The organism is Pacificoceanicola onchidii (assembly GCF_004804335.1).
GTDB lineage: Bacteria > Pseudomonadota > Alphaproteobacteria > Rhodobacterales > Rhodobacteraceae > Pacificoceanicola > Pacificoceanicola onchidii.
In genome coordinates this window covers 335898-393568 of sequence record NZ_SRXY01000003.1, presented here as the reverse complement: position 1 = coordinate 393568, position 57671 = coordinate 335898, and the positions used below count along the sequence as shown (strand labels likewise).

51 protein-coding genes (2 of these 51 cut by a window edge) are annotated in these 57671 nt (G+C 62.8%); 24 read left to right on the top strand and 27 right to left on the bottom strand.

Features of this window, described 5'->3' with window-relative positions:
• Positions 1-1440, top strand: partial view of a pentapeptide repeat-containing protein gene (locus E4662_RS10120; protein ID WP_206080283.1) — the 3' portion only. Its footprint begins 27 nt before the window's first position; 1440 of the gene's 1467 nt are visible here — the last part of the coding sequence; the start codon falls outside the window, past its left edge; it ends in the stop codon at positions 1438-1440.
• A gap of 315 nt (positions 1441-1755) precedes the next feature.
• Here the strand turns inward: E4662_RS10120 and E4662_RS10115 are convergent, their stop codons facing one another.
• The 4 genes from E4662_RS10115 to E4662_RS10100 all read right to left on the bottom strand — a co-directional run bounded on the left by E4662_RS10115 (position 1756) and on the right by E4662_RS10100 (position 5555).
• The gene (locus E4662_RS10115) at positions 1756-1947 is read right to left on the bottom strand and encodes a DUF2065 domain-containing protein (RefSeq protein WP_136441415.1); all 192 of its coding nucleotides are present in this window, start codon (positions 1945-1947) and stop codon (positions 1756-1758) included.
• On the bottom strand, positions 1944-2900 hold the full coding sequence (gene hflC / locus E4662_RS10110; protein WP_136441414.1) for a protease modulator HflC: 957 nt from the start codon (positions 2898-2900) through the stop codon (positions 1944-1946). The genes E4662_RS10115 and hflC overlap by 4 nt, the downstream gene beginning before the upstream one ends.
• Before the next feature lies 1 nt (position 2901).
• Entirely contained in the window at positions 2902-4044 is a 1143-nt protein-coding gene (hflK, locus tag E4662_RS10105) for an FtsH protease activity modulator HflK (RefSeq protein ID WP_136441413.1), read from the bottom strand.
• 71 nt (positions 4045-4115) lie between these two features.
• Positions 4116-5555, bottom strand: coding sequence for an FAD-dependent oxidoreductase (locus tag E4662_RS10100; RefSeq protein WP_136441671.1), 1440 nt, complete (start codon positions 5553-5555; stop codon positions 4116-4118).
• A 292-nt stretch (positions 5556-5847) separates the two neighbouring features.
• Here E4662_RS10100 and folP point away from each other — a divergent pair, with 292 nt between their 5' ends.
• The 6 genes from folP to E4662_RS10070 all read left to right on the top strand — a co-directional run bounded on the left by folP (position 5848) and on the right by E4662_RS10070 (position 13819).
• On the top strand, positions 5848-6864 hold the full coding sequence (gene folP, locus E4662_RS10095) for a dihydropteroate synthase (protein ID WP_136441412.1): 1017 nt from the start codon (positions 5848-5850) through the stop codon (positions 6862-6864).
• A 4-nt stretch (positions 6865-6868) separates the two neighbouring features.
• Positions 6869-8215: a phosphoglucosamine mutase gene (glmM, locus tag E4662_RS10090; protein WP_136441411.1), complete on the top strand. Its 1347-nt coding sequence runs from the start codon at positions 6869-6871 to the stop codon at positions 8213-8215.
• A gap of 237 nt (positions 8216-8452) precedes the next feature.
• Positions 8453-10078, top strand: coding sequence for an alpha-D-glucose phosphate-specific phosphoglucomutase (locus tag E4662_RS10085; protein WP_136441410.1), 1626 nt, complete (start codon positions 8453-8455; stop codon positions 10076-10078).
• Between the two features lie 12 nt (positions 10079-10090).
• A complete protein-coding gene (locus E4662_RS10080) occupies positions 10091-10972 on the top strand; it encodes a DMT family transporter (protein WP_240705163.1) in 882 nt (293 codons plus the stop codon).
• 105 nt (positions 10973-11077) lie between these two features.
• Positions 11078-12352: a phosphopyruvate hydratase gene (gene eno, locus E4662_RS10075; RefSeq protein WP_136441409.1), complete on the top strand. Its 1275-nt coding sequence runs from the start codon at positions 11078-11080 to the stop codon at positions 12350-12352.
• Between the two features lie 144 nt (positions 12353-12496).
• Complete coding sequence (locus tag E4662_RS10070) at positions 12497-13819, top strand: ATP-binding protein (RefSeq protein WP_136441408.1); 1323 nt, start codon at positions 12497-12499, stop codon at positions 13817-13819.
• Here the strand turns inward: E4662_RS10070 and ccmE are convergent.
• Positions 13816-14265, bottom strand: a complete 450-nt coding sequence (gene ccmE / locus E4662_RS10065; RefSeq protein WP_136441407.1) for a cytochrome c maturation protein CcmE — start codon at positions 14263-14265, stop codon at positions 13816-13818. The genes E4662_RS10070 and ccmE overlap by 4 nt on opposite strands.
• A 230-nt stretch (positions 14266-14495) precedes the next feature.
• Positions 14496-15524 carry an N-acetyl-gamma-glutamyl-phosphate reductase gene (argC, locus tag E4662_RS10060; RefSeq protein WP_136441406.1) on the bottom strand — a complete coding sequence of 343 codons (1029 nt, stop codon included), beginning with the start codon at positions 15522-15524 and terminating at the stop codon, positions 14496-14498.
• Between the two features lie 225 nt (positions 15525-15749).
• Here argC and E4662_RS10055 point away from each other — a divergent pair, with 225 nt between their 5' ends.
• Positions 15750-16484, top strand: a complete 735-nt coding sequence (locus tag E4662_RS10055; protein ID WP_136441405.1) for a DUF3592 domain-containing protein — start codon at positions 15750-15752, stop codon at positions 16482-16484.
• 6 nt (positions 16485-16490) lie between these two features.
• Here the strand turns inward: E4662_RS10055 and E4662_RS10050 are convergent, their stop codons facing one another.
• The 6 genes from E4662_RS10050 to E4662_RS10025 all read right to left on the bottom strand — a co-directional run bounded on the left by E4662_RS10050 (position 16491) and on the right by E4662_RS10025 (position 22647).
• Positions 16491-17069 carry a PqiC family protein gene (locus tag E4662_RS10050; protein WP_136441404.1) on the bottom strand — a complete coding sequence of 193 codons (579 nt, stop codon included), beginning with the start codon at positions 17067-17069 and terminating at the stop codon, positions 16491-16493.
• Between the two features lie 4 nt (positions 17070-17073).
• On the bottom strand, positions 17074-19509 hold the full coding sequence (locus E4662_RS10045; RefSeq protein WP_136441403.1) for an MlaD family protein: 2436 nt from the start codon (positions 19507-19509) through the stop codon (positions 17074-17076).
• Positions 19506-20123, bottom strand: a complete 618-nt coding sequence (locus E4662_RS10040; RefSeq protein ID WP_136441402.1) for a paraquat-inducible protein A — start codon at positions 20121-20123, stop codon at positions 19506-19508. Before E4662_RS10040 ends, E4662_RS10045 begins: the two co-directional genes overlap by 4 nt.
• Positions 20120-20752: a paraquat-inducible protein A gene (locus tag E4662_RS10035; protein WP_136441669.1), complete on the bottom strand. Its 633-nt coding sequence runs from the start codon at positions 20750-20752 to the stop codon at positions 20120-20122. The genes E4662_RS10040 and E4662_RS10035 overlap by 4 nt, the downstream gene beginning before the upstream one ends.
• Before the next feature lie 142 nt (positions 20753-20894).
• Positions 20895-21707, bottom strand: a complete 813-nt coding sequence (gene murI / locus E4662_RS10030) for a glutamate racemase (protein WP_136441401.1) — start codon at positions 21705-21707, stop codon at positions 20895-20897.
• A 34-nt stretch (positions 21708-21741) separates the two neighbouring features.
• On the bottom strand, positions 21742-22647 hold the full coding sequence (locus tag E4662_RS10025) for a lysophospholipid acyltransferase family protein (protein WP_136441400.1): 906 nt from the start codon (positions 22645-22647) through the stop codon (positions 21742-21744).
• Positions 22648-22864: 217 nt separating this feature from the next.
• Between E4662_RS10025 and E4662_RS10020 the strand changes: the two genes are divergently transcribed.
• Entirely contained in the window at positions 22865-24487 is a 1623-nt protein-coding gene (locus E4662_RS10020) for a hypothetical protein (protein ID WP_136441399.1), read from the top strand.
• Positions 24488-24548: 61 nt separating this feature from the next.
• Here E4662_RS10020 and E4662_RS10015 read toward each other — a convergent pair whose 3' ends face one another.
• Entirely contained in the window at positions 24549-27968 is a 3420-nt protein-coding gene (locus E4662_RS10015; RefSeq protein WP_136441398.1) for an indolepyruvate ferredoxin oxidoreductase family protein, read from the bottom strand.
• 167 nt (positions 27969-28135) lie between these two features.
• Between E4662_RS10015 and E4662_RS10010 the strand changes: the two genes are divergently transcribed.
• On the top strand, positions 28136-29041 hold the full coding sequence (locus E4662_RS10010) for a LysR family transcriptional regulator (RefSeq protein WP_136441397.1): 906 nt from the start codon (positions 28136-28138) through the stop codon (positions 29039-29041).
• Positions 29042-29319: 278 nt separating this feature from the next.
• Here the strand turns inward: E4662_RS10010 and E4662_RS10005 are convergent, their stop codons facing one another.
• From E4662_RS10005 to E4662_RS09995, 3 genes are read right to left on the bottom strand one after another with little or no spacing between them, the layout of a single operon-like run.
• Positions 29320-30072: a maleate cis-trans isomerase family protein gene (locus E4662_RS10005; protein ID WP_136441396.1), complete on the bottom strand. Its 753-nt coding sequence runs from the start codon at positions 30070-30072 to the stop codon at positions 29320-29322.
• Complete coding sequence (locus tag E4662_RS10000) at positions 30069-31205, bottom strand: M24 family metallopeptidase (protein WP_136441395.1); 1137 nt, start codon at positions 31203-31205, stop codon at positions 30069-30071. Before E4662_RS10000 ends, E4662_RS10005 begins: the two co-directional genes overlap by 4 nt.
• A complete protein-coding gene (locus tag E4662_RS09995; protein WP_136441394.1) occupies positions 31202-32236 on the bottom strand; it encodes a pyridoxal-phosphate dependent enzyme in 1035 nt (344 codons plus the stop codon). Before E4662_RS09995 ends, E4662_RS10000 begins: the two co-directional genes overlap by 4 nt.
• A gap of 150 nt (positions 32237-32386) precedes the next feature.
• Between E4662_RS09995 and purL the strand changes: the two genes are divergently transcribed.
• Together purL and E4662_RS09985 are read left to right on the top strand one after the other, a co-directional pair.
• Entirely contained in the window at positions 32387-34546 is a 2160-nt protein-coding gene (gene purL, locus E4662_RS09990) for a phosphoribosylformylglycinamidine synthase subunit PurL (RefSeq protein ID WP_136441393.1), read from the top strand.
• 339 nt (positions 34547-34885) lie between these two features.
• Complete coding sequence (locus E4662_RS09985) at positions 34886-35572, top strand: M48 family metallopeptidase (RefSeq protein ID WP_136441392.1); 687 nt, start codon at positions 34886-34888, stop codon at positions 35570-35572.
• 194 nt (positions 35573-35766) lie between these two features.
• On the opposite strand, the gene E4662_RS09980 is transcribed toward E4662_RS09985, so the two are convergent.
• Together E4662_RS09980 and E4662_RS09975 are read right to left on the bottom strand one after the other, a co-directional pair.
• A complete protein-coding gene (locus E4662_RS09980; RefSeq protein WP_136441391.1) occupies positions 35767-36909 on the bottom strand; it encodes a hypothetical protein in 1143 nt (380 codons plus the stop codon).
• Position 36910: 1 nt separating this feature from the next.
• Positions 36911-37690, bottom strand: a complete 780-nt coding sequence (locus tag E4662_RS09975) for an SDR family oxidoreductase (RefSeq protein WP_136441390.1) — start codon at positions 37688-37690, stop codon at positions 36911-36913.
• Between the two features lie 166 nt (positions 37691-37856).
• Between E4662_RS09975 and E4662_RS09970 the strand changes: the two genes are divergently transcribed.
• Positions 37857-38873: a Hint domain-containing protein gene (locus E4662_RS09970; RefSeq protein ID WP_136441389.1), complete on the top strand. Its 1017-nt coding sequence runs from the start codon at positions 37857-37859 to the stop codon at positions 38871-38873.
• A 66-nt stretch (positions 38874-38939) separates the two neighbouring features.
• Here E4662_RS09970 and E4662_RS09965 read toward each other — a convergent pair whose 3' ends face one another.
• The 3 genes from E4662_RS09965 to E4662_RS09955 are packed head-to-tail and all read right to left on the bottom strand — an operon-like array spanning position 38940 to position 39546.
• Complete coding sequence (locus E4662_RS09965; RefSeq protein ID WP_136441388.1) at positions 38940-39131, bottom strand: hypothetical protein; 192 nt, start codon at positions 39129-39131, stop codon at positions 38940-38942.
• A complete protein-coding gene (locus tag E4662_RS09960; protein WP_136441387.1) occupies positions 39128-39316 on the bottom strand; it encodes a hypothetical protein in 189 nt (62 codons plus the stop codon). Before E4662_RS09960 ends, E4662_RS09965 begins: the two co-directional genes overlap by 4 nt.
• A gap of 20 nt (positions 39317-39336) precedes the next feature.
• Positions 39337-39546 (bottom strand): hypothetical protein, encoded by a 210-nt coding sequence (locus tag E4662_RS09955; RefSeq protein ID WP_136441386.1) that lies wholly within the window; start codon positions 39544-39546, stop codon positions 39337-39339.
• 184 nt (positions 39547-39730) lie between these two features.
• On the opposite strand from E4662_RS09955, the gene E4662_RS09950 reads away from it, so the two are divergent.
• Positions 39731-41341, top strand: coding sequence for a peptide chain release factor 3 (locus E4662_RS09950; RefSeq protein ID WP_136441385.1), 1611 nt, complete (start codon positions 39731-39733; stop codon positions 41339-41341).
• A gap of 105 nt (positions 41342-41446) precedes the next feature.
• Here the strand turns inward: E4662_RS09950 and E4662_RS09945 are convergent, their stop codons facing one another.
• Positions 41447-42037: a DUF6691 family protein gene (locus tag E4662_RS09945; RefSeq protein ID WP_136441384.1), complete on the bottom strand. Its 591-nt coding sequence runs from the start codon at positions 42035-42037 to the stop codon at positions 41447-41449.
• Between the two features lie 3 nt (positions 42038-42040).
• Positions 42041-42586: a YeeE/YedE thiosulfate transporter family protein gene (locus E4662_RS09940; protein ID WP_136441383.1), complete on the bottom strand. Its 546-nt coding sequence runs from the start codon at positions 42584-42586 to the stop codon at positions 42041-42043.
• 309 nt (positions 42587-42895) lie between these two features.
• Here E4662_RS09940 and E4662_RS09935 point away from each other — a divergent pair, with 309 nt between their 5' ends.
• Positions 42896-43909 carry a VPLPA-CTERM sorting domain-containing protein gene (locus E4662_RS09935; protein ID WP_168797951.1) on the top strand — a complete coding sequence of 338 codons (1014 nt, stop codon included), beginning with the start codon at positions 42896-42898 and terminating at the stop codon, positions 43907-43909.
• 71 nt (positions 43910-43980) lie between these two features.
• Complete coding sequence (locus E4662_RS09930) at positions 43981-44490, top strand: invasion associated locus B family protein (RefSeq protein ID WP_136441381.1); 510 nt, start codon at positions 43981-43983, stop codon at positions 44488-44490.
• Positions 44491-44494: 4 nt separating this feature from the next.
• Here the strand turns inward: E4662_RS09930 and E4662_RS09925 are convergent, their stop codons facing one another.
• Together E4662_RS09925 and E4662_RS09920 are read right to left on the bottom strand one after the other, a co-directional pair.
• Entirely contained in the window at positions 44495-45745 is a 1251-nt protein-coding gene (locus E4662_RS09925) for a vWA domain-containing protein (protein ID WP_136441380.1), read from the bottom strand.
• Positions 45746-45856: 111 nt separating this feature from the next.
• Positions 45857-46768 carry an AAA family ATPase gene (locus E4662_RS09920; protein WP_136441379.1) on the bottom strand — a complete coding sequence of 304 codons (912 nt, stop codon included), beginning with the start codon at positions 46766-46768 and terminating at the stop codon, positions 45857-45859.
• Positions 46769-46977: 209 nt separating this feature from the next.
• Here E4662_RS09920 and E4662_RS09915 point away from each other — a divergent pair, with 209 nt between their 5' ends.
• The 8 genes from E4662_RS09915 (at position 46978) to E4662_RS09880 (ending at position 56257) form a co-directional block, all read left to right on the top strand.
• The gene (locus E4662_RS09915) at positions 46978-48009 is read left to right on the top strand and encodes a glycosyltransferase family 2 protein (RefSeq protein ID WP_136441378.1); all 1032 of its coding nucleotides are present in this window, start codon (positions 46978-46980) and stop codon (positions 48007-48009) included.
• A complete protein-coding gene (locus tag E4662_RS09910) occupies positions 48006-48644 on the top strand; it encodes a sulfotransferase family protein (protein ID WP_136441377.1) in 639 nt (212 codons plus the stop codon). The genes E4662_RS09915 and E4662_RS09910 overlap by 4 nt, the downstream gene beginning before the upstream one ends.
• Positions 48644-50980 (top strand): glycosyltransferase family 2 protein, encoded by a 2337-nt coding sequence (locus E4662_RS09905; protein ID WP_136441376.1) that lies wholly within the window; start codon positions 48644-48646, stop codon positions 50978-50980. Before E4662_RS09910 ends, E4662_RS09905 begins: the two co-directional genes overlap by 1 nt.
• Positions 50981-51682 carry an FkbM family methyltransferase gene (locus tag E4662_RS09900; RefSeq protein ID WP_136441375.1) on the top strand — a complete coding sequence of 234 codons (702 nt, stop codon included), beginning with the start codon at positions 50981-50983 and terminating at the stop codon, positions 51680-51682.
• A gap of 1 nt (position 51683) precedes the next feature.
• The gene (locus E4662_RS09895) at positions 51684-52724 is read left to right on the top strand and encodes a glycosyltransferase family 2 protein (protein WP_136441374.1); all 1041 of its coding nucleotides are present in this window, start codon (positions 51684-51686) and stop codon (positions 52722-52724) included.
• Positions 52725-52833: 109 nt separating this feature from the next.
• Entirely contained in the window at positions 52834-53760 is a 927-nt protein-coding gene (locus tag E4662_RS09890) for a phosphoadenosine phosphosulfate reductase (RefSeq protein WP_136441373.1), read from the top strand.
• A gap of 146 nt (positions 53761-53906) precedes the next feature.
• On the top strand, positions 53907-54578 hold the full coding sequence (locus E4662_RS09885) for an orotate phosphoribosyltransferase (RefSeq protein WP_136441372.1): 672 nt from the start codon (positions 53907-53909) through the stop codon (positions 54576-54578).
• Between the two features lie 194 nt (positions 54579-54772).
• On the top strand, positions 54773-56257 hold the full coding sequence (locus tag E4662_RS09880; protein WP_136441371.1) for a replicative DNA helicase: 1485 nt from the start codon (positions 54773-54775) through the stop codon (positions 56255-56257).
• A 275-nt stretch (positions 56258-56532) separates the two neighbouring features.
• On the opposite strand, the gene E4662_RS09875 is transcribed toward E4662_RS09880, so the two are convergent.
• Together E4662_RS09875 and E4662_RS09870 are read right to left on the bottom strand one after the other, a co-directional pair.
• Positions 56533-57036 carry a histidine phosphatase family protein gene (locus E4662_RS09875; RefSeq protein WP_168797950.1) on the bottom strand — a complete coding sequence of 168 codons (504 nt, stop codon included), beginning with the start codon at positions 57034-57036 and terminating at the stop codon, positions 56533-56535.
• On the bottom strand, positions 57027-57671 hold the 3' portion of the coding sequence (locus E4662_RS09870) for an adenosylcobinamide-GDP ribazoletransferase (protein ID WP_136441369.1). Its footprint extends 123 nt past the window's final position; the window shows 645 of its 768 coding nt (coding positions 124-768); the start codon falls outside the window, past its right edge — the gene reads right to left on this strand; it ends in the stop codon at positions 57027-57029. The genes E4662_RS09875 and E4662_RS09870 overlap by 10 nt, the downstream gene beginning before the upstream one ends.

Sequence of the window (57671 nt, the reverse complement as noted above, 5' to 3'; positions counted from 1 at the left end):
CGCCCCGAGCAGCAACCTGACAAGCCGAAACCCGGCGATGGCGCGCCAAGCGGCGGGTTTACCTTTGGCGGCGTGAAACCGCCGTTTTATGAGCGATGGAACTGGGGGCGGATTATTCTGGCGGTTGTGACCGCCCTCGTGCTGGCCGCTGTCGGCTTTTCCATCACAATCGCAAGTCTCTCCCGCAGCGGCCATCTGCCGGAATGGGCAAGCTGGGTGCCGGAGGGCTTGAGGCCGCCCATGTTAACCGCAGATCTGTCGCGCACCGCCTTCACCACCCTGCCCGCCGGCTGGCGCGATCGGGACACGGCGCGGCGCGACCATCTGACCGCCTGGTGCAAACGCGCCGACACGCCTGCCTGCCCGGTCGAGCCTGACGCCGTGCAGGCGATGCTGAACAATCCCGCCTTTCGCGCGCATTTCGCCCAGGAACGCAGTGCCGGGATCAAGGCCATGGCCAAGACCGGCCCCAAGCCGCGCGATCTGCGCGGGGCGGATCTGTCGTTCAGCCAGATGACCGGCGCAGACTTGCGGCGCGCGCAGCTGGACGGGGCGTGGATGGTGGGCGCGGTGCTGGAAGAGGCGGACCTGCGTGGCGCCCGCTTTGGGTACACCGATCTGAGCGAGGCCAACCTGGTTGGCGCAACGCTGATCCCCAAGATCGAAACCACCGCCCGCATCAACCTGCGGCGCGCGGACCTGCGCGGGGCCGTGCTGTCTTCGAACCCGGATGAGAGCCAGGAGATCTTTGGCGATTTTCGCGCGGCGAACTTTGACGGGGCAAGGCTTGAGGGCCGCTTTACCGGACGGTTTGGCAATGCTTCGGAGACGTTCTTTTCCATGCGCGGCGCGGATGTCTCGGGGGCCTACATTGAAAACGCGTTGATGTGGCTGCCTTACCAGTCCAAGGCGATGGACGGGCTGATCGTGGCGCGGGCGCAGGAGGCCTTTACCGAGCTTCTGGGCGGGCCTGTCTCACCGATGCTGCTGGCGCAGATCGCCAATGACACGCCCACGGTCACGTTCAAAGGCACGGCGCTGGCCGGGCTTGATCTGCGCAATCTCGCCCCCGTCACCGGCAAGGAGCCGATCGACGATCTGATTTATGCGCGCATTTTCCGCAACAGTTTTGGAGATGCGCATGTGCGCCTGCCCAAAGGCGTGATGCGGCCCTGTCACTGGCTGAGTGATCCGGGGCTGACCCTGATGGGCAACGATGAGGCTTTTCTGGGCGCGTGGCGGGCGTGGCTTGTGCGGGGCGGTGTTTCGGAATGGCCGCCCAATGGGCTCGACCCGATGGACACCTCCAAACGCGGCAGCACCTTCACGAGCTTTCTCAAAGACATTGAGGCGCGCGACGACCTGCTGCCTCCGGCAGAGATCTGCACATGGGAAAGCTGCGACTGTTCGGCTGTGGAGGCGTGGCGGTCTGAAGAGTAGCCACGGCTTTGGCCCGTCGCGGCGGTTGTGCAGGACGGGGCTTGCTCTGTCTCATGATGTGAAGCCTGAAAAAGGCGGCCGCCCAGGTACGGATATGCAAGGCCGGGGTGTTCAAACCCGGCTTATTCGTCTGATCAGATCGAACATCCCCCTTTGGGGCTGCCCGCCTTAGCTTTGTCAGGGCCGCAGCGGATCAATCCGAGTGTCAGTTGGTACCGCGAGTGAGACTGCCGAGCGGAGATTAAAAGAGGCTTGCAGCTACGCGCGCTGTCCCCGCGCCAGTCATCGACCCTTGTGGGTCGCCTCCTTCGGACCTTACCCCCTGGCAAACCACAAAATGATCAGCCCGGTGACAATCGTCAGGAACCCCAGCGTCCGGCGCGCCTCCAGCGGCATCTCGCGCAGCGCTTCCAGCAAGCGCTCCACAAGCGAAGGGGCCAGTGCGTACACCAGCCCCTCGATCACGAGGACCAAACCGATCCCCATCAGGATATCCGAACCGGTCATTCGGAGGCCGGCGCCGAGTCCTCGACCGCCGCGACCGGCGCAGTGGTGCCTGCCCCGTCAACGCCGAACTGCGAGTCCGCGCCGACGTTTTCGCTGCGGAAGTATTCGAAGAACTGGCTGTCCGGAGTCATGACCATCGTGGAGTTGCCGCCCCGAAGCGCCGTCTCATAGGCCTGAAGCGAGCGGTAGAAGGCAAAGAACTCCGCATCCGCGCCATAGGCATCGGCAAAGATCCCGTTGCGCTCCGCATCCGCTTCACCGCGGATCACGTTGCCTTCGCGCTCTGCCTCGGAGAGCGTTTCGACCACGGTCCGGTCAGCAAGCGCGCGCACACGCTGCGCCGCCTCGTTACCACGGGCGATCTCGTCCGCCGCTTCGCGTTCCCGCTCAGCGCGCATCCGGGCAAAGGTGGCTTCAAGGTTCTGCGTCGGCAGGTTGGTCTGCTTGAGGCGCACGTCGACCACATCGAGACCAAGGCTCAGAGCCTCACCGCGCGATTGGTCGCGGATGCGGTTCATCAGCTCGCGGCGATCTTCCGAGAGGATCGTGTCAGAGGTCACCTGATCGGCACCCAGAACTTCGCGGATCTGCGAGTTCAGGATCGACGACAGACGGTCCTCGGCAGCGCGCAGACCACCCACGCCAACCGCCTGCCGGAACTGCACCACGTCTGCAATGCGGTAACGGGCGAAGGCGTCAACAACGAGACGACGGTCATCGGAAGGCGTGACTTCGATGGTTTCCGTGTCCAGCGAGAGGATCCGGTCATCGTAGCGCACAACTTCCTGAATCAGCGGGATCTTGAAGGCAAGACCCGGCTCTTCCTTGACGGCGCGGATTTGGCCGAACTGAAGCACCAGCGCCTTCTCCCGTTCATCAACCACAAAGATCGACGACAGGAAAACCACGATCAGGATCACGAAGGCGGGCAGGATATAGGTTGTCTTACGCATCTCAGTTCCCTCCCCGGCGCAGCTCGTTCAGCGGCAGGTACGGCACAACGCCCCCCGAGCCGCCGGAACCGGACAGCGCTTCGTCAAGGATCATCTTGTCCACGTCACCCAGCACCTTTTCCATGGTCTCAAGGTAGAGACGGCGGCGGGTCACTTCCGGGGCCTTGGCATATTCTTCGCGCACGGCAGAGAAACGGCTGGCCTCACCAAGCGCTTCGTTCACCGTCTGGGCGCGGTAGCCTTCGGCTTCCTGCACGGTTTGCGCGGCAGTACCGCGGGCTTCGGCGACAACGCGGTTGGCGTAGGCATCGGCCTGACGCTCAAGCCGGTCACGTTCCTGCTCGGCGGCCTGCACTTCGCGGAAGCTGTCGATCACTTCGCGCGGCGGATCGGCCCCTTCGAGGTTCACACGCACGATGGAGATGCCGGATTCATACTCGTCCAGCGTCGCCTGGATCTGCTCGCGCGCCTGATCCGCGATCAAGCCACGATCCCGGTTGAGGATCGGGGCGAGGTTCGAGGCCGCGATGATCTCGCGCATGACCGATTCCGACACCGCCTGAACCGTCAGTTCGGGATCCCGGATGTTGAACAGCAGTTTCGCCGGATCGTTGATGTTCCAGACCACCTGGAACTCGATGTCGACGATGTTGGCGTCCGTGGTCAGCATGAGCCCGTCGGTGCCGCCGCGACCGCCACCGACATTCTCGGTGCGTTCGGAGGTGACGTTGACGACCTCAAAGGTGACAAACGGCCAAGGCGCGAAGTTCAGACCGGGATTGCCGGTGCTGGAATACTCGCCCAGGAACAGCTCGACGGACTGCTCTTCGGGGCGGACCGTATAGAAGCTGCCAAAGGCCCAGATCGCCGCCAGCGCCAGAATGCCGAGGCCAACGGTGCCTTTGCCCAGCGAGGGGCCGCCGCTGCCGCCGCCGGTGCCATTGGGACGGCCGGAGTTGCCGCCGCCGCCCATCAGCACCTTGAGCCGCTCCTGGCCCTTCTTCATCAGCTCGTCGATCTCGGGGATCTGGCTGTCTTCGGGGCGTCGGCCACCGCCGCCACCGCCGCCACCCGAAGGAGGACGATTGCCGCCTCCGTTCGAGCCACCGCCGCCCCCCCAGGGGCCGCCGCTGTTACCTGCCATGAAGTCTCTTCCTTCCTTGGTCTTTTATCGTGGTCCGGTTGCTGACTAACTTGTGCACATTTTCGAATGTTTCAAGCGGTTCTTACCGGGTTTCGCATGGTGACAAGCTCTTCGGACATGGTGGGATGCACCGCCACGGTCCGATCGAAATCTTCCTTGGTTGCGCCCATTTTTACGGCGATGCCGACCATCTGGATCAGCTCTCCCGCGCCGGGCGCGACGATGTGACAGCCCAGAATGGTGCGATTTGCCTTTGAAACGATCAGTTTCATCAAAACACGGCCTTCGCCTTCGGCAAACGCGGTCTGCATGGGGCGGAAAGAGGTGCAGTAGACCTCGATCTCTTCCTGCGCCCGCGCCTGTTCTTCGCTCAAACCCACGGTGCCGAACTCCGGCTGGGTGAACACGGCACTCGGGATCAGGTCATGATCCACCGCTGTCGGGTTGCCCTTGAAGACGGTTTCGACAAAGGCCATGCCTTCGCGGATCGCCACCGGGGTCAGGTTCACCCGGTCCGTCACATCACCGATGGCATAGACCGAGGGCACCTTGGTCTGGCTGTATTCATCGACCTTGATCTCGCCTTTGCGGCCAACCTCGATACCCAAGCTCTCCAGCCCCATGTTGTCGCTGTTCGGCTTGCGGCCCGTGGCAAAGAACACGGCGTCGAACACGCGGGTCTCGCCGTTGGTGGCCTTGACGTGGATCGGCTTGCCCGCCTCGTGCCCGGCGCTCTGGGCCGCTGCGCCATATTGCGCGTCGCCCACCGGCGAGGCCAGATCGCTGTCGCCGCCATCGCTGTGCATCTCAACGATGTCCGTGCCCAGATGCAGATCGACACCGCTTTGCTTCATGCTTTCGGCAATCAGCCCGCGCGCCTCGTCATCAAAGCCGCGCAGGATCTGCGCACCGCGATAATACTGCGTCACCTCGACGCCCAGACCGTTGAGAATGCAGGCAAACTCACAGGCAATATAGCCACCGCCAATGATCAGCACCCGTTTGGGCAGCGCCTTGAGGTGGAAAATGTCGTCCGAGACCATGCCAAGATCCGCATTGGGCAGATCGGGGCGCACCGGGCGGCCACCGGTGGCGATCAGGATGTGTTTGGCGGTCTTGGTCTCGCCCGTGGAGAGCTCCACCGTGTGGGCATCCTTGAGCTTGGCGCGGGCGTCAAAGGTTTCCACGCCGGAGCCTGCCAGCAGCTTGCGGTAGACGCCTTCGAGCCGGTCTAGCTCCGCCTCCAGCTTGCCCTTAAAACGATCCCAGTGGAAATCGCCATCCGCCATGTCCCAGCCATAGGCGCGGGCCTCTTTGGCGGCGTGGCGGTATTCGCTGGCAAAGACCATGAGCTTTTTCGGCACGCAGCCGCGAATGACGCAGGTGCCGCCGTAGCGATCCTCTTCGGCCAGGGCCACCTTTGCCCCGGTCTCTCCAGCTGCAACGCGCGCGGCCCGCACCCCGCCGGAGCCGCCGCCGATCACGAAGAGATCATAGTCGAATTCGCTCATGAGTTGTCCCTCACCTTCCTTGTTCATGGGGTATTTCACATGGGAAGCGCCTTGGCCAGACGTTAGGGGGTTAACGCAGCTGTGACGGAGGTGAAACACTTCTCACGGGCAGGCCCGGGGCAGAGCCCCGGCCTACGGAAGGCTGCGCAGCCGGTGAACCCATGGTCACAGAAAGAAAACGAGCCATTTTTAACCGGTGGACATCCTGGGGAGCGGGGAAACCTGCCCACCCCTTTTGCAAACCGCTGTTTGACGCTTGCCAAGTCCTGCCGCATCGGTCAGTCACAGCGCCATGACAACAGACTATTATCGCCCGCTGATCCGTTTTGACACGCCGCGCCCCGAGGGGGCTTTGCCGGTGGCTGGCGGCCCCGGATGGTTTACCCATGCGGTGCGGCACAGCCGGGGTGGCGGACAGACCGAAGTGCCGCTGGCCGACGTGCCCGACGACTGGCGTGGCCGGATTTCGGCGCCGCGCCCGGACATTGCCGGAATGCGGCTCGACCAGACCCGGCTGATGGGCATTCTCAACGTGACGCCGGACAGCTTCTCTGACGGCGGTCAGCACAACGTGGCGACGCAGGCGCTCAAACACGCGCTTCAGATGGCGCAGGATGGCGCGGACATCATCGACATCGGCGGCGAGAGCACCCGGCCCGGCGCGCTGACGGTGCCCATCGAGGCCGAGATTGCCCGTATCGAGCCGGTGATCCACGCGCTCAAGCACGAAATTAACATCCCGATGTCGATCGACACCCGCAAAGCGGCGGTGGCCGAGGTGGCGGTGCGCGAAGGGGCGCATCTGGTCAATGACGTCTCCGGCTTCACCTTCGATCCCAAGCTGGCGCGGTTTTGCGTGGACAAGGCGCTGCCGGTTTGCGTGATGCATGCGCAGGGTGATCCGGAGACCATGCATCACAATCCACGCTATGATGACGTGCTGCTTGATGTGTTCGATTTCCTTGCGGCGCAGGCGACCATGCTCGAAGAGCTCGGCATTCCGCGCGCGCGCATTTTAGTTGATCCCGGCATCGGCTTTGGCAAGACCCTCCAGCACAACCTGACCTTGCTGCGCAACCTGTCGCTGTTCCATGGCACCGGCTGCGCGGTGCTGCTGGGTGCCTCGCGTAAAGGGTTCATCCGTACGATTTCAGGCACGCTGACCGCCACTGAGCGCATGCCGGGATCGGTCGCCGTTGCGCTTCACGGCGCGGCGCAGGGGGCGCAGGTCATCCGCGTACACGACGTTGCAGAAACCGCGCAGGCGCTCAGCCTCTGGCGGGCCATCCATTTGGGGTATCAGGAGTAATCACATGACACGCAAACTCTTTGGCACCGATGGCGTGCGCGGCACGGCCAACACCGATCCGATGACACCGGATCTCGCACTGCGGCTTGGCGCGGCGGTGGGCCGCCATTTCCGCCGCGAACACCAGGGCGTGCACCGGGTGGTGATCGGCAAGGACACGCGCCTTTCCGGCTACATGTTCGAAAACGCCCTGACCGCCGGTCTGACCTCCACCGGCATGAACGTGCTGCTGCTCGGCCCGGTTCCGACGCCTGCGGTGGGTCTGCTGACCCCGTCGATGCGGGCGGATCTCGGCATCATGATTTCCGCCTCGCACAACCCGGCGCATGACAACGGTATCAAGTTTTTCGGCCCCGATGGGTTCAAGCTCTCGGACGCCGTCGAAACGCAGATCGAAGCGCTGATGAACGAAGGCCCGAAACTGGCCGCGCCGGAGAACATCGGCCGGGCCAAGCGTATCGACGACGGCCGCTTCCGCTACCAGGAGCGGGTGAAATCCACCCTGCCCCACGGGCTGCGGCTTGACGGGATGAAAGTGGTCATCGACTGCGCCAATGGTGCGGCCTACAAGACCGCCCCCGAGGTGCTCTGGGAGCTTGGCGCGACGGTTGTCGCCATTGGCACCGCACCGAACGGGCTGAACATCAACGCGGACTGTGGCTCGACCAAGCCGCAGACCGCCGCGGAAGCGGTTGTGGCCCATGGCGCGGATGTGGGGATCTGCCTTGACGGCGATGCGGACCGGATCATCCTGATCGACGAGACCGGCAAGGTGGCCGATGGCGATCAGATCATGGCCCTGATGGCCGCCCGCTGGGCCGAGGAAGAGCGCCTGAAAGGCGGCGCGCTGGTCGCAACGGTCATGTCCAACCTCGGGCTGGAGCGGTTCATGGACGCAAAGGGGCTGCGGCTCGAACGCACCAAGGTTGGCGACCGCTACGTCGTCGAGGCGATGCGTGCGCACGGCTACAACCTCGGCGGGGAGCAGTCCGGCCACATCGTCATGACGGATTACGCCACCACCGGGGACGGGCTGATGGCGGGCCTGCAGTTCCTCGCGGAGATGGTGCGAACCGGGCAGCCTGCCTCGACCCTGACCCGCTGTTTCGAGCCTGTGCCGCAGCTTTTGAAGAACGTGCGGTATGCCGCCGGTCAGACGCCGCTGGAAACACTGGCCGTGCAGCAGGCGATTGCCTCGGCGGAGGCGGATCTGGTGGGCAAAGGCCGCCTGCTGATCCGCAAATCCGGGACAGAGCCGCTGATCCGGGTGATGGCGGAGTGCGAGGACGAAGGTCTGCTCACGCAAGTAGTAGACGGGATCGTCGCGGAGGTCGAAGCGGCGACGGGGTGATGCGTGACGTTGTGCCCCGACACGTCCCGTACTTGATCCGGGACCCCTGGACCAGAGAGCAAGACGCGCCTTCATACTAGAAACATGATGGCGCGGCGCCCTACGGGCTTGAATCTGCGCTGGGGTTCAGAGGAATGACCGCTCAAGGCCAATATCTCCCCCAACCCGAACCCCGCTTGCACCCCGTCTCTATCCACGCGATACCAGAGCCAAAGCGGACGCAACCGGAGAGTTCCCATGCCCCTTCTCACTGTTTCCACCTCCCCCATTGACGGACAGAAACCGGGCACGTCCGGTCTTCGGAAACAGACCAAAATCTTTCAAAGCCCCAATTTCCTTGAGAATTTCATCCAATCCATCTGGACCGGCATTGGCGGGGTCACGGGCAAGACGCTTGTGCTTGGCGGAGACGGGCGCTTTTTCAATGCCGAGGCGGCCCAGATCGTTCTGCGCATGGCGGCAGCCTCCGGCGCGGCACGGGTGATCGTCGGCCAGAACGCCCTGCTCTCCACCCCTGCGGCCTCACACCTGATCCGCAAACGCGGTGCGGATGGCGGCATTATCCTGTCTGCCAGCCACAACCCCGGCGGGCCAAACGGCGATTTCGGCGTGAAATACAACACCGGCAACGGCGGCCCTGCTCCGGAGAGCGTGACCGAGAAGATCTTTGCCGCGACGCAGGTCATCTCCGAATACGCCATACTGGACAGCGCAGACATCGACCTTGCCACGCTCGGCGAGAAAACTCTGGGCGATATGATCGTCGACGTTGTGGATCCGGTTGCGGATTACGCCGACCTGATGGCCTCGATCTTTGATTTCGACGCGCTCAAGGCCCTTTTTGCCGGCGGCTTTCGCATGCGCTTTGACGCCATGCACGCGATCACCGGCCCCTACGCCCGCGCCATCCTTGAAGACACGCTGGGCGCGGAAACAGGCACGGTGATCAACGGCACCCCCTCCCCGGACTTTGGCAAAGGCCACCCGGATCCGAACCCGATCTGGGCCAAGACGCTGATGGACGAGATGATGGGGCGAGACGCGCCGGATTTCGGCGCGGCGAGCGACGGCGATGGGGATCGCAACATGATTGTCGGGCGCGGGCAGTATGTCACTCCGTCCGACAGCCTCGCGGCGCTCGCGGCCAACGCAACGCTGGTGCCTGCCTATTCGGGCGGTCTGAGCGGCGTGGCGCGCTCCATGCCAACCTCGCAGGCGGTGGACCGGGTTGCCGCCGCGCAAGGCATCGACTGTTTCGAGACCCCGACGGGCTGGAAGTTCTTCGGCAACCTGCTTGACGCCGGACGCTGCACACTCTGCGGCGAGGAAAGCGCCGGGACCGGCTCGGACCACGTACGTGAGAAAGACGGCCTCTGGGCCGTGCTCTTCTGGCTCAACATTCTGGCCAAACGGCAGATTTCCGTCAAAGCGCTGATGGAAGACCATTGGCAGAGGTTTGGCCGAAACTACTACTCCCGTCACGACTATGAGGGTGTGGATGCTGGCGCGGCCAATGCGCTGATGGACGATCTGCGCGGCAGGCTGAGCGCCCTGCCCGGCACCCAAGCCGCCGGATTGACCATCACAAGCGCCGATGACTTTGCCTATGACGATCCCATCGACGGCTCGCGCACCGAGAAACAGGGCATCCGCATCGGCTTTGACGGCGGCGCGCGTCTTGTGCTGCGCCTTTCCGGCACGGGCACGGTTGGGGCAACGCTGCGGGTCTACCTCGAGACGCTGGACACGGCCGTCTTTGACAAGGACGCGCAAGAGGCGCTCGCCCCGGTGATCGCCGCCGCCGAAGCGCTGGCCGGGATCAAGGACCGCACGGGCCGCGATGCGCCGGACGTGATCACGTAGCCGGGGCCGCAGGTGGACATTGTTCGCGCCATCCTTCTGATGATCCTGGCCATGGCGCTGCTGGCCGGGACGGATGCCTTTATCAAACTCTCCACCGTCACCGCATCGATCGGGCAGACCATGCTCTACATGAGCATTGGCGGGTCGGTTCTTTTTGTCCTGCTGGCCAAACTGCGCGGCGAGCGCATCTTTACCCGCGACGCCCTGCACCCGATGGTTCTGGCCCGCAACGCTGTCGAGATCATCGCCGCGATTGGTCTGTTTGTCGGCATCACCTACACCGAACTGCCCGTCTTTGCCGCCATCATGCAGGCCGGGCCTCTGATCGTGATCATGGGCGCGGCGCTTTTTCTGAAGGAACAGGTCGGCCTGCGCCGTTGGCTGGCCGTGGGGGTCGGGCTTGCGGGCATGATGATCGTGATCCGGCCCTGGGGCGCGCAATTCACCGGCTGGGAGCTGTTCGCGGTGCTGGGCATCTCTGCTCTGTCTGCCCGCGATCTGATCACGCGCCTGTCTCCGCCGCATATCAGCGCCGTATATCTGTCGACCTGGGGCTTTATCTCCGTGATCCTGCCCGGTCTGGCTTTCCTCGCCCTGACCGACGCGCCGCTGGTCTCCGATGCCACGACGCTGGGCTACATCGGTGCGGCGGTGCTTGTCACCACCACGGGGTATCTCGCCGTGACAACGGCAATGCGCATGGCGCCCGCCTCCATCGTCTCGCCGTTTCGCTACACAAGGCTGATCTTTGCCACGATTCTCAGCATCGTGATCTTTGGCGACTGGCCCGATCAATGGACGCTGATCGGCGGGGCCATGATCCTTGCGGCGGGTCTCTACAGCTTCCTGCGCGAACGCCGTCTCGCCCGCGAGGCCGTTATCGCAAACAGTTAGCGCAATCCCTGAAAACAAAGCGCCGTTAGCGATAACGTAAAACTTTACATCCCGCCTCTGGCTGGTATGAGTGCGGCCAAACTCATTGCCGAAGGGAAACGCCCCATGAGCACCATTATCGACATCCACGCCCGCGAAATCCTCGACAGCCGTGGCAACCCCACCGTCGAAGTTGACGTCACTCTCGAAGACGGCACCCTCGGCCGCGCTGCCGTGCCTTCGGGCGCATCGACCGGCGTGCACGAAGCAGTTGAGAAGCGCGATGGCGACAAGGCCCGTTACATGGGCAAAGGCGTTCTGGAAGCGGTTGCCGCCGTGAACGGCGAGATCGCCGAAGCCATCGTCGGCTTTGACGCCACCGAGCAGGTCGCCATCGACATGGCGATGATCGAACTGGACGGCACCGACAACAAAGGCCGCCTTGGCGCAAACGCGATCCTTGGTGTTTCCCTCGCCGTGGCAAAAGCTGCCGCCGAGTACACCGGCCAGCCGCTTTATCGCTACGTTGGCGGCACCTCCGCCACCATCCTGCCGGTTCCGATGATGAACATCATCAACGGCGGTGAGCACGCGGACAACCCGATCGACATTCAGGAATTCATGATCATGCCGGTCAGCGCGGACAACATCCGCGACGCCGTGCGCATGGGCTCCGAAGTGTTCCACACACTGAAAAAAGAGCTGTCTGCAGCCGGCCTGTCCACCGGGATCGGCGACGAAGGCGGCTTTGCCCCGAACATCGCCTCCACCCGCGAAGCGCTTGATTTCATTCTGAAGTCCATCGAAAAAGCGGGCTACAAGCCGGGTGACGACATCTATCTCGCGCTTGATTGTGCCTCCACCGAGTACTTCAAGGACGGCAAGTACGAGATGAAGGGCGAAGGCGCGAGCCTGACCTCCGCCGAAAACGTCGACTACCTCGCCGCGCTCTGTGACGACTACCCGATCATCTCCATCGAAGACGGCTGTGCCGAGGACGACTGGGACGGCTGGAAGCTGCTGACCGACAAGCTCGGCGACCGCGTGCAACTTGTGGGCGACGATCTGTTTGTGACAAACCCGGCACGTCTCGCCATGGGCATCGAAAACGGCTCTGCCAACTCCATGCTGGTCAAGGTCAACCAGATCGGCTCGCTGACCGAGACCCTGCGCGCTGTGGAAATGGCCCACCGCGCCCGCATGACCAACGTCATGTCGCACCGCTCCGGTGAGACCGAGGACGCCACCATTGCGGACCTTGCCGTGGCCACCAACTGCGGCCAGATCAAGACCGGCTCGCTGGCGCGCTCCGACCGGCTCGCCAAGTACAACCAGCTGATCCGCATCGAGGAACTGCTCGGCGAGACAGCGGAATACGCCGGGCGTTCGATCCTGCGCTAAGGCAGGCCCGACACTGGCTTTGAATTCAGGGGTCGCCCGCCGGGCGGCCCCTTTTTGCTGCGCGGATCGTGTGGCACGGCGTAATCGGACGAAATTTGCCTGTGGTTGATCTCTGACCTTCATTTTTTCAACTTTGAAGGTATTGTGACAAAAGTACTCGTATCGGACTTCAAAATGGTCAGTCATCCGGTTGAACAGCGTATTTCCCATATCAAAAACGCCGAATTCGGCGAGCGTTGGGAAGTTGTTTTCCGGCTGACCGTTCTGGTCCTTGCCTCGGTCATGCTGTCGATCTTCGCGGACCAGCGCGTGGTTCTGATCTGGCTCGGCGCGGTGCTCGCCTGCTATGGCGCGCTGGTGTTCTGCCTGACCCGCAGCGCACCCTGGAACAGGCGCGTCGGACATTTCCGGCTTTGCCTTGCGCTCTATGCGCTGTTGCAATTGGTCTTCATCTTTGCCCCGCTCTACCTGATCCAATCGGGTGAGCCGGCTTTGGTCTTTTCCGGCAGTCTCGCGCTGGTCACGGTTTTGCTGTGCAAACTGCAACACGCCCAGGACGACCCCGCCATCGCCGGGGCCAATGCGCTGCAATTTGGCGTCTCGGTCCTTGCCATGTTGGGGGTTGTTCTCCCGGCGGAGGACGACCCCTTCCTGATCGCGCTCTGTCTTGGGGCCGCCGTGACAGTCGTCGCCTACTACGGCATGACCATCCGGGGGCAACTGTCCCAGCAAAGCGCGCTGAACCAGTCACGCCTGCGCTATGCACAGTCCCAGAAAGCCCGTGCGCTGACGCAGTTTGTCGGCGGTGTGGCGCATGACTTCAACAACATCCTGACCGCCATCATGGGCAATCTGGAATTCGCCCGCGTGCTGCCGGACAAGGCGGACCGGGATCAGGCGCTGGTGGATGCCGGTCTCGCCGCCGAACGCGCGGCCATGACGGTGCGCCAGTTGCTGGCCTCCAGCGGGCGGGCACGGCTGCGGCCGGAGACCATTGCGGCGGCGGATCTGCACAGTCAGATCGAACCTGTTCTGCAAGACCTGCTGGAGCCGGGGATCACCCTCAAGAGCGCCGCCCGCGACCCGGAGTTCACCGCTTTTGCCGATCGCGACATGTTGGAAACCTCGCTGATCCAGCTCTACCTCAACGCGCAGGATGCGCTGAAAGGCGGCGGCAACATCTGGCTGGTGTCGCGCACGTCCTTCGACGTACCCGAGATCGACCCGCAACCGGACATCCCGCCGCCCTATCTGGCGGTGACCCTCTCGGACGACGGCCCCGGGGCGGACGCGGACTCGCTCGACATGCTGGCAGAGCCTTTCTTCACAACCAAAGCGGTTGGACAGGGTCCCGGTCTGGGCTTGTCTGCGGTTCAGGGATTTGCGCGCCAGAGCGGCGGCTGCCTGATCTTGGAAAACCGCCCGGGCGGCGGGTTCAGCGCGACGATCCTGTTGCCCCGCGCTTAGCTTTCCGGGGCAACATAGGTGCCCTGTTCCTTCAGCGCGTCGATGACCTCTTTGGGCATGTAGGTCTCATCGTGTTTAGCAAGGATTTCATGGGCTTCAAAGACACCGTTCACGTATTTCCCAGTGCCGACCATGCCCTGGTTCTCTTCGAACAGATCCGGCAGCACCCCTTTGTAGACCACCGGCACACTCGCGCCGCCATCGGTCACGCTGAAGCGGATCTGCTCACCCGCGCCGCGCACCAGCGAGCCCTCTTCGACCAGCCCGCCAATGCGAAACGTCTCGGTCGGGCTCGGCGGGGCATCAACAATCTGGCTCGGCGAGCGAAAGAAGTTGATCCCGTCGCGCATCGCGTATCCGATCAACGCCGTGGACACCACAAGCGCCACCGCCGCCAGCGCAATTACCTGAACGCGCCGTTTCTTCTTGAGCGATTTCAAAGCCATGATTGCGCCTTCCGTACCGGGTCAAATCCACCTTGACCCGTATATAATCCAACATGCTTCGGAAACGAAGACCAAGCGCGATTTGCCGCGCCCAACCCCGCGCCCTGTTTCTTTGTGCTGCAAATATCCCGGGGTAGGCCCAAGGGGCCGTAGGGGCAGCGCCCCTGCCCGTGCCTTTCCATCGGAAAGGCACGGCCTGTCGACCAAAGCAAAGCTTTGGGCGAAATCCCTTATGGAAAACAGGGCACGAGCATCAGACCGGCGGTCTCATCCTCGCCCAGCATCAGGTTGGCGTTCTGCACCGCCTGACCACTCGATCCCTTGCACAGGTTGTCCAGTGCCGCGACCACGATGGCCCGGCCCGGAATGCGGTCGCCGGTCACACCGATATGGCAGAAGTTGGAGCCGCGCACGTGGTGTGTGCTGGGGGTTTCCCCTTTTGGCAGCACCTCGACAAAAGGCTCTTCCGTATAAGCCGCCTGCAAGGCCGCCAGCACCGCGTCGGGGTCCCCTTTGACGTAACAAGTCGCCAGAATCCCCCGGTTGAACGGGCCGAGGTGCGGGGTGAACTGGATTTTCACCTCCCGACCGGCGAGCTTGGAGAACTCCTGGTCGAACTCGCCCAGGTGACGGTGCGTGCCGCCGACCGCATAGGCGTTGGAGCCCTCGCTCAGTTCCGCATGCAGCAGGTTCTCTTTCAAAGACCGCCCCGCGCCGGAGACACCGCATTGCAGATCGAGGATGATCTCGTCGAGATCAATCACCCCGGCGGAAATCAGCGGCCGCAGGATGAACTGCCCGGTCGCCGCGTTGCAGCCGGTGCCAGCCACCAGCCGCGCAGAGGCGATGTCCTCGCGGTAGAACTCGGTCAGCCCGTAGACCGCCTCTTTCTGCATCTCCACGGCGGAATGCGGGTTGCCGTACCAGGCCTCGTAGGCCTCCGGGTCACGCAGCCGGAAATCGGCTGAAAGATCAACGATCTTGACGCTTTTCGGCAGCTTCGAGATGACCTCCTGCGAGGTTTTGTGCGGCAAGGCGCAAAAACACAGGTCGATCTGGGAGAAGTCGATCTCTTCCCAGGTCACAAGGTCCGGCAGATCAAGGTGGCGCAGGTGCGGAAACACCGCAGCCATGGGTTTTCCGGCCTTGGAGTTGGCCGCCAGAGCCTTGATTTCAAAAGAAGGATGCGTGGCGATCAGCCGAACAAGCTCTGCGCCGGTGTAGCCGGACGCGCCGATGATGGCGATGGAATGGGTCATGGGGGATCCTTTGGATCAGGGCGCGCAGGCGGCGCGGTCGTCTTGGGAAAACATCTGAGGACAGACAGGCGAAACCACACGGCACAAGGCCGCGCGGGGGGCGATCATCGTCGCAGGCTCATCTGAAATGACGGCATCTTCTGTCTCCTTGGGTTTCGCTTAGCAGCGTGCGGGTCAGGAATCAATGGCTTGATCACGCCGCCCCCTCTCCCGCAGGATCAGCCCATGCCGACACCCTGTTTCGACAAACCCGTTCCCTTCTGGAAGCTGTACCTGCGCATGGGCGGCTGGTTCAGCGTCGCTTTCTTCGTGGTGCTTGCCGCGTTGACGATCGGCAGCCACATCGCGCATGGCTTTGCCGAGCGTTTCGAGACCGAGGGCCGCCGCACGCAGGCCGAAGTGCTGGACAAGGAAATCAGCGAAAGCACCGACAGCGACGGCGACACAACCTACACCTATTACCTGACGCTGGCCTATAGCACGAATACCGGCGAGGACATCGTCAAGGATTCCAGCGTTTCCAAGGGCTTTTATTGGGAGACGGACATCGGCGACTTCATCCCGATCCTGTATCTGGAAAGCCAGCCGCGCCGGATCGAGACCAACGAAGGCTCCAACCGCACCGCCGGGCAGGTCATGCAGATCATTGGTCTGGTGGACGGGCTGCTGTTTCTCGGGGCGTTCTGGTATTCGGGCCGTCGTGCGGTCGCGGCCATTCGGGCGCGGCGCTATGGCGCGCGCGAAAGCGTAACGGTGGCAGAGCTTTACGCCACCTCGGTGACGGTCAACAACCGACGCCGCTATCGCCTGAAGTGGCGTGATGCGCAGGGCAAGGTTGGCTACAGCCTGATGTATCCCAAGGACGCGCTGCTGCCCTACCCGCCGGGGCATCGCATCACGATTTATCAGGGGATCAAGAAAGCGTTCTGGGAAGGCGACGTTGGCCCGCGCCCGGAGTAGTGCCGTTTATCGCAGCCCTTTGCGCGCCACAAACGCCGCCAGATCACTGACCGCCCGCGCCCGCGCGGCGGCGATGGCGCCCGGTGTCATCTCGCCGGTCACGGGCACTTCGATCTCGAAGCGGCGCGCGCGGTCGGTGCCGTAGTCCTCGGGCGCGACAAACATCTGCCCCGACAGGCGAAACGTGCCGCCGCTGGTGGCAAAGAAATCCTCGATGCGCACGTCCACCTTCACATCCGGCAAATCGCGGAAGGGCCAGGGTTCCGGGGCGACCAGACGCCCGGTGATGGCGTCCAGATCACGGGCAAGTTGCAGGGTGACTGCCCGGCCCGGCTCATCCGCCCAAAGCCCGCCCGAAGGCGCGATGGCACCGCTGTCATCACGCAGCACAATTTCCTCATCCTGCGCATAGGTCGGCAGGGTCACGGTGGCCACCTCGATCCGCGCATAGCGCACGGAAACCCGCTCCTCCGGCAGGGCGCTGCCGCCGCCCACGGCTGTTGGCGGCGTGTCAAAGCGCAGATCAACGCCGCCGCAGGCGCTCAGAAACAGGGTCAGGGACAACAGGGAAAGACGGGTCATCATGGCGTTAGCGTCCAGTCAGCAAGGAATTGGGATTGCGGGCAATTTGCCGGGCAAGGCGGTCAAAGGACTGCGCGGCGGCTTCGATCTCGCGGATGGCCGCGCTCATTTCGCGGCCAAATTCGGAGCCGCGGGAATAATCGCCCAAGGTCGCGCCGGCCTGCGCCGCGACACGGCTGAGGCGGTCGGCCAGGGCCGGCAGGCTGCCGGAGGCCTCGGCCAGCGCTTCGGCGGCGCTGCGGGCGGAGGCGAGCGCGGCGTTGGCGTTGCCCACAAGCCCGCCCTGCCGCACGTCTTCGAGCGTGCCGCGCAGCTCTGCCAGCGTCGCGTTGAGCTCGCCCGGCAAGGCTTTGGTGCTGTCCTGAGCGATGAGGGCTTCGGCGCTGTCCATCAGCTCGGCGGCCCGATCTGCCAGCGTTTGCAGGGAAAGGGCCTCGGCCTCACTCAGGATGGTCTTGGCCTTTTGCGACAGCTCGGGCAGATCCCCGGCCGCCGCATCGATTTTCGCCACCGCATCAGAGATTTGCGCCACGATGCGCCCTTCGTCCACCTGCGCCAGCAAGCCGTTGAGCCTGTCAGACGCGCCTTGCAAGCTCTTGGCCAACGTGCCGATTTGCGAAGGCAAAGCAGCAATTTCCGGGGAGGCCACAAGCGCGTTCAGGGAGGCCACCGCGCCGCGCAGTTCCTTTGGCATCGCTGCGAGGTCCGGGTTCGAGACCAGTGCATCGGTGTTGCCCAGCAGCGCGGAGAGCTGTTTGGACAGATCCTCCAACGGTAGCGCCTCGGCCTTGCCCAGCACCGCGCTGGCCTGTTTGCTCAGCCCCGGCAGGGTTTGCGCAGTTGTGTCAATCGAGGTGATCAGCTCCGAAAGGGCCGCAACAATCGCCCGGTCCTTCACATCCACCAAGAGCGCGTTCAGCGTGGTCGAAGCCTCCTCAAGCCCTTCCGCCACCGTGCCGATCTGGGCTGGCAGACTGGCGACCTCTTCGCTTTCGGCCACGGCGCGGATCGCCGCGAGGGTGGCGCGCAGGTCTTCGGGCGCGGCCTGAATGCCCTCGCTGTTCACCAGCCCACGGGCATCTTCGAGAAAGCCCACGGCGTTTGCCAGAAGCTCTTCGACCGGCAGCGCATCCACGCGGCGCAAAAGCCCCTGCGCCGAGGCCGCGACATTGGCCACGTTCGAGTCCGTGGTCGGGATCACCGGGTAAGGCGTTGTGCTGCGGTCCAGAACGGCCACCGGAGCATCCGGTACGGTCACAAGGTCAATCTTCAGCCCGCCGGTCAGCAGCGAAGCGTTGGTCAGCTGCCCCCGCAGCCCGCGCAGGATGCGGGAGTCCAGATAGTCGAGAAACCCGGCCTCGCTGGTGTCTTCGAGCCCGATGCGGCCGGGATTGAGCCGCAGGGTTGCGACCAGTCGCACCTCATTGTCGCCAAAGCGTGCTTCGTCCACCACGCCGGAGATCGTCACAACCTCGCCCAACCGCAGGCCGCCAAGGCTCACCGGGGCCCCGGCGCTGAGACCGGCAAGATTTTCGTCAAAGACCATCATCAGGTCAACGCTGCCGCCGTCGCCTTCAAGGAAGAAATCCTCGCGGGCGGTTTCTTCGGAGGGGTGCAGTTCGAACAGCGCCCCATCGGCAATCGCCGTCCCGCCCGAGCCAAGCGTGGCGAAGGTCACGCCGCCGCTGATCAGCGAGGCGAGCGAGTTGAATTGAAGCCGCGCGCCCCCGGCGTCGAGTGAAAAGCTGAAGCCTGAAATGTCCCAGAACCGCGTGTTTTGTGTGACGAGGCTGTCGTAAGGCTCAAGGATCACCGCCTCGGCTGTGACCGACAACCCGTCGGCGGAGACCTCGGTTTCGCCAAGACGACCCACCGGCACGCCGCGATAGAGGATCGGTGTGTTGGCGGTGGGCAGGTCTTCTTCGGATGTCAAAGTGAAGGTTGTGCCGCTCTCTCCGAGCGCCAGAAGCGGCGCTTTTTCAGAGCCTTGGAAGACATATTGCGCGGCGCCAATGGCGCCGTCCCAAGCCCCTTCGAGGTAGACACCGGACAGCACCGTATCGAGGCCCGACACGCCCTGCGCCGTGACCTGCGGGGAGACCACCCAAAAGCGGGCGTCCGCGTCCACAAACGGCGCGACGTCCTTGTCGAGCCGGATCGAGACAAGCACCTCTTCGAGATTGTCGGAAAAGCCGACCTTCTCCACGAGACCCACGGCGATGTCGCGGTAGCGCAACTCTGTCTCGCCCGCATGCACGCCGTCCGCTTTGGCGAAATGCACTTCGATCAACGGGCCGCGTTCGGACCAGTTCTGAAAGGCCACCCCCGCCGCAATCAGCAGCGCGAGGATCGGGATCAGCCAGACAAAGGAGAACGTCGGGCCTTTTTTCGCGGGCTCGATGGGGACCGGGCCCGGCGTCGGGATGTGGCTGTCACGGGTCATGGCTCGGCAGGGCTTTCGATGGTCTCGCCGTCCCAGATCAGCCTTGGGTCAAAGCTTTTGGCGGACAGCATGGTGAAAATGACGGACAGGGCAAAGGTCAGCGCGGCAGGACCGGGGTGAATGCTCGCCACAACGGAAAACTGCACCAGAGCGCTCAGGATGGCGACGACAAACACGTCGATCATCGACCAGCGGCCAATGAATTCGGTGGCTTCAAAGAGGTGCAGCCTGCGCAGGGCACCGCCGGGGCGCGGACGCCACGCGCTGTGCGCGAGATAGGCGATGGCGATGAACTTGGACACCGGGATCATCACGGAGGCGATCAGCACGATGGCGGCAATCAGGAAATCGCCGTGGCGGGCAATCTCGATTGCACCGCCCACGATGGTGCCCTTCTCCTCTGACCCAAACGTGGTGGTGACAAGCATCGGGTAGAGGTTGGCCGGGATGTAGCAGATCAGCCCTGCGGTCCACCAAGCCATGACCCTTTGCAGGCTCTTGGCATCGCGCGAGACAAGCGCCGCCCCGCAGCGCCCACAGGTGGGCGTACCCAAAGGCCAGACCCGGCCGCAAGACCGGCAGGCCACCAGCCCGGATTGCCGCGCGGTGATCATGGCGTGTCCTCGATGGCGGCCCAGATCGACCAGGTGCAAAGATAGCGGTCGTTGATGACCACGAAGACCGACAGCGCGAGGAACATCCAGAAGGCCGGGCCGAAGTCGAGCTGGGCGAGATCAGAGACTTTCACCAAAGCCACGGCGCAGCCGATGGAGAACACTTCGGTCATGGCCCATGGCTTGAGCTCCTGCGCGAGGTGAAACGCCCCTTTGGCATGACGCAGCGGCGGGCGTTTCAGTTCGATGGGGGCAATCACGTAGATCAGCAGCAGCGTGCGGATTAGCGGCACCAGAACGATCAGCATGACCGTGGCCACGCTGACCAGCACAAGCGTGCCGGAGCGGAAGCTGGTCGCCACATCGAGCAAAGACACCCGGTTGCCGAAGCCAGATGCGTGAATTTCCAGAAACGGATGGAACACGGCGGCGATAACAAGGATCAGGACCGCCGCGGAAAGCGCCAGCACCTGTATGCCAGCATTTTCGCGGGTGGAGATCAGCACCGTGTGGCACCGCGCACAGACCGCCCGGCCGCCCTCCTCTGGCAAGGCGGCGGTGTACAGGGCGTCGCAATTCGGACAAGCGATATACTGGGCCAGATCCTCTGGCACCTTGCGCGTCGACATGGCGCGGTTCCATTCAGCAACAGTGGCCCGCAGCGGACCATCCGTCACCATATTTCGCCGCGCGAAAGGCTGCAAGCGCTGGCGTGAGCCCGCGCGCGGGGAAAGCCCGGGGCCGTTTGTCCGGTTTGAGGCTCTTTGAGGCTCAGGCCTTGGCGAAATCGATCTTGCGCTTGAGGAACTGCGTGGCGTGGCGCGACACTTTGGCCGGATCGCCGGTGGTCAGAAAACAGCTGTTTTCGCCCGCGCCATGCATGTTCGGGTGCCGCTCCAGATAATCAGCCAGCGAATCCGCCACCAGATTGGCCTGGCTGTAGACAGCCACCTGCGGCCCCAGCGCATCCTGGAAAATTTCCTGCATCAGCGGGTAATGGGTGCAGCCCAGAATCGCCGCCTCCGGGTTGGGCATCTTGCGCTTGAGCGCGTCCACATGGCTGCGCACCAGCGCTTCGGCGAGGATCATGTCCCCCTCTTCGATGGCATCCACAAGACCGCCGCAGGCCTGCGCCTCCACATCGACGCCAATCGCGCGGAAGGCCAGTTCGCGCTGGAACGCGCGGCTGGAGACGGTGGCGGGCGTGGCAAAGAGCGCCACGTGTTTGACAGCGACTTCGCGCGGCGGCGAGTTGTCGCCCCATTGCCGCTCGGTCAGCGCCTCGATCAGCGGCACAAAGACGCCCAGAACGCGCTTGTCCTTGGGGATCCAGCTTTCCTGCATGCGCCGCAGCGCCGCCGCGCTGGCGGTGTTGCAGGCGAGGATCACCAGATCGCAGCCCTCGTCCCAGAGCCGCTCCGTGGCCTTGCAGGTCAGGTTGTAGACATCATCCGCGTCGCGCACGCCGTAGGGCGCATGGGCGCTGTCGGCAAAATAGGCAAAAGGCACATCCGGCAAACGCTTCGAGACCGCGTTCAATACCGTGAGCCCGCCAAGGCCCGAATCGAAAACCCCAACCGCCATGGTTCACTCTCCTGCAATGCGCCCTGCCCGCGCCTCAATAAATTCGTTTTGCCGGCGCCTCTGCGCTTCTGTGCTGTGCCTCGAACTCGAACCCGTAGTCGTAGGATTTGAGCGGGACTGGAGACAACTCATACGTGGCTTTTCTCAGGAAATCCATAAGCGCGCGCGGATCCTTTTGCCGGGCCGCGATCTCGCCGCGATCAATCGGCTGGCCGATGGCGAGCTTGACCGGCGTGTCGACCCGTTTGCGGAATTCCTTGATCAAAAGCCCCATGCGCAGGTTGGTGTGCAGATGGCTGGCAAGCTGGAACAGGCGCGAGGTGTGGCCGTCGAAAAAGATCGGCACCACCTGCGCGCCGCTTTTGGCGATCATCTTGGCGGTGAAGCTGCGCCAGCCGGGATCCATGGGGTGGGCAAACGGGGTGGCGGCGGTGGCGACGGTGCCGCCGGGAAAGATGCCGATGCAGCCGCCCTGCCCCAGATACTCCAGCGCGATCTTGCGGGTCTCAAGGTTCTGGCGCAGCGCGTCGCGGGTGCCGTCAAAATCCACGGGCAGCACCACGCGGTTCAGATCTTCGGCCTTGCGAAAGACGCTGTTGGCCAGAATGCGGAAATCGCCGCGCACCTGCGACAGGATATGACCCATCATCAGCCCATCGAGAATGCCGTAGGGATGATTGGCGATCACCACCAGCGGGCCATCCTTGGGGATATGGTTCAGCGCGCCGCGCTGGACTTCCAGCTCCAGCCCATAGCGTTCGACCATGACCTGCCAGAAGTCCTTGCCCGCCGCCACGTCCTGCTCATAGCCCGCCGCCCGCTTGATCAGACCAATCCGGCCCGTGGCGTTTTCCATCAGGCGAATAAGGCGCCGCCCACCCGGCGATGCGGCAGAGTGGCTGTAGGAAATATCCCGGGCGATCTGCCCCCGATCCAGCATGACGGTGTCTCCTGAACGTGCGCGCGTGCTCTACCCGGCCCTGCGGGTGCCCGCCAGTCTGAAACAAAATCTTTGAGGAAATGTGACACAGCGCACATCGGTGAAACGGCGATGCGACTTACAACCACAGGTATTGCACATTTGTGCAACACGTTTCGGGCTTTCCCGATGCCTCGGTGATCAACACAGCCAAAACGCCAGCCAACAGGGACACACCATGACCATAAGAACCTTGCTCCTTACCAGCGCCGCGGGCCTCGCCGCGCTTGCCCCGCCCGCCCTTGCCGACACGCAGATCAACGGCCTGCAGCAGATGATGCTGTTCCGCAGTTTCATCCAGGACGATGCCATGTGCGAGACAGCCGTCGTGAATGGCAAGGCCGCAATCATCGGTATGAATGCGGTCTCCGGCGCCGCCGCCTGCCCTGATGCCTTTGCCTGGACGCAGTTCCTCAATGCCGTCAGTGACGAGTTCTGGGACTGGGGGATTGACCAGACGATCTGGCCCGCCGAGCCGTGGCCGCTCTGCACCGCCGAGATCACCAGCAATTGCTGTGATCCCAACGCGGCCGTTGACCCGTCGAACCAGCCTGCCAACTGCCCGGTTTTCCGCGCGGATTATGACCCCATAAGCCCGCTGCCCGCGACGCCCAACGGCACGCCGTCCGGTGCGGTGATCAGCCACAACGGGCTGAACGAGGACAACAACATCGACCCGGGCCGCCTGCTGCGCGATCTGGAACTGGAACTTGTCTTCCGCAACCGCTCCATGACCGAGTATATCTATCGCAATGATCTCTATTCCCGCGAAGGGCTTGGCAGCCGCAACCGCGCGCAGAATGCCGCGATCAAGGATGGCAATCTGGGCTCCGCCCATGCGCTTGAGGTGCGCTTCCCGCTGGATGCGGTGATGGTCAAGGTCGATTTCATCCATCAGGAAATCATGATCGACCAAGGGCTTATCCCGGACGATGGTACCGAGGTGCCGAACAACCCCGATTACCCCTATCTGACCGCCTATTTCGAAGGCGATGGCGGCGACGATCAGGTGCCGGGCTATTACTACGCCGTGGCCATGACCAACGCCTCCAAGGATCTGCCCACGTGGCACTGGTACGCCATGGAGCACGTCGCCAACCGGGGCCGCTGTGATTACCTCGGCTGCAACGACAGCTTTGGCTACACCGCCAATGGCGCGGCGCAGGACGGGGCGGATTTCGGCGACCACTACGTGCCGCCCGCGATCCAGTTCAACAATGACAAGACCGAAGGCAACGATCCGCTGTTCCTGACCGGCGAGACCTATCTGCCGTCCGACACCGGCGAGGCCATGACCCCCGCCCTTGCCGCGCTTTTTGAGGCGACCGGGGTTGGCTCTGCCGCAGAGGACCCGGATCCGCGGGTGATCTCCGTCGATGATCCCGCGTGGAAGAACTACCTGCTGAAAGGCACGCAGACCGGCTTCAACACCGTGGGCGGCGTGCCGACGGGCATGGGCGCCACGGTCACCGAAGGTGGCTTTGTCAATTCCGCCTCCTGCACAACCTGCCACAGCCAGGCCGCAGCCGATATGAACGGCACCACGACCAAGGCCGGCGTGGGCGCAACATGGCGGCCCAACCTGCTCGGCTATGGTCAGGTGGCCATGGGTGTGCCGGATATGGACTGGTTCTATGACATGGGCCTGGTTGACGGCGGGCCGGGTGTGGCCGCCACACAGATCGACTTTGTCTGGGGCATCCTGAATGCCGCCTGCCAGAGCCCGGCAGGCTCGCACGGGACCTGCGACAGCTACCCGGACGCACCGACCACGATCCGGGCCACCGGCTACGGCGAATAAAGCCCTTCGGTTACGGTGAAAAAGCATTGGGCGGCCCTTGTCGGGGCCGCCCTTTCGCTGCTTACTCTGCGGCCTGGCTCAGCGGCGCGCCGCCGGATTTGAGCGCCGCCAGCAGTTCTTCGCGGCGCTTCGCCGCCTTAGCCTCATTGGCCTGTTTGACCGGCCCGAACCCCCGGATCGAGAGCGGCAGTTCGGCCAAAGCCACCAGCGCATCCATCCTGTCCGCATCGACCTTGGGCAACCACGCGGCCATGTCCGCCTCGTATTGCTTGATCAAAGCGCGCTCCATCCGGCGCTCCTCGGTCCGGCCAAAGGGATCAAGCGGCGTGCCGCGCAGGCGCTTGAGTTTGGCCAGAAGCCTGAAGCCGCGCAGCATCCCCGGCCCGTAGGTCTTTTTCATCGGCCGCCCGTCGCTGCCTTCTTTCGACAACAGCGGCGGGGCGAGATGGAAGGTCATCTTGAAGTCGCCGTCAAACGCCTCGCGTGCCTTGGCTTGGCTGTCCAGATGGAGCCGCGCCACCTCGTATTCGTCCTTGTAGGCCAAGAGCTTATGGTAGCCTTTGGCGACCGCTTCCCGGAGCCGTTCGTCCGAAACACTCTCCACCAGTTTGCGATAGCGTTTGGCGAGGCGCTTGCCCTGATAGGCCACCAGATGATCGGCCCGGAAGTCGATCTTTTGCGAAAGCGTCTTGGGCATCTGTGTCACGGTCGGCGCAATCATACGCTCTGCGTCCTGCGGATGCAGCACCGCCCAGCGGCCCACCTCGAAGGCCCGCAGGTTGCGCTCTACCGCCGCGCCGTTGAGACGCACGGCCTCCTGGATGGCCTCATGGGTCAGGGGCACAAGGCCGTTCTGCCAGGCCGCGCCGAGGATCATCATGTTGGAGAAGATCGAATCGCCCAGAACCGCCTTGGCCAGATCTGACGCGTCAAAAAGGCTGACCCGATCCTGAAGCCGCGCTTCAAGCGCGACCCGCAACCGATCGGACGGCAAGGAAAATTCCGTATTCCGGGTGAAATCGCCGGTGATGATTTCGTGACTGTTCACCACGGCCCCGGTGCGCCGGGTGGTCATCAGGCCCAGCGTTTTTGCCCCCGCAGACACCACCAGATCGCCGCCAATCAAACAGTCCGCTTCGCCGGTGGCCACGCGCACCGCACTGATGTCTTCGGGCTTCTCCGCAAGCCGCAGATGGATGTGCACCGCACCGCCCTTCTGCGCGAGGCCCGCCATCTCCATCATGCCCGCGCCTTTGCCGTCGATCTGCGCCGCCTGCGCCAGCACCGCGCCGATGGTCACAACGCCTGTGCCGCCAACGCCGGTGATCACCACGTTATGCGTGCCATGGATTGCCGGAAGCGCAGGTTGCGGCATGTCCGGCAGCTCAAGCGCCGTGGTCGCGGCCTTTTTGGGCGTTGCACCTTCGAGCGTTAAGAACGACGGACAAAACCCTTTCAAACAAGAGAAATCCTTGTTGCAGCTCGATTGATCAATCGCCCGTTTGCGGCCCAGTTCGGTCTCTGCGGGGACGATGGAGACGCAGTTCGACTGTACCCCGCAATCGCCGCAGCCTTCGCAGACATCGGTGTTGATGAAAACGCGCTTGTCCGGGTCCGGGAAGGTGCCGCGCTTGCGCCGACGCCGCTTTTCCGCCGCGCAGGTCTGGATGTAGAGCAGAACTGAGACGCCATCGTATTGCGCGAGGTCCTTCTGCACCTGCGCCAGATCCGCCCGTTCGTGCAGATCGACCCCGGAAGGAAAACCCTTCAGGTCGATTTCTTCTTTTTCATCATAGACTATCGCGAGTTTCTTCACCCCCATGGCGGAGACTTCCGCCGCAATGCGCTGGGGCGACAACCCGCCTTCGTTCGGCTGGCCGCCGGTCATGGCAACCGCGTCATTGTAGAGGATCTTGTAGGTGATGTTGGTGTCGTTCAGCAGCGCCGCACGGATCGCCTGCACACCGGAGTGGTTATAGGTTCCGTCACCCAAGTTCTGGAAAACATGAGGTCTTTTTGAAAACGGCGCTTCGCCGATCCAGTTGGCCCCTTCGCCGCCCATATGGGTGAAACCGGTGGTTTCGCGGTCCATCCACTGCACCATGTAGTGACAGCCGATGCCCGCATAGGCGCGGCTGCCCTCCGGCACCTTGGTGCTGGAGTTGTGCGGACAGCCCGAACAGAAATAGGGAAGCCGCGCGGCGATCTCTTCGGCGTTATCAGCTTTTGAAGCTTCTTCAATGGCTTGCAGACCGGCCTTCACGCGATCCGTGCTGCGTCCTTCCTCGATCAGGATTTCACCCAGTTTTCGCGCAATCCAGATCGGATCGAGCGCGCCGCGTGTCGGGAAAAGCTCTTCGCGGTGCAGCGCACCGGAGCCGCCCTTGTACCAGCCATAGACCCGCCGCCCGCGACGGTCGTCAAAGATGGCTTCCTTGACCTGAACCTCGATCAGCTTGCGCTTTTCCTCGACGATTACGATCAGGTCCAGCCCTTCGGCCCAATCGTGGAATCCCTTCATGTCGAGCGGGAAAGTCTGGCCGACTTTATAAGTGGTTATGCCAAGATGTTCGGCCTCTGCCTCATCAATCCCGAGCAGGTTCAGCGCATGGACAAGATCGAGCCAGTTTTTCCCGGCGGAGACAAATCCGATCTTCGCGCCCGGCTTGCCCCAAACCCGTTTGTCCATGCGGTTGGCGCGGGAAAAGGCCTCGGCGGCAAAACGTTTGTAATCGATCATGCGCGTTTCCTGCGCATGGGGCGTGTCCATAAGGCGGATGTTAAGCCCGCCTTCGGGCATGTCGAACTCCGGCAGAACAACGGACATGCGATCCGGGCGGCCATCGACAACGGCCGTCGCCTCTACCGTGTCTTTCATGGTCTTGAGACCCACCCAAACCCCGGCAAAACGCGACAGAGCCCAGGCGTAAATGCCGTAATCGAGGATTTCCTGAACCCCGGCGGGCGAGACCACCGGCATGTAGGCATCCACAAGCGCCCATTCGCTCTGGTGCAGCACGGTCGAGCTCTCGCCGGTGTGGTCATCCCCCATCGCCATGATGACGCCGCCATGCGCGGAGGTTCCGGCCATGTTGGCGTGGCGCATCACGTCGCCGGTGCGGTCCACCCCCGGCCCCTTGCCGTACCAAAGGCCATAAACGCCGTCGAACTTGCCCTCGCCGCGCAGTTCCGCCTGCTGGCTGCCCCAGAGCGCGGTTGCGGCGAGATCTTCGTTCAACCCTTCGCGGAACAGAATATCCTCTTCGGTCAACAGCTTTTCAGACCGGCGCATCTGCAGATCGACCGCACCCAGCGGCGATCCGCGGTAGCCCGTCACATAACCGGCGGTGTTCAGCCCCGCGGCCCGGTCGCGGGCTTTTTGCATCAACATCAGGCGGACGAGTGCCTGTGTGCCGTTCAGCAACACCGTGTCCTTGGCCAGATCAAACTTGTCATTCAAAGTGATCTTCGCTGTGCCCATCTACGCCTCCCAACGCTGGATATGCATGCAGTGTAGTGCAATATTAGGTCACAATTACTGACCTGAGAAGGGAAAAACTCGCAAAATTCTCCGGTTACATTATTTTACCGATGTGGCTATGCATTTGTTTCAAAAGCCACCTTCCTGCCGTAAAAAATGGTGCTGTAATGGATTGGGATAAACTCAGAATATTTCACGCCGTCGCGGATGCGGGCAGCCTGACTCATGCGGGCGACACGCTGCATCTGTCGCAATCGGCGGTTTCAAGGCAGATTCGGGCGCTCGAAGAGGCGCTGAATACAACCCTGTTCCACCGCCATGCACGCGGGTTGATTCTCACCGAACAGGGCGAGCTTCTGTTTGACGCCACGCAATCCATGCTGCGCCGCATCGATACGGCGACGGCGCGCATTCGCGACAGCGAGGAAGAGGTCTTTGGCGAGCTCAAGGTCACCACGACCCACGGCTTTGGCGCGCTCTGGCTCGCGCCGAGGCTGGCCAAACTCTATGAAAAGTACCCCGATCTCAACATCGATCTAATGCTGGAGGAACGCGTGCTCGACCTGCCCATGCGCGAGGCCGATGTGGCGATCCGCATGAAGGAGCCCAGCCAGGCGGACCTCGTCCGCAAACGGCTGATGTCGGTGAAGATGCGGCTCTATGCGTCCCCCGAGTACCTCGCCGCCCATGGCACACCTGAGGCCATGGAGGATATGCGCACGCACCGTCTGATCTCTCAGAACATCAAATCGGCGCAGGTGAATGCCGGGATGCAGCTGGTTCAGGAGCTGATGACCTATGACATCGAAGCGACGCTGACCGTTAACAATTACTTCGGTGTTTTGCAGGCTGTGCTGTCAAATCTGGGGATCGGGGTCCTGCCGGATTACATCATCGAAGATTTCCCGCATGTGGTCCGGGTCCTTCCGGAAGTGGAATCAAACGAGGTGCCGGTGTTCCTCGCCTATCCCGAAGAACTGAGACAATCCAAGCGCGTAGCCGCTTTCCGGGACTTCGTTCAGGAAGAAATCATCGCACACCGACGCTCCCGCAGGGCGATGGGTACCGACTGATTGCACGCTATGCGTGCGTGTCATGCAGGACACGCATAGCGGAAATGCTGCAACTGCGACATATTAATCCTTGATGGAATCATTCTTGATGCAATATCTGGCATATGGACGATGAAGCGCCCAACAGCGCAGCATCTTCATACCTCCCTGTTGGACTTCGGCCGAGCTTTTTGCTCGGCCTTTTTTTTGGCCCAAACCGTGCTGCGCCTGCCCGGTTCGCTGCAGGTGCGCGCATGGATGCTGCACTGCACGATCTCCCAAGGGTTGCCAGATCCGGATCAGACGTCCCGAAACAGCCTGCCGTAGCCGGATACCCTGTCCGCCACACCAGCCAATCGCAGCATGTGCCAGATCAGCACCTGGTTGCTGGACAGGACCGGTTTGCCGGTTTCCTGTTCGAGCGCCTCCAGCACCCCAAGCGTGCGCAGGTTGGTGCAGGAGAGGAACAGCGCTTCTGCGTCCCCGTCCGCCATCAACGCCCGTCCTGCCGCCATGAGCGAGGCTTCGTCAATGCGGGCCACCCGCGACTCCACCGCCTCGTCAAAGCTGCCGAAGGTCGGGGTTTCGATGCCCTGGGCCGACAGCGCCCTCCGCAACCCGTCAGAAACCTCCGCCACATAGGGCGAGAGCAAGGCGAGCCGTGTGACCTCCAAAGCGCCGCAAGCCGCCACCAAAGCCGAGAGCGGCTCTGTCACCGCTTGCGCGGAGCAACCTTCCCGAACCAGTGCCGAGACCCGGGGCGCGCCGATCACGGCCGTAGCGGAGGTGCAGCCATAACCAACCACATCGAAAGAAACGGCTTCCGGCAAGCGCCCGGCCGCTTCCGGCAGGCGTGCTTCCATTGCGCCGAGGCTATCGGTGCTGACCTCCGTGCCGGACACGATCCGCGACACGTAGAGCGCAACGCCCTCCTGAGGCAGAAGGCGGCGGCAATCGTGTTCCAGCGTCTCGTCCGGTTGCAGAACCACCAGCCCGAGATTGGCGCGCGTCCCGATGGGCGGGCCGAGCGTGTAGGGAAAGACCCGGCTCACGCAAGCACCGGAAGGTCCGGCGGTGCGGGCGGCGAGAGTTGATCGCAGCCCGCCTCGGTGATGGCAAAGACGTCCTCATGCACCATGATACCGCCCCCCGGCAGCGTGATCCCCGGCTCAAGGGTGATCACCATCCCGGGGCGCAATTCGGTCTGATCCGCGGCGATGAGCGACAGCCCTTCGGTCAGTTGCATCCCCAGCCCGTGCCCCAGACGCCCGGCCTCGCCGCCGCCCACGATGGCGTGCATGGCGTGGTACAGCTCGGACGCGGTGGTGCCCGGCCTGGCAATCGCGCGGGCCGCTTCGGTGGCTTCCAGAAGCTGACGCCAGGCCGAAAGCGCCTCGGGCGCGGCATGGCCAATGGCCCAGTTGCGGTCAAAGTCGGAAAAATACCCCTGCCGGACAAGGCCCGTGTCCAGCATCAGCACATCGCCCGCCTGCAACGGCGCCTCGGAGGCCGGCGAGATCACGTCGTCATAGCCCAAAGGCCCAACGCCTCCGGCCAGATACGGCACCCAATCGGCACCTTCCTCTAGGCAGAGCATCTGGAAGCGCCGAAACACCTGCGCCAGCGGCACGCCGGGGCGGGCAATCTCCGGCACCCGGTGAAAGGCGCGCCCGGCGATGGCACAGGCCTCGCGGATGCAGGCGATCTCGGCCTCGGACTTGATCGCGCGCAGCTCTGCCGTCAGCCCCCCGTCGCTGACGATGGAGAGCGTGCCCAGTTCCGCTTCGAGCAGGTCATAATCCGTGAGCGGCATGCGCAACGTGCTTTCGCGCCCCATCGGCATGCCGATCAGACCCGGCCCCGCAACCTCCTGCAGGCAATCGCGCAGCAGGCTCACCCCGTCATCGGTCAGATCCGGCGAAGACCATGTGCGGATGTCATCCAGCCATGTCTTGCCCATCAGCGCCGCGCCGATGGAGGGGATCACGGCCACCGGTTTGCCCCGGCTTGGCACCACGAGGAACCATGGCCGCGAAGGGCTTTCCCAGAACCGGGTCAGAAAGCCGGTGAAATAGCGGATCTCCGCTTCGGTGGTGAGCAGCAGCGCGCCCAGCCCGCGCTCGGCCATGCCCTTTTGGGCGCGGATCACGCGGGCCTTGTATTCGTCCTCAAGGAAAACGCTCATGCCTCCTCGCTCAGGATGGCGAGGACACGGGACGTCGCCGTGAGGCCCAAGGCAGCCGGATCGGCCAGAGCCGCCGCCAGCCCGGCTGCGCCCGAAGGCGTGCTCGCCAGCCCGGCGCTATCCAGCAAAGGCAGAACCGCCGCTGCCTCCTCTTCGGAGATCAGGGCAAAATCATCAGCATCGCGCGACAGCCCGCGCAGGGCAATCAGCGATGGTTCCTTGCAATCGAGCCGCCCCATGGACGAGACCGGCCCGGAGGTCTCTACAGCCGCCCCGGCGCGAATGCTGGCATAGAGCGCCGGCGCGGCCTCCGGCTCGACCACGATGATGCGCGGCCCCGCGCCCCAGCGGTCACGGAACAGGGCAGCGCAGGCCCCGGCCAGCCCGCCGACGCCCGCCTGCAAAAGAATATGCGTGGGTGGCGGGTCCATCTGCGCCACGATCTCCGCAGCCATGGCGAGATAGCCCTCCATCAGCCGATGCGGGGCCTCGGTATAGCCGTCCCAGGACGAATCGCTCAGCAGGCTCCAGCCGTTTTCCTCTGCGGCCTGTTGTGCGGCGGCCATGCTGGCCTCGTAGTCCGCGCCCGCGCGCACGACCTCTGCCCCCTTCGCCCGCAGCCGCTCTGCGAAGCTTTCCGGGACGGTTTGGGACAGGTAGATCACCGCCCTCGCGCCAAACACGGCGGCTCCGGCTGCGACCGACAGCCCGTGGTTTCCCGCCGAGGCGGTCACGTAGCATTGTCCCGACAAAGGCGCCTCCCCGCCGATGGCGTTTGCCGCATGGGCAATGACATAAGCCGCCCCAAGCGCCTTGAAGCTGCCTAGCCCCATGCGCGCCCGTTCATCCTTGACGCAGACCTGTGCCACGCCGAAGCGCTCTGCCAAGGCGGCAGCCTCCACCAGAGGCGTCACCCCATGGGCCGGGCATTGCGCCAGCAGCCGCTCGGGCCCTGCCGCATCCACGCTGGGCAGCGGAATATCCGCAATGTCCAGCCCCTGCCCTTTGTAAGGATTGTCTGTGATCTGCATGATACCCCCTCTGTGCCGCGCCATCTCAGACCGATTGCACGCAGGCGGTCAAGCACACATCACCATTTTGAGCCCGCATGCCCTTCCCCCTTGCCGATCCTTGTCGTAAAGAGCGCGCGACGCCATACGTGGGACCACCTGGGGACAGACATGCAAGAACCGGCCATCACCGAAAAGCTGATCGAAGCACACGGCATCAAGCCGGATGAATATGCAGAGATCCTGCGGATCATGAACCGCGAGCCGACCTTTACCGAGCTCGGCATTTTCTCGGCGATGTGGAACGAGCACTGCTCTTACAAATCCTCCAAGATCCACCTCAAGAACCTGCCCACCACCGGCCCGCAGGTGATCTGCGGCCCCGGCGAGAATGCAGGGATCGTGGACATTGGCGACGGTCAGGCCGTGGTCTTCAAGATGGAGAGCCACAACCACCCGTCTTACATCGAGCCTTATCAGGGCGCGGCCACGGGCGTGGGCGGCATTCTGCGCGATGTCTTTACCATGGGCGCACGGCCGATTGCTGCGATGAACTCGCTGTCCTTTGGCGTCAAGGACCACCACAAGACGCGCCAGCTTGTGCATGGCGTGGTTGAGGGTGTTGGCGGCTATGGCAACTGCTTTGGCGTGCCCACCGTGGGCGGCGAGGTGCGCTTTGATGAGGCCTACAACGGCAACTGCCTTGTGAATGCCTTTGCCGCCGGTCTCGCGGATACGGACAAGATTTTCTACTCCGCCGCTTCTGGCGTGGGCCGACCGGTTGTCTACCTCGGGGCCAAGACCGGCCGCGACGGTGTGGGCGGCGCGACGATGGCGTCCGCCGAATTTGACGAGAGCATCGAAGAGAAGCGCCCCACCGTGCAGGTTGGCGATCCCTTCACCGAAAAGCGCCTGATGGAAGCGACGCTGGAGCTGATGCAGACCGGGGCGGTGATCTCCATTCAGGACATGGGCGCGGCAGGTCTGACCTGTTCGGCTGTGGAAATGGGCGACAAGGGCAAGCTGGGCATCCGGCTCGACCTTGAGAAAGTCCCGCAGCGCGAAGAGAACATGACCGCCTACGAGATGATGCTGTCCGAAAGCCAGGAGCGCATGCTCATGGTTCTGGACCCGTCCAAGGAAACCGAGGCCAAGGCCGTCTTTGACAAGTGGGACCTCGATTTCGCCATCGTCGGCGAGACCATCGACGAAGACCGCTTCCTGATTGTGCACAACGGTGACGTGAAGGCGGACATGCCTTTGTCCCGCCTCTCCTCCTCTGCACCGGAATATGACCGCCCGTGGGAGCCGACGCCGGAGGCCGAGCCGCTCGCCGATGTGCCGCAGATTGATCCGATTGATGGCCTCAAGGCGCTGCTCGCCTCGCCGAACTACTGCTCGCGTGAGTGGGTTTACGAGCAATACGACAGCCAGGTGATGGCCGACACCGTGCGCATTCCGGGCTTTGGCGCCGGTGTGATCCGCGTGGACGGCACCGAGAAGAAGCTCGCCTTCACCTCCGACGTGACCCCGCGCTACGTCAAAGCCAACCCGGTTGAGGGCGGCAAACAGGCGGTGGCCGAAGCCTTTCGCAACCTCTGTGCCGTTGGGGCCAAGCCGTTGGCGACCACCGATAACCTGAACTTCGGCAACCCCGAGAAACCGGCCATCATGGGTCAGTTCGTTGGCGCGCTGCAGGGCATTGGCGCGGCCTGCTCGGCGCTCGACATGCCGATCGTGTCGGGCAACGTCTCGCTTTATAACGAAACCGACGGTCAGGGCATCCTGCCGACGCCGACCATCGGGGCCGTGGGCCTGATCGCCGCAGACGAAGAGCCGATCCTCGGCTATGCCCGTGACGGTCATGTGGCGCTGGTCGTTGGGGAAACCACCGGGCACCTTGGCCAATCAGCACTGCTGGCCGAAGTATTCAACCGCGTTGAAGGCGATGCGCCTGCGGTGGATCTCGACGCGGAACTGGCCGCAGGGGACTTTGTTCGCGCAAACCGCGAGCTGATCAAATGCTGCACCGACCTTTCCGATGGCGGTCTGGCTCTGGCGGCGTTCGAGATGGCGGAAGCCTCCGGTGTGGGCGTTCAGCTCGATAGCGACGAGACCCCGGCCCTCTTTGGCGAAGATCAGGCGCGGTATCTCGTGGCCTGCAACTTCGATCAGGCCGAAGCGCTGATGATCGCGGCGGGTCAGGCCGGTGTGCCGATTGCCACCGTGGGCCGTTTCTCCGGCGATACGGTGAAGATGGGCGGCAGCGAAGCGGCTCTGTCCGAGCTGTCTTCGGTCTATCGCGAAAGCTTTGCCGGGCATTTCGCTTAAGGGGCTTTGGCGCTCTGGCGGCTGCTGTTGAACACGGCGCGTCCCGGACTTGATCCGGGACCTCCTCGTCAGCGTGCGAGCCGCGCCTATCGACGGGCCGTGGTACGGCGATCCAACGTCCGATCCTCTTGATTTACCCCTGTCACTGGCGCGCTAAACCGGTGTGGTTCGATACGACAATCCAATCGCCGTGCCGTGCGGACGGCCCGTCGATAGGCGCGGCGGCCTGCGGCCTTGATTCCGCGCCTACGGGAAGGTGAACAGAAGCTGCAAGCCCAAACGGGCCTTTCCCGCAGTTCCGCTCTTTCCTTCGCCGGGCACCGCCCCCATATTCCGTCTATGCTGAAGTTTGCCCCGATCCTGCTCGCCATTGGCTATGCCTTTGTGATGTACCACTTCTCTGCCTGGCGCACGGGCAAGGAACTGGACGCGAAATCCTCTGAACTGGCGGATGTGGACCTCAAGAAGCTGACCGACCGCATGGCCGCATCGCTGGATCTGCCCCGGATCAGGGTGAACATCTACGAGATCGAGCCGGTCAACGGGCTCGCCGCGCCGGATGGGCGCATCTTCATCACCCGGGGCTTTTATGGCCGCTACCGCGCCGGGGAGGTCAGTGCCGAAGAGATGGCCAGTGTCATTGCCCATGAGCTGGGCCACGTGGCTTTGGGGCATTCGCGGCGGCGGATGATTGATTTCTCCGGCCAGAACGCGCTGCGCACGGCCATGGCGATGATCCTGTCGCGCTTCTTGCCCGGGATCGGGGTCTATATCGCCAACTTCCTGACCACGGTGCTGGCCGCGCGGCTGTCGCGCTCGGATGAATATGAGGCGGACGAATACGCCGCCGCGTTGCTGGTCAAATCAGGGATTGGCGTTGAGCCGCAGAAGTCCCTGTTCCGCAAGCTCGAAGAGCTGACCAACTCCAGAGGCGGGGCCATGCCTGCATGGCTGATGTCGCATCCCAAGACCGAAGAGCGGATTGCTGCGCTGGAGAAGCTTGAGGCGAAATGGGCGAAGGCGTGAGCTGAAGCGCAATCCGAAAAGTGGGAATCGGTTTTCGGATCAAATTGCGCGACAAAACAAAAAGATAGAGCATCGCCTTTGATGCAGTTTTTCAGGACGATGCTCCAGGTGGCGCCGGATTAAGGGGGCTCTGCCCCGCCGCAGCAAAGCTGCGACTCCCCGAGGTATTTTGAGCCCAAAGAAACCTCTGTGCGCTATGGTTCCGGGAGGACGTCGAAAGAGGCTTCGGCCACATCCTGACCGTTGACCTGTACGATCACCGCATGCGGGCCGGGGTGCAGGCGGAAGGTGGTGGCGTTGCCTTTCAGGACGTGGCGTTTTGACAGGGTCAGCGGCGTGCCGGGCTTGAGTGTGGCGGTTTTCAGTTTGAACACTTTTTCAGCCGGTCCCGAGGGGCGGTGGAAGCGCAGGCGGTAGTCCACAAGCACCGGCAGGGCCTCCTCGCTGTGGAGCGTCACGCTGAATTCCAGAGCGGCGCCGATGCAAGGGGCCGGGGTGATCTTGTCGATCGTGGCCGAGAGCGCGCCTGCACGGTAGCCGAGCAGGTCCAATGCGCCGCGCTCGCCGCGTTTGACAGCGGTGCGCAGGGCGTGGCGGGTGATCCAGTCCAGCTCCTTGTCCTGCTGCGCGCCGCTGCTGCGCCAGGCCGTCAGGTGGTCCAGCACGGTTTCGGGCATGACCTTCGACAGATCGTTCATGTGGTTGGCCACGGAGCGCGTGACGTAGCGCGTGGGATCGGCGTGTAGCCGGTCAAGGAAGCGCAGGGGCACCGCCGGGTCGAGCGTGATGTTGCGCGCCCAAGGCAGGCGGGGCCGCGTGCCTTCGCTCACCAGCCTGCGCACGTGGTAGTTCTCGTCTTCGGACCAGTCTTCCAGCCGCGCGAGCGTCTTGTCCGGCCATCGGTTCAGGAACGGGCGGATGTAGAACTCCATGGAAAACCGGCGCGTCGCGGCGTGGAGCAGATCGAGCGCGCGGTCCGGGTCTTCCATGCCGTGACGCACCGCCAGAATGCCGGGCACCGCATGGATGAAACGGCCGAAGTCATCGTCTTTCAAGGAGCGGTCCAGCTCTGGCGGCATGGCCGCTTCCAGCGCCTCTGCCATAGCCGGGAAATCCGAAGGCAGCTGCGGCTCAAGGCAATCGGCGATCCAGTCGAGCCGTTCCAGCAGACCGCGCGTCCCGAGGCCCGGGACGCAAGCCGCCGTGAACCGCTCTGCGTCAAAGCCGGGCAAGACGGCAAATTCCGCCGCCAGATCGCTTAGGCTGCTTTCGTTGAAGAGCTGGTCGGCGAGGGAGAACCCCGCGCCGCCGCCTTTGCCATCCGGACCGCGCGCCATGTCAGATCGTCGCCAGCGTTGCGCCGCCATCCAGAAGGATGTTCTGGCCGACGATAAAGCCGGCGTGCTGCGAGCACAGGTAGGCGCAGGTTGCGCCGAAATCTTGCGGACTGCCGTAGCGCCGTGCCGGGATTGTCGCCGTACGCTGTGCCCGGGCTTCATCGCGGGTAATTCCCTGCTGTTCAGACACGCCGGTGTCGAGCGAGACCATGCGGTCCGTATCATGCACGCCGGGCAGCAGGTTGTTCACGATCACCCCATGCGGGGCGACCTGACGTGCGGTGCCTGCAACATAGCCGGTCAACCCGGTGCGGGCTGCGTTCGACAGCCCCAGAACGGCGATGGGCGCCTTGACCGATTGCGAGGTGATATTGACCACCCGGCCCCAGCCGCGATCAATCATCTTCGGCATCAAGGCAGACATCAGCGCGATCGGCGTCAGCATGTTGGAATCGAGCGCCGCGAGGAAATCTTCGCGCTGCCAGTCGGACCACAGGCCCGGCGGCGGGCCGCCCGCGTTGGTCACGAGGATGTCGATCTCCCCCGCCTCTGCCAGCACCTTGGCGCGGCCCTCTTCGCTGACAATATCGGCAGCCACGGTTGTCACCGATACGCCAAAGCGGTCGCGTATGTCCTGCGCGGTCTGCTCCAGAGCCTCCGCCCCGCGTGCATTCATCACCAGATCGACTCCTGCTTCGGCCAATGCCTCGGCGCAGCCGCGTCCAAGTCCTTTGCTGGAGGCGCAGACCAGCGCCCGTTTTCCGCGAATTCCCAGATCCATCGGTCTCTCCCTGATTTCTTTTGCGGTCCACTCCCGCCGCCCCCAACTGCACCCTTGCGCACAGAGCCGGTAAATGGCCGAATACGGGGCCATATGATGACACATTCCGCGCGCATACAATGGGCAGTCTTGAGAACGACGCCAGACGCCCGAACCGGTAACGAGCATGAGTAGACAGAGCGCCTTTCGCCCCTCCCAGACCCTCGCCATATATGACGGGGCCGCCTTGCGCGTGGTGAACGGCGCGAATCTCGGCGACAGTCTGAGTTTTGCCGATGAGCTGATGCTCGAAGACATCTATCGCCTTTCACCCGTGGCGGCCCTGCATCCGATGGCGCTCAGCGGGTTGGCCCGCTCCCCTTTCCGCATTGCGGCGAGCAGCGAGATCGGCACGCCCGGCGCGGACCTGCATCTCGATTGCTGTCTGACCTTCATGAGCGGCCATGGCGGCACCGCCGAGTGCCTGATTTTTGTCGAGACCGATGCGGAAGGCAATGTTCGTCAGGTCTACGTTCATCCGCTGGCACCGATGCAGCCGAAGACGGATTACGTTCTGGTGGGCATCGACCGGGACGGCGCGATGCAGCGGTTTGCGCAGATTGCCTGCACGTCCTTTACCCGCGGCACGGCCATCACGCTGGCGACGGGCGCGCAAAAGCCCGTAGAAGCGCTGGAACCCGGCGACAAGGTTCTGACCCGCGATCACGGCGTGCAGGAGATCCGCTGGGTCGGCCAGCACACGGTGCGCGCCACCGGGGCCTTTGCGCCGATCCGGATTGCGCAGGGCACGCTGAACAACACCGCCGATCTGATTGTCTCGCCGGACTTCCGGCTGTTCATCTACCAGCGGCACGATGCTTTGGGGGCGGGCCGGTCGGAGCTGCTTGTCCGCGCACGGCATCTGGTGAACGGCAAGACGATCACACAGGAGCCGGGCGGGTTCATCGACTACTTCCAGATGATCCTCGACGATCACTATATCATCTACGCCGAAGGCATTGCCGCCGAGAGCATGATTGTGGACGACCGCACGTCAGCCGCCCTTCCCGATGATCTGAATGATGCGCTGGAACGGCTTGTGCCCGGTCATAAGCGTATGGACAGCTCTGATCTTGAGATTGACGAGCAGTTCCTCGCCCGCCCGGATGCGGCGGAGCTGCTGCGGCGGTCTTCGGGGGGGTAGCCGGCCCTTTGCCGTGCCGCTGCACTCAAAAGGCCCCGCCAGAGTGCTCTGGCGGGGCCGCGTGGCTCATCCGTCATTGAAGCCGCGCTTGTAGGCTTCTTTCTCGTCATCCTCCATTTCGCCGTAGCCGTCCCGTTCCGGCTGTCCCTTGGCAGAATGATCGTCGTTATACTTGCGCCGGGCCTCCTGCCCCTTCTTGTAGATTCTCGCCAGGTGAATCAGCCTTCCGGGGCTGGGTTTGACATCAGTCTTGCTCATGATCCTTGCTCCTCGTTGAAAACGTCTCCTGCGTCCCAACCTTCGGGATAGGGCCTCCTCTGCCCCGATCCTTCGGATTGGCAGGTCTGCAACGACAGGTGCTCGCGGTAGTCGTTGCGTGTCAGAAGCGGCGCCCCGCAGTAGGGACAAAGCTCGACACCGTTTTCCTTTTTCAAACCTTTCATCTCACACCTCCTCCTGCGGCTCAGTCGCCGCGATGCCCGCGCTTGTACGCTTCTTTCTCCTCGGGGCTCATGTTCTGGTAGCCATCATCCCGAGGACCACCGGAGTTGGCAGGATCGTCATGGTGTTTCTTGCGCCGATCCTTGCCTTTCTTATAGGCCTGCTCGACCAGCAACTTCTTCTGAGCGTTGCCAAAACCACCAACTCCGTAGATGTCATCCGAATTCTGCATGACAGCTCTCCTTCCCTTGATCGGCGGTTCGGCGTTGGTGCCCCTCCGCCTTGGATATAGTCTACCCTGAGGCGAGCTTTTGCGCCTTAACCTGCGTCAAGTGATATGCGAATTTCGGGATGTGATGGAGGCGCGGCCGCGCCGCCGGTAGACAAGCCAGCGGCGCGGCCCTATACGCCCGATCATGTTAGACAACCGCCCTGCCCTGCCCGCCGAAATTGCCCGCCGCCGGACCTTTGCGATCATCTCGCACCCGGATGCCGGGAAAACGACGTTGACGGAAAAGTTCCTCCTCTATGGGGGTGCCATTCAGATGGCCGGACAGGTGCGCGCCAAGGGTGAAGCGCGGCGGACACGGTCGGACTTCATGCAGATGGAAAAGGACCGGGGCATCTCCGTGTCGGCCTCTGCCATGTCGTTTGACTTCAAGACTGGCGAGCAGGATTTTCGGTTCAACCTCGTCGACACCCCCGGCCACTCGGACTTCTCCGAGGACACCTATCGCACGCTGACCGCCGTTGATGCCGCCGTGATGGTGATTGACGGGGCGAAAGGCGTGGAAAGCCAGACGCAGAAGCTCTTTGAGGTTTGCCGTCTGCGCGATCTGCCGATCCTGACCTTCTGTAACAAGATGGACCGCGAGGCGCGGGACACCTTTGAGATCATTGACGAAATTCAGGAAAACCTGGCGATCGACGTGACCCCGGCCAACTGGCCCATCGGCATGGGCCGGGATTTCCTTGGCACCTATGACATGCTGAACGACCGGCTCGAACTGATGGATCGGGCGGACCGCAACGTGGTGGCGGAATCGATCAAGCTGGAGGGTCTGGACGATCCCCGGCTGGCGGATCACATCCCCGAGAACATGCTCGAACAGCTGCGCGAAGAGGTCGAGATGGCCCGCGAACTGCTGCCCACGCTCGACCCGCAATCGGTGCTGGAAGGGCATATGACCCCGATCTGGTTCGGCTCTGCGATCAACTCGTTTGGCGTGCAGGAGCTGATGAAGGGCATCGGCACCTATGGGCCCGAGCCGCAGCCGCAGAAGGCCGATCCGCGCCAGATTGCGCCGGAAGAGAAGAAGGTCGCCGGGTTTGTCTTCAAGGTGCAGGCCAACATGGACCCCAAGCACCGCGACCGCGTGGCCTTTGTGCGGCTGGCCTCCGGCCATTTCAAACGCGGCATGAAGCTGACCCATGTGCGCACGAAAAAGCCCATGGCGATCTCGAACCCGGTGCTGTTCCTCGCCTCGGATCGCGAATTGGCCGAAGAGGCCTGGGCGGGCGATATCATCGGCATCCCGAACCACGGGCAGCTGCGCATTGGTGATACGCTGACCGAAGGCGAGGCGCTGAAGGCCACGGGCATCCCCTCCTTTGCGCCGGAACTGCTGCAGGGTGTGCGCGCGGGCGATCCGATGAAGGCCAAGCACCTCGAAAAGGCGCTGATGCAGTTCGCCGAGGAAGGCGCGGCCAAGGTCTTCAAACCGATGATCGGTTCGGGCTTTATCGTCGGCGTTGTGGGCGCGTTGCAGTTCGAAGTTCTGGGCAGCCGGATCGAGCTGGAGTACGGCCTGCCCGTGCGCTTTGACGCTTCCCAGTTCACTTCGGCGCGCTGGGTGCATGGCGACAAGGAGGCGGTGGACAAATTCACCAATGCCAACAAGCAGCACATTTCCTATGATCATGACGGCGACGTGGTCTACCTGACGCGCCTGCAGTGGGACATCGACCGGGTGGAGCGGGATTACCCGGATGTGACGCTTTCGGCGACGAAGGAAATGATGCAGTAACGGGATGGGCGTTGGGGGCGCTGTAAAGGCGAGCCAACGGACACCAAGACGAAAAAGGCCCGCGCGAGTGCATCGCGCGGGCCTTTGTTTTGGCGGGAGCTGTGATTACTCCGCCGGCACCTCTGCCGGGGTTTTGCCCCCCGTCAGATTGTCCGGCAGGACAAAAGCCACAAGCACAAAGACGGCGCCAAGCACGATGCCCAGAAGATCGCCGGAGATGGCGAAGAGCCCGTCGAACTTCGAACCAGGCACCGCGCCCAGCGTCACCTTGCCGCCTGCAATGCCGTCCAGCAGGCCAGAGGCTTTCCAGGCGGGGTATGTCGCCATGTAAGCCGCCGCGCCGAGAAGGCCGCCCGCCACGAAGAACAGCGCATCTTTTCGCCCGGACGCCGCCGCGCAAACGCCGGTGCCGGGGCAGTAGCCAGAAGCGGCCCAGCCCGCGCCCAGCAGCAACCCGCCAATGAAAACGCCCACATAGGCGGTTTTCACGCTCATATGGCCGACATCGACAAGACCGGCCATCTGGCCCGCGAACATCAGGATGGAGCCGGTGCCAATGGCCAGCAGGATGGTTTTCATCAACCGGATGCGCCGCAGGGTCAGCATGCCGGAGATCACAGTGGGGTTGGTCGCCCCGATCCGGTCCAGCACCGCGCCAAAGGCAGCGCCGATAACGATGGCAAGTACGATCTGCATGGATCAGCCCTCCTTATAAAGCATCATGGCGGTGGGAATGGCGGCAAGGAACGCGCCAGCGGCAAAAATGTAACCCGAAAGCGCCGTCTGCATCATGCCGGACATCATGTGCCCGGAGGTGCAGCCCCCGGCGAGACGCGCGCCGTAAAGCACGATGAACCCGCCAAGGAAGGCCACCGCGTAGCGTTTCCATGGCGTGTCGCCGAAGTTGGCTTTCCAGATCGCAGGCAACCGTTTGTCCTCACGGTCCAGCCCCCGCCCAAAGGCCGAGAGCGCCGCCCCGGCCATCATCGCCAGCACAAAGATGAACGAGTAGTTCACCGGGTTTGCGGCGTTCTTGGCGTATTTGCCGTTTGACTTTGCCATGTAGGCGTTGGTGGACGTGTAGCCTTCGTCCGTCTGCGTGATGAATTCCGGGTTCACCACGTCCGTTACGATCCCGTTGAGGATCACGAATTGCGTCGAGACGCCAATGGGCTTCACCAGAAGCACCGCAGCAAAGAAGACGAGCCCCAAAAGCACGCCCCCCAATTTCCAATCGAGTGTCATATGCACCCCTCCCGTCAGAAGTTTGATGAGGATCAGGGGTAAAGAACATATTCCAAACTTCGAATGATTCAAATCAAATACATTCCAGTTTTGATATTTGAATGGCTCTGCGCAGGACTGATCGCTTCGCGTTGAACGGGACTTGTGGCGAAAAACGCCCTCTTCCGGATGGCCCGGGCAGCGGGCGCCATCGGGAATTCACACGCAGTTCACGAATTCACGGTGTATTCACTTTTAAGGCGAGCTGCCCTTGCGTTAGCCTTCGTGGGCACTATTCGACGAAAACTGTTTCATTTACGGAGATTACCTATGTTCTCACGCGCCTTTGCGGTGGGTGTTGTGGCGCTTTTGCCTACCCTTTCTTCCGCAGCTTCCATCATATCGGACGGCAACGTATCGCTTGGTGTCGATGACTTCGGTCAGTTGAACATCAGCGGCGGTGTTGCCGACGTGACCGGTCAAACCGCCGTTGGTGTGCGCTACGTCGATCCGACCAGCGGCACCGAGTACGAGGCCACGTCCCACGGCTGCCTGTGTGAAGGCTGGGGCCTTGCCGTGGACGGCACGACCGGCTCTGCCAACAACGACTTCGGCGGCGCTTCCGGTCTGACCCTTGTCAGCTTCACCTCAACCGCCACCACTGCCCAATCCGTGGTCACCGTTGACGGCACAAACGTTCAGGTCACTCATGACTTCCAGCTTTCTTCGTCGGACAACCTCTACGAGGTGATCGTGACGGTGGAGAACACCGGCATGACGGCGGTCACCGATCTGGAATACCGCCGCGTCATGGACTGGGACACCTCGCCAACCCCCTTTGACGAATACGTGACAATCGGGGGCACCGGCACAACCACCCTGCTCTCCTCCAGTTCGGATGACGGTTTTGTCTCCGGCAATCCGCTGGACGCGTTCGGAGATCTGGCGGGCTGTGGAACCACGGTGGATTTTGTCGCCTGTGGTCCCGACGATCACGGCGCGGTCTTTGACTTCTCGCTCGGCGGCCTCGGAGCGGGGGAAAGCTACAGCTTCTCGATCTTCTATGGCGGTGCTGTCGGCCTGGCAGAGGCCAATGCGGCGCTCGGCACGGTTGGTGCAGAGCTCTACAGCTTTGGCTGGTCCGGCTCCGATACCAACCAGGACGGCTATGTCGACGGCACAACCGATCTCGCCCCGACCTACATCTTCGCCTTCTCCGGCGTGGGCGGGGTGGTTCAACAGCCCAACCCGACCAGCCCCGTTCCGCTTCCCGCAGGGGGCGTTCTGCTGCTGACCGCGCTCGCCGGGTTCGGCGCTTTGCGTCGCCGCAAAACCCAAGCCTGATCAAGCCACATGCATTTTCGGGGGGCGGTCCCGTGCCGCCCTCTCTTCCCCAGCCGCTACAGGACTTCAGAATGACACGCCACCTTATCTCCAGTATGGCCCTTCTTCTGGCCTTTGCCTCTGCTCTGCACGCGCAATCCATGGACAGCGCAACGGCGAAGGCCCCATCCACTTCCGACTGGGCCTTGAGCTGTAGTGACACCGCCTGCCTGGTCAGCCGAAGCGTCATGGATGCGAACTCTGGCCAGAGGATCGCCAGTGTCTTTTTCAACTACACCCATGACAAGGTTCAGGAAATCGCGATTGCGGTGCCGCTTGGGGTGGTGATCGAGCCGGGGTTGAAGCTGTCGCTCGGTGACAAGGATCTCGACCTCAAGTTCGAAGTCTGTTTCCCCGACGGCTGCCGCGCCCGCCGCATCCTGCGCCTGCTTGACGAAGACCGTATCACCGGCACCGAGACGCTCGACATCCTCGCCTTCCCTTACGGTCAGGGCACCCCGATCAAGATTGCCGTGCCCACGGACGGGCTCAAAACGGCCCTCGAAGACGCCCGGCGCAAGGCCAGGGCGCTGAGCAATTGAGCCGTCAGAGCATCTGCATCAGCCGCGCTTTTTCACCCATGTCATCAGGGCGGGAGATGGCCTCGGCGAGATCTTCGAGCGATTGGATCGAGTGACCGGCGCGGAAGCTGTGTACGTGGGGGAGCATGGCGCGGATACCGGTGGCTTTTGGCGCAAAGCCGTCCCAGCGCAGCAATGGGTTGAGCCAGATCAGGCGACGCGATGACAGGTGCAGCCGCTCCATTTCCTTCTCCAAAGCCCCCGCATCGTCGCGATCCAGCCCGTCGGTGATCAGTAGCACCACCGCCCCCTGCCCCATGACACGGCGCGACCACAGATGATTGAACTGATGCAGGCATTGCCCGATGCGTGTGCCACCTTCCCAGTCATGCGCCTCGGCCCCGGCCGCTTTCAGGGCGGCATCCACATCACGCGTGGCCAAATGGCGGGTGATGTTGGTCAACTGCGTGCCGAATGTGAAAGCATGCACCTTGGCCCAGCCCGCGCCTTTCTCATTGGCAACCGCATGCAGGAAATGCAGCACCATGCGGCTGTATTGGCTCATCGACCCGGAGATATCGCACAGCACCACGAGGTTCGGCCAGCGCGGGCGCGGTTTGGCGCGCTGGATGGTCCGCATCTCACCGCCGCGCCGCATGGCCTCGCGCAGCGTCCGGCGATAATCGAGCCGCTCGCCTTGCGGCGCGGCCATGGAGCGGCGGGATTTAATTGGCTTCACCGGCAGTTTGAGCCGCGCAATCATACGCTTGGCCTGCGCAATCTCATCCGTGGACATTTGTTCAAAGTCCAGCGTGCGCAGCTTTTCCTCCGCTGACATGGTCATGGAGGCGTCGATCTCGATCTGCTCGCCGCCTTCGGTCTCTTCGGGCTGCGGAAGCTCCGGCATTTCGTCGCCCAAAAGCGCCTGCGCCGCGCGTTTCTCAGCCGATTGCGCGAGCTTTTCTTCCTGAACGCCGCGCACCGCCGGGAGCATCATGCTCATCATATGTTCAAGGTAGCGCGGGTCGCGCCAGTAGAGGCGAAAGATCTGGGCAAAGACCACCCGGTGCTCCGGGCGGTTCACGAAACAGGCGTGCAGCGTCCAGAAGAAATCCATCCGATCCGTGAAACCCGCGGCCTCAACCGCCCTGACCGCATCAATCACCCGCCCCGGCCCGACAGGCAGGCCAGCCCGCCTGAGCGCCCGCGCGAAATGGATGATGTTCTGCGCCAGACGCGGGTTTTCGGGCAGATCTATGGGGACGTATTCAGGCATATCAGCCGACGCGGGGGCGCGGCCCCGTCCAACCCTCGAACAGTCGCCCGGACTGTTCGCCGCTGCGCGGTCCGGGAGGACCTCCAGAGGTATTTGGAGCCCAAAGAAACACTAGGCCGCGTCCAACGACGACTTCACCTCATCCAGGATGCGTTTCGCCTCTGAGCCCTGAATTTTCTGGATGTCGTCCTGGTACTTCAGGATCGCGCCGAGCGTGTCGCTGATCACTTCGGGCGAGAGGTCCACCACGTCAAGCGCCAACAGGCATTTGGCCCAGTCGATGGTTTCCGCCACGCCCGGTTTCTTGAAGATGTCCTCAGTGCGCAGGGACTGAACAAAGGCGACGATCTGGCGCGAGAGGGTTTCCGCCACTTCCGGCGCGCGGGCGGTCAGGATTTCCACCTCGCGGTCAAACTGAGGGTAGTCGACCCAGTGATAGAGGCAGCGCCGCTTCAGCGCGTCATGCACCTCGCGGGTGCGGTTGGAGGTGAGGATGACAATCGGCGGCTCGGGGGCCTCGATCGTGCCAATCTCGGGGATGGTCACTTGGAAGTCGCTCAGGGCCTCCAGAAGGAAGGCTTCAAACGGCTCATCGGTGCGGTCAAGCTCATCAATCAGCAGGATCGGCGCGCCGTTTTCATCGGGCCGCATGGCCTGCAGCAAAGGCCGCTCGATCAGGAAATCCTTGCCGAAAAGCTCGGCATTCAGCGCCGAACGATCCGCGCCGCCCTGCGCTTCGGCTGTGCGGATGGCGATCATCTGCGCCGGGAAGTTCCATTCGTAGACCGCCGAGGAGGCATCCAGCCCCTCATAGCATTGCAGCCGGATCAGCCGCCGCCCGAGGCAGAGCGCAAGCGCCTTGGCGATCTCGGTCTTGCCCACGCCTGCCTCACCTTCGAGGAACAGGGGCCGTCCGAGTTTAAGCGAGAGGAACACAACCGTGGCCAGCGCCCGTCCGCAGACATAGCCTGTCTCGGCCAGTTGCGCCTGAACCGCGTCAATGGATTGGGGAATTTGCTGCATAAAGGTCTCCTTAACCCAAGGGAGTGCCTTCCGCACGCGCGCGGGTCAATAGCGCCAAAGTCGCAGAGCTTTTCAGAGTTTAGCGCTATTATTGACCCGGTAACCCCTTCCTGCGATGTTTGGAGCCAAGAAAAGGCGGGGCAGCACCCCGCATGGCGACCAAATCCGGGGACGAGCAGCATGTCCTTTTCCGCCGCGGGAGCGCCCGAATGCGCATAACCGCCGTGACCTGCGTCAAGAATGAAGGCCCGTTCCTTTTGGAATGGATCGCCTACAATCGCTTGCTCGGCGTGACGGATTTTCTTTTCTATTCAAACGATTGCTCTGACGGGACCGATGCGCTTCTCGATGCTTTGGCAAAGCGCGGAGGGGTTGTGCACCTGCCCAACCCTGCCGAGGGGCGCAATTACCAGATGGAAGCGCTGAAGGACGCTGCCAAGAGGCGCGTGGTCAAACGCGCTGACTGGGTCTGGGTGGCGGATGTGGATGAGTTCCTCAACATTCACGTGCAGGGGCACACGATCCCGGCCCTGATCAAGGCCTGCGGCAATCCGCAAGCGATCAGCGTGACCTTCCAGTTCTTTGCCAATTGCGGGGTGGACGGCTTTGAGGATCGTCCCGTGATCGAGCAATTCACCCGCTCCCACAATCCGGACCTCTGGTGCGATCAATCGGCCATTGAGGTCAAAACTCTCGTGCGCGGCGATTTTCCCCTGCAGTATTTCGGCGCGCACCGCCCGTTTTTCCGCAAGGACCTGCCGCAGGAGGCCATGCCCGATTGGCGGGATGGCTCTGGCCGCCGGGTGCCGCCGAAGTTCCTGACCGCCGCCAATCCGCGCCGCATCCGCAAGTTCCCCGCCCATGGCGCACGGCGTTTTGCGACGCTCAATCACTATGCCCTGCGCTCGCTTGACAGCTATCTGGTGAAGAACGACCGGGGCGATGTGAACCGGGAGAACCGCGCCTTTGACGATGCTTACTGGCGCGAGCGCAACGATGCGGCCTGGGAAGACCTCAGCATTCGGCGCTATTTGCCCGCCCTGCGCGCCTGGATGAGCAAACTGCTGAGTGATCCGGAAATCCGCGCTTTGCACGAGGATTGCGTGGCAAGGCATTTGGCGAAGCGCGACGCGTTGATGGCGCAGCCTGCCTATGCGGCGATGCACGCGCATCTGGGGAACCTGCCCACCATCCCGCCGGCCGAGGCCGCACTCATGGAGGAGTTGGAGATGCAGCCATGAGGCGGGTCAAGCTGGTCAATCTCGGATTGCCCAAATCGGGCACCACCACGCTGGCCGAAGCGCTCACCAAGGGCGGCTGGCGCGCTGCCGATCACAAGGTGCGTCGCATCCATTCGCGCAAGCGCGGGCTGGGCGGCACTTTCATCGCGCGGCAGCTCTACAATGGCTATTTCAACTCCGGCAACCCCTTTGAAACGCTGGATTTATACGATGCTCTGACGGAAATCAGCGTGCTCAAGGCCGACGTCTCTCTCTGGCCGCAATGCGATTACGCGCTGATCAAAGCCATGCGTCTGACCCGCCCCGACATGCTCTTTGTCGCCACGTGGCGGCCCGCGGCGGAACTGTCGGACAGCATGCGGCGCTGGAACAACCTTGGCAAAGATCGCCTGCCTTCGGGCACCCTGCCCGGCCTGCCGCGCGGTTACGGCGAGAGTGATGCAGAGCGCATTCGCTGGATCGAAGGGCATTACGACATGCTGCGCGATCTCTTTGGCGATGATCCGCGTTTTCTGGAACTGCCGGTCGCCGCTGAGGACGCGCGCGAGAGGCTTGCCGCACATATCGGGCTTGATCTGCCGTGGTGGGGCCGCGCGAATGTGAACATCGAAAACCCGGCAGAGGGCGCGGCCTGATGCGGATCATTGTGCATATCGGACCGGACGGGCTGACGGCGGATCGGCTGCAACGCATCATGGACGCCAAGCGCGGGCAATTGGCGCGCAAGGGCGTGCTCTTCCCGCGCAGCCCCGGTGGGCGCAACCACACGCGGCTGTTCATGGCGGTCAGCGATCCCGAGCGGGTCGATGGCTTGCGCGCGGCGCGGGGGTTTGCCTTGCCCGAAAAGCAGGAAAGCCTGCGCGCGGATGTGATTGCCGGGCTGCGCCGGGAGGTCGCGGGCAGCGATGCGGCGTTGATGGTGCTGTCTTGTCATCAGTTTGGCACGGGGCTGATCACGCGATCAGAGTTGCAGAGGTTGAAAGACATCCTCTCGGAATTCTCCAGCGATATCAGCATCCTCGCGCATATTGATGATCCCGCCCGGATGCTGCTGCGGCGCTATGTGGGACAGGTATTTGACGGGCGCAGCAGCGGACCCGAACAGGAACTGCGCCTCGCCGAGGCTGCGGATTTCCGCGCTGCCGCGCTGGAGGCGATGCCGGAAGCGGACCCGGAGGTCAGCGTCTTCCCCGAAGTGCAAGGACCCGCCTTCTGGCTCGATTTCAAAGGGCTTCAGAGCGCTTGGGAAGAGGTTTTCGGCGATGGGGCCGTCCAGTTTCGCAGCATCGATATGGACCGGCTCCATTCGGAACGCGGCACAGAAGAGATTCGCGAGAGTTTTGGCATCGAAAAACGCATCGGCAAGGCCGAGCCGGAAACGCCACCCCTGCTCCCGTCTGCCGCATGGCTGACCCGCTGCCGCCTGTTCAACGGCGCGCTTCTTGCGCTCATTGCCAAGCGCGGGCTGAGTGTCCCGCGCCCGCTCTGGCGCAAGTTCATGAGCGAGTTGAAACAACACGGGGACGCAATCGACACCACCGGCCTCGCGCCGGTTTCCGAGCGTTTTCAAAAAGATATCGCCGATCTTTCTCGCGATCATCCCGGCCTCAATCCCGAACACCTGTCCCCGGCGCCGGCCCCTGGCCCATACACGGAGGGCGACCCGCTCTTTGGCTTTCGTGCCACGCAATATCTCGCGGCGTGGGAGTGGCGTATCAAGCAAGGCGACAAGGAGGCCCGCGCCGCCGCGCCGCCGGATCCACAGACCCTCGGCAAGATTGACGAGGCGCTCAGCCCCGCCGCCCGCGCCCTGCTCCCGCCGCGCGCAAAGCAGACCTACGCCCATATCGCCACTTCGGTTTTTGCCCCGCACAACCGCCTTGGTGCGGTGGATGAGGAGCAGCTTGCCGCCGCCTATCCGGAGGTGACACGGCCTGCGCCCGAGACCGGCACAGGCCGTGTGATCATCGGCTGCATGAAGAATGAAGCACCTTATATCCTTGAATGGGTCGCCTATCATCGCGCCATCGGTGTGGATAATTTCATAATCTATACAAACGATTGCGACGATGGCACCGATGCGCTGCTCAACCGTTTGCAAGCGCTTGGCATCCTTGAGCACCGCGACAACGCCCATTGGACAGGCGGCTCTCCACAGCAGTTTGCGCTGGATATGGCGCAGCAGGAGCCGCTTGTGCAAAACGCCGATTGGCTGATCCATATTGACGTGGATGAGTTCATCAACGTGCGCTGCGGGGATGGCACCCTGGATGCGTTTTTCGCACGCGTGCCGGACGCTTCAAACGTCGCCATGACATGGCGGCTCTTTGGTCATAGCGATGTTACCACGCTGGAGGACGATCTGGTGATCGGTCAGTTCGACCAATGCGCCCCGGCCTATTGCCCCAAGCCGCATACGGTCTGGGGCTTCAAGACCATGTTCCGCAACACCGGCGCCTATCAGAAACTGTCCTGCCACCGCCCGAACAAGCTGACCAAGGGCATGGAATCACAGGTAAAATGGGTGAACGGGAGTGGGCAGGACATGACGCAGGAGGCCATCCGCAATGGCTGGCGCTCGTCCAAGCAATCCATCGGCTATGACCTTTTGCAGCTCAATCATTACGCGCTTCGAAGCGCCGAAAGCTTCCTGATCAAACGCCAGCGCGGCCGGGCTTTGCACGTGGATCGCTCCATCGGGCTGAACTACTGGATCCGCATGGACTGGAGCGGTGCGCGGGACGTGACGATCAAACGCAACATCCCGCGTGTTGAGGCAGAACTGGCGCGGCTGATGGCCGACCCGGAGGTTGCGCGGCTGCACAAAGCAGGCTTTGACTGGCACAAGGCCAAGGCCGCCGAGCTGCGGGAAAATCCCGAATTTGCAGAGCTTTATGCACAGGCCCTCGCCCTGCGCCTCGAGACAACCGAACGGGTGGCCTATGCGCTGTCCCTCGATATGGAGAGTTAGATGGACGGAAATCCAGAGCCGCCGAAGGACCCGTTCCTGCACTCTCGCGGCATGAAAATCCCCAAACATCCGCAGCTGACCACAGGGCGGGTGCGCGGCGCGATCAAGAACGATGAATATGAGCGCAAGGAATGTGATGCGGTGATGCGCGTGGTGCGCCCGCATGACACGGTGCTCGAACTGGGCGGTGGGATTGGCTACATGTCGACGCTTCTGGCGGCGATCAAGAAGGTGCGGCGCGTGGTCAGCTACGAGGCCAACCCGGCGCTGATCCCCTATATCCGCTCGGTTCACGCGGCCAACGAAGTCACCAATGTAGACCTGCGCAACGCGCTTCTGATGCCGCAGGCCGGGCCAAAGCTGCCCTTCTACATCCGCAAGAATTTCCTAGCCTCTTCAATGGATAACAGCGTGGACGTGGCGGATATCACGGACACGGCGCAGATCGAACAGCATGGCATTGCGGAGGTTCTTGAGGCCGAGAAACCCTCTGTTCTGGTCTGCGATATCGAAGGCGCGGAGGAGACTCTGCTCCCCGCCGGGGATTGGTCAAACCTGCGCTGCGCGATCATCGAATTGCACCCGCAATGGATCGGCCCCAAGGGCGTGCGCGCGGTGTTTGACGCCATGCACGCGGGCGGGCTGACCTATTTCGCCAAGGCCTCCGAAGGCAAGGTGGTGTGTTTCCGGCGGGAGTGGTGAGGTGAAGATCACCGCCGTCCTGTGCGTGCGTAATGAAGGCGCGTTCTTGATCGACTGGCTTGCGCATCACCTTGCCTGCGGTGTCACCCACGTGGTGGCCCTTTCGAACGACTGTCAGGACGGCACGGACGCAATGCTGGACCGTTTGGCCGAGATTGCCCCGCTGACCCATATTCGCAACGATGGGCCTTATGATCAGGGCGGCATCCAGTTTACCGGTTTGAAACTGGCTGACAAAACAGACGCGGTGCGGGAGGCGGACTGGCTGCTTGCGCTCGATATTGATGAGTTTGTCAACGTGCATGTGGGCGCGCGCACCCTGCCTGATCTGATCACCGCCATGCCCGAAGCCACGGCAATGACCCTGACATGGCGGCTGTTTGGCAACGACGGGGTGGTGTCCTTTGCTGACAAGCCGATCCCGGAGGTCTTCACCAAAGCCGCGCCCGAGGTCATGCATTGGCCGTGGCGCGCGGCCATGTTCAAGACGCTTTACCGCAACGATGGCACCTACCGCAAACTTGGCGTGCACCGCCCGCGCAGCCCGGACAAGGCGCGCCTGGCCGAGGCCGCTTGGGTCGATGGCAATGGGGAGCGCCTGCCCGAACCCTTTCTGGCCAAACGGATTTTTTCCAACTTCGGCCGCCCGATGTACGGGATGGCGCAGCTCAACCACTACCCTCTGGGCGCGATGGAAAGCTATGTCCTCAAGGCGGATCGGGGCCGCGCCGTGCATGCGGAGCACACGCTTGGGCTCGACTACTGGACCGAGCGCAACTGGTGCCTTGAGGAAGATCGCAGCATTCTGGCCCTGTCGGATGCGACCCGCGCGCAGCGTGTGCGGCTGATGAAGGACGCCAAACTCGCAGGCCTGCACCAAAAGGCTGTGGAGTGGCGCAAGGATCGGTTTGATGCGCTCATGCTGCAAGAGCCTTACCGCGCGCTGTTTGCCCGGCTCTTGATGGCCCCGCCCGCACGCCCGGTCAGCCGGGAAGCGGCAAATTTGCTCAAGAGCTACGCCTTGCGCGATCCGAACCGCTGAACGCCCGCAATTTTTCCCGCATTTTGCACAATTTGGCCTGAAACCCGAGGCATTGTTTCCGACAAACCATGCCGCTACAGGTGTGGATCAGAGGATCGTGCAGAGTACCATGTCTGAATCTCAAAGCAATTTTCCGCCGGATCTGACCGGCCTGTCCCGTGGCGATTGGTTCGGGGCGCTTCGCAAGATTGGCAAGGACACGGGCTTTGCAGAACCGCTGGGGCGGTTGCACGCGGGTATCTTTGTCGAAGATGGCGATACGCTGCTTGTCACCTTCGAGACGATCCCCGGCATCGAAGCCCTGTCCAAGACACGCACGCCTTTCGGTTTTGAAATGACCGGAGCCTTGGGATGGTCGTCGCTGTCAATGCTGGCTCATCGCGACACATGGTTCCGCGATCCAAGCGTATTCGCCTTTTTCGATCAGCTGACCGACGATGGCTTTTTCGACGACTTTGAAACCGTCATTTTCTACGGCGCGGGGCCTTGTGGCTACGCCGCGGGCGCGTTTTCCGTGGCCACGCCGGGCGCACGCGTGCTGATGCTGCAACCCCAAGCCACGCTGGATCCGCGCGTGACCGAATGGGACGATCGCTTCGCCGAACTGCGTCGCCTGAACTTCACTTCCCGCTATGGTTATGCGCCGGACATGGTTGAAGCCGCAGAAAAAGCCTTTGTCCTTTACGATCCGCGCGAGCGGCTGGACGCGATGCATTCCGCGCTCTTCACCCGCAAAAATGTCACGCGATTCCGCATGCCTTTCATGGGGAGCGCCTTGCAGAGCGATCTGATGACGCTCGGCCTGCTGCCGCAGATCCTTGAAGCGGTCGAACGCGATACGCTTGATACCGAACGATTTGCTGCGTTGATGCGCGCGCGGCGCGATTACCCGCCGTATTTGCGCAAATTGCTGGCCAATCTGGACGCGGAAGAGCGCCCGGATCTGGCCCGTATGCTCTGCGCCAATGTGGTCGGACGCATGCACGCGCCGCGATTCCGCCGCAGGCTTGCTCAGCTTGACGGCGAAGGCGGGTAATCGAAGACATTTCGCAGCTTTTGGTGGCGACAAAAATTTTGCTGGGACAAAATTTTAGGATTGGGGGCCTGCCCCCGCCCTTGCAGGGCTCCCCCGGGATATTTACAGCACAAAGAAACCCAAGACGCTTTGTGAAAGGACCGGCCATGATCCCCTCGAGTTACCCCTCTGCCGAAGAAATGGCGCGCTTGACCGCCCGGATGCTCTGGGAGATCGAAGCTGTGAACTTCATGAAGGACGAACCCTTCAAACTGGCCTCCGGCCAGCTGTCCCCGGTCTATATCGATTGCCGCAAGCTGATCTCCTTCCCGCGCATCCGCTCCACGCTGATGGACTTCCTGACAGTTACCGTGATGCGCAACGCCGGGTTCGAGGCGTTTGACAACATCGCGGGCGGCGAGACGGCGGGCATTCCCTTTGCCGCGCTGGTGGCCGAGCGCATGGCGCTGCCAATGACCTATGTGCGCAAAAAGCCCAAGGGTTACGGGAAAAACGCGCGCATCGAAGGGGCGATGAGCGAAGGCGAGCGGGTGCTTCTGGTCGAGGATCTGACCACCGACGGCGGCTCCAAGCTATCCTTTGTTGACGCTATCCGCGACACCGGCGCGAGTTGTGCCCATACGGCGGTGATCTTCTACTACGGCATCTTCCCCGAGACGATCAAAACACTGGGCGATCACGGCGTCAGCCTGCATCACCTGTGCACCTGGTGGGAGGTTCTGGCCGAAGCGCCGGAAGAACACGCCGGGGTTCTGGGCGAGGTCGAGTCGTTCCTCAAGGACCCGCACGGCTGGCGCGCCGCACAGGCGCAGAAATAAGCGAAACAGAATATTTCCAGCGTGGCCTTCGGGTCACGCGTGGCCGAACATCGACTAAATGTTGACGGTTCGGCCCGGGAAATGCCAATATCCTGTATGTCGGATAGGCCCACAGCTTATCCCCAGAAACATACAATTTGCCCCGAGCCCGCGGTCTGGAGTAGGCCACGGTCCGAGCACTTGGGGGAGTGGACATGAACGAAATAACAACAATCAATCCAACAGGTGTGCAGGTCGAAGCGGCGGAAACCATGCCGCATTCCATCGAAGCCGAGCAGCAGCTTCTGGGCGCGATCCTGACCAACAATGACATCTATGACCGCGTGGCCTCGGTCATTTCCGCCAAGCATTTCTACGATCCGGTGCACAGCCGAATCTATGAGGTTGCCGCCGCGCGCATTGCCAAGAACAATCTCGCCTCCCCTGTGACGCTCAAGGCCTTCATGGAAGATGACGAGGGTCTGAAAGAGTTGGGCGGGCCTGCCTATCTGGCGCGTCTCGCGGCCAGCGCGGTCAGCAGCTTTGCGGTGCGCGACTATGCGCAGATGATCTATGATCTGGCCATTCGCCGCGATCTCATTGGGCTGGGCCGGGAAATTTCCGACAAGGCGGCCAAGGTCGATGTCGCCTCCGAACCGCGTGAGCAGATCGTCGAGGCAGAGCAAAAGCTCTACAAGCTGGCCGAGCAGGGCCAGACAGAGAGTGGCTTCCAGTCGTTCCTCAAGGCCGTCACCGAAGCGGTCAACGTGGCCAACGCCGCCTATCAGCGCGATGGCGGCATGGCGGGGATTTCGACCGGTCTGATCGACATGGACAAGAAGCTCGGCGGGCTTCACCCCTCTGACTTGCTGATCCTCGCGGGCCGTCCTTCGATGGGCAAGACCTCACTTGCGACCAACCTCGCCTTCAACATCGCCAAAGCCTACAAGAAAGGCACCATGCCCGATGGCTCCAGCGGGGCAACCGAAGGCGGCGTTGTGGGCTTTTTCTCTCTTGAGATGAGCGCCGAGCAGCTGGCGTCGCGTATCCTTGCCGAAGCCTCCGAGATTTCCTCGCACAAGATTCGTCAGGGTGACATGGACGAGGGCGAATTCCGCCGTTTCGTGGATGCGGCCAAGGAACTTGAGGCCTGCCCGCTCTACATCGACGACACGCCGGCGCTTCCGATCAGCCAGGTCGCCGCTCGGGCGCGGCGTTTGAAGCGGACGCATGGGCTGGATCTGATCATCGTCGACTACCTGCAGCTTCTGCGCGGCACTGCCGAAAACAGGGTTCAGGAAATCGCTGAGATTTCCATGGGTCTCAAGGCCATCGCCAAGGAACTCAACATCCCGGTGATCGCTTTGTCCCAGCTGTCGCGTCAGGTGGAAAGCCGCGAGGATAAACGTCCACAGCTCTCGGACCTGCGGGAATCGGGTTCGATCGAGCAGGATGCGGACGTGGTCATGTTCGTGTTCCGCGAAGAGTATTATGTGGAGCGGGAAAAGCCCGGCGACCACGAGTTGGACAAGATGGCCGAATGGCAGGACCGCATGTCGCGCCTGCATGGCAAGGCCGAGGTGATCATCGGCAAGCAGCGTCACGGTCCGATTGGCACGGTGGAACTGTCCTTCGAAAGCCAGTTCACGCGGTTTGGCAACCTCGCCAAGCCCTGGCAACAGGACGGCGGCGAGTTCTGAGGGTATCGTGGCCTGAAGCGGCCGTTCATCTCACCCCAGGCGCGGAATCAAGGCCGCAGGCCGCCGCGCCTATTGACGGGCCGTCCCCACGGCACGGCGATTGGGTTGTCGAAATGAACCACATGGGCCTAGCGCGCCAGTGGCAGGTATAAATCAAGGGGATCTGAGGGTGGATCGCCGTACCACGGCCCGTCAATAGGCGGAGCTTGCTCTCTGACGATAAGGTCCCGGATTAAGTCCCGGACGGGATTGGCTCAATGACCGCCAAAAACCCTTCAAACCCGCACCATTCCGCCAAAAGGCAGGCGGGCGTTCCACCCGTCCGCATCTCCGCGTTCCACCAGCGCGGCTTTGATACAGCCCATATGCGTCACGATCAGCGCACCGTCCGGCGCGGCGGCAAGACCTTGCCGCACACGCGTGTGTAACGCCGCAACGCTTTCGCCACCATGTCCGGCGTAGTCATGAAAATCGGCGGCCCAGGCGTCCAACTCCGCGCGCGGAAGATCAGACCACCCCTGCCCCTCCCAAACGCCAAAATCCATTTCACGCCAATCAGTTGAGACAAGAACCTCACGCGACAGGTGAAGCCCGATCCGCTCCGCGAGCCGCCTGCACCGCAGCAAAGGCGAGCAAACAATCGCCGCAACATCCGGCAATTCGGACAGAACCGCCTCAGCCTCCTGCTCAAAGCTTTCTGCCAGGTCCAGATCGGTGACCCCATAACACACCCCCGCCGCGACCTGCGGCGTGGTGTGGCGCAGCAAGGTCAGAGCCACACAGACACCGCCAGAAGCGCGCCCAGTTCGGCCAGTTGCTGTGTGCCGCCAAGGCAATCACCGGTGTAACCGCCCAGTTTGCGCAGATAAATCGCCCGGAAAATCTGACCCAAAGCCGTGCTGCCGGCAAAGATCACAAAAGTTGCGACCCACCCGAGCCACAGCCCGGTCAGAAACAGAACCAGCACCGCCGAGATGATCCCTACCCGATACCCTTCGGGCGTCACCGTCGGCACGGTGAATTTCGCGCCTTTGTCGCGGGCATAGTCCGTGGTCGCAATCACATGCACCACCGCCATGCGGCTGACCGTATGGTTTGCGATCAACACCAGCCCCGCCGTCCAGACGGGCAACGCCATCAGAAGGCTCGCCTTGAGCCCAAGCGCCAGCAACAGTGCAACCGAGCCATAGGTACCGATCCGGGAATCGCGCATGATTTCCAGCGACCGCTCCCGCGTCAGCCCGCCGCCCAAACCGTCAAGCGAGTCCGCCAGTCCGTCTTCGTGGAAAGCCCCCGTCGCCAGAATCGTCGCGGCCATCGACAAAACCACCGCCGCGCCCTGCGGCAAGGCCAGGCTGGACAGCCAGAGTACCAGAGCCCCGATCCCGCCGATCAGAGCGCCCACCGCCGGGTA

Excerpts from the sequence above, each read along its gene's own strand:
- E4662_RS10115 (WP_136441415.1), bottom strand. The coding sequence starts at position 1,947 with ATGACCGGTTCGGATATCCTGATGGGGATCGGTTTGGTCCTCGTGATC.
- hflC (WP_136441414.1), bottom strand. The coding sequence starts at position 2,900 with ATGCGTAAGACAACCTATATCCTGCCCGCCTTCGTGATCCTGATCGTG.
- hflK (WP_136441413.1), bottom strand. The coding sequence starts at position 4,044 with ATGGCAGGTAACAGCGGCGGCCCCTGGGGGGGCGGCGGTGGCTCGAAC.
- E4662_RS10100 (WP_136441671.1), bottom strand. The coding sequence starts at position 5,555 with ATGAGCGAATTCGACTATGATCTCTTCGTGATCGGCGGCGGCTCCGGC.
- folP (WP_136441412.1), top strand. The coding sequence starts at position 5,848 with ATGACAACAGACTATTATCGCCCGCTGATCCGTTTTGACACGCCGCGC.
- glmM (WP_136441411.1), top strand. The coding sequence starts at position 6,869 with ATGACACGCAAACTCTTTGGCACCGATGGCGTGCGCGGCACGGCCAAC.
- E4662_RS10085 (WP_136441410.1), top strand. The coding sequence starts at position 8,453 with ATGCCCCTTCTCACTGTTTCCACCTCCCCCATTGACGGACAGAAACCG.
- eno (WP_136441409.1), top strand. The coding sequence starts at position 11,078 with ATGAGCACCATTATCGACATCCACGCCCGCGAAATCCTCGACAGCCGT.
- ccmE (WP_136441407.1), bottom strand. The coding sequence starts at position 14,265 with ATGGCTTTGAAATCGCTCAAGAAGAAACGGCGCGTTCAGGTAATTGCG.
- argC (WP_136441406.1), bottom strand. The coding sequence starts at position 15,524 with ATGACCCATTCCATCGCCATCATCGGCGCGTCCGGCTACACCGGCGCA.
- E4662_RS10055 (WP_136441405.1), top strand. The coding sequence starts at position 15,750 with ATGCCGACACCCTGTTTCGACAAACCCGTTCCCTTCTGGAAGCTGTAC.
- E4662_RS10050 (WP_136441404.1), bottom strand. The coding sequence starts at position 17,069 with ATGATGACCCGTCTTTCCCTGTTGTCCCTGACCCTGTTTCTGAGCGCC.
- E4662_RS10045 (WP_136441403.1), bottom strand. The coding sequence starts at position 19,509 with ATGACCCGTGACAGCCACATCCCGACGCCGGGCCCGGTCCCCATCGAG.
- E4662_RS10040 (WP_136441402.1), bottom strand. The coding sequence starts at position 20,123 with ATGATCACCGCGCGGCAATCCGGGCTGGTGGCCTGCCGGTCTTGCGGC.
- E4662_RS10035 (WP_136441669.1), bottom strand. The coding sequence starts at position 20,752 with ATGTCGACGCGCAAGGTGCCAGAGGATCTGGCCCAGTATATCGCTTGT.
- murI (WP_136441401.1), bottom strand. The coding sequence starts at position 21,707 with ATGGCGGTTGGGGTTTTCGATTCGGGCCTTGGCGGGCTCACGGTATTG.
- E4662_RS10025 (WP_136441400.1), bottom strand. The coding sequence starts at position 22,647 with ATGCTGGATCGGGGGCAGATCGCCCGGGATATTTCCTACAGCCACTCT.
- E4662_RS10020 (WP_136441399.1), top strand. The coding sequence starts at position 22,865 with ATGACCATAAGAACCTTGCTCCTTACCAGCGCCGCGGGCCTCGCCGCG.
- E4662_RS10015 (WP_136441398.1), bottom strand. The coding sequence starts at position 27,968 with ATGGGCACAGCGAAGATCACTTTGAATGACAAGTTTGATCTGGCCAAG.
- E4662_RS10010 (WP_136441397.1), top strand. The coding sequence starts at position 28,136 with ATGGATTGGGATAAACTCAGAATATTTCACGCCGTCGCGGATGCGGGC.
- E4662_RS10000 (WP_136441395.1), bottom strand. The coding sequence starts at position 31,205 with ATGAGCGTTTTCCTTGAGGACGAATACAAGGCCCGCGTGATCCGCGCC.
- E4662_RS09995 (WP_136441394.1), bottom strand. The coding sequence starts at position 32,236 with ATGCAGATCACAGACAATCCTTACAAAGGGCAGGGGCTGGACATTGCG.
- purL (WP_136441393.1), top strand. The coding sequence starts at position 32,387 with ATGCAAGAACCGGCCATCACCGAAAAGCTGATCGAAGCACACGGCATC.
- E4662_RS09985 (WP_136441392.1), top strand. The coding sequence starts at position 34,886 with ATGCTGAAGTTTGCCCCGATCCTGCTCGCCATTGGCTATGCCTTTGTG.
- E4662_RS09980 (WP_136441391.1), bottom strand. The coding sequence starts at position 36,909 with ATGGCGCGCGGTCCGGATGGCAAAGGCGGCGGCGCGGGGTTCTCCCTC.
- E4662_RS09975 (WP_136441390.1), bottom strand. The coding sequence starts at position 37,690 with ATGGATCTGGGAATTCGCGGAAAACGGGCGCTGGTCTGCGCCTCCAGC.
- E4662_RS09970 (WP_136441389.1), top strand. The coding sequence starts at position 37,857 with ATGAGTAGACAGAGCGCCTTTCGCCCCTCCCAGACCCTCGCCATATAT.
- E4662_RS09965 (WP_136441388.1), bottom strand. The coding sequence starts at position 39,131 with ATGAGCAAGACTGATGTCAAACCCAGCCCCGGAAGGCTGATTCACCTG.
- E4662_RS09960 (WP_136441387.1), bottom strand. The coding sequence starts at position 39,316 with ATGAAAGGTTTGAAAAAGGAAAACGGTGTCGAGCTTTGTCCCTACTGC.
- E4662_RS09955 (WP_136441386.1), bottom strand. The coding sequence starts at position 39,546 with ATGCAGAATTCGGATGACATCTACGGAGTTGGTGGTTTTGGCAACGCT.
- E4662_RS09950 (WP_136441385.1), top strand. The coding sequence starts at position 39,731 with ATGTTAGACAACCGCCCTGCCCTGCCCGCCGAAATTGCCCGCCGCCGG.
- E4662_RS09945 (WP_136441384.1), bottom strand. The coding sequence starts at position 42,037 with ATGCAGATCGTACTTGCCATCGTTATCGGCGCTGCCTTTGGCGCGGTG.
- E4662_RS09940 (WP_136441383.1), bottom strand. The coding sequence starts at position 42,586 with ATGACACTCGATTGGAAATTGGGGGGCGTGCTTTTGGGGCTCGTCTTC.
- E4662_RS09935 (WP_168797951.1), top strand. The coding sequence starts at position 42,896 with ATGTTCTCACGCGCCTTTGCGGTGGGTGTTGTGGCGCTTTTGCCTACC.
- E4662_RS09930 (WP_136441381.1), top strand. The coding sequence starts at position 43,981 with ATGACACGCCACCTTATCTCCAGTATGGCCCTTCTTCTGGCCTTTGCC.
- E4662_RS09925 (WP_136441380.1), bottom strand. The coding sequence starts at position 45,745 with ATGCCTGAATACGTCCCCATAGATCTGCCCGAAAACCCGCGTCTGGCG.
- E4662_RS09920 (WP_136441379.1), bottom strand. The coding sequence starts at position 46,768 with ATGCAGCAAATTCCCCAATCCATTGACGCGGTTCAGGCGCAACTGGCC.
- E4662_RS09915 (WP_136441378.1), top strand. The coding sequence starts at position 46,978 with ATGCGCATAACCGCCGTGACCTGCGTCAAGAATGAAGGCCCGTTCCTT.
- E4662_RS09910 (WP_136441377.1), top strand. The coding sequence starts at position 48,006 with ATGAGGCGGGTCAAGCTGGTCAATCTCGGATTGCCCAAATCGGGCACC.
- E4662_RS09905 (WP_136441376.1), top strand. The coding sequence starts at position 48,644 with ATGCGGATCATTGTGCATATCGGACCGGACGGGCTGACGGCGGATCGG.
- E4662_RS09900 (WP_136441375.1), top strand. The coding sequence starts at position 50,981 with ATGGACGGAAATCCAGAGCCGCCGAAGGACCCGTTCCTGCACTCTCGC.
- E4662_RS09890 (WP_136441373.1), top strand. The coding sequence starts at position 52,834 with ATGTCTGAATCTCAAAGCAATTTTCCGCCGGATCTGACCGGCCTGTCC.
- E4662_RS09885 (WP_136441372.1), top strand. The coding sequence starts at position 53,907 with ATGATCCCCTCGAGTTACCCCTCTGCCGAAGAAATGGCGCGCTTGACC.
- E4662_RS09880 (WP_136441371.1), top strand. The coding sequence starts at position 54,773 with ATGAACGAAATAACAACAATCAATCCAACAGGTGTGCAGGTCGAAGCG.